Source organism: Siminovitchia thermophila (assembly GCF_016909185.1).
GTDB lineage: Bacteria > Bacillota > Bacilli > Bacillales > Bacillaceae_C > Siminovitchia > Siminovitchia thermophila.
Map to the genome: position 1 here is coordinate 1 of NZ_JAFBFH010000029.1, position 57,671 is coordinate 57,671.

The window sequence follows — 57,671 nt, forward strand, 5'->3', positions numbered from 1 at the left end:
TTGATTTTTTTGACAGAATGTTTCTAGCGTCTTAGAGTAAATTCCAGTAGATTCAAAGACAAGCATCAAATCTTCAGGAAGTGTATATATTTCATCCAAGAGTTCCTGAAAACCAGCTTGACTATGTATTACTTCACCTTCAGAAAGACACTGTTGATCGTCGTAAACAACCTTGTAGCTTTTCCCCATTGATACATCTAAAGCCATTACTGTTCCCATTTAACTACCTCTTTTCTCTCTTAGTGATGAAAGTTCTTCACTTATTCATTTCGATTCCAATTTCCTATACACGAGCTCAAGGCCCCAACATACTTAAACCTGATTCAAAAATGAAAGTGAAGAAGCCCGGTTTTTTATTCGGATTCGCAATCCTCGAGGCTACGGTCGGGCTTTCTCTCACTTCTCACTATATCTTAAAAAAGAAATAGTGGGTAAAATCATCCGTCGATGATCTTACCCACTAATCTTAGTATGTTTTCTATAAAAAGCCGTTTTTAACCGAAAATAAAATTGGTCATTTTCAGGTCATTATATAGACTGGAAAAATGTTTCATGTATTTCATCAAATCTTATAATCGTATGAATATAAATGAATCGCTTTGGGACATTTTTCATTCGAAGCGTGGGCAACCCTTAGTACAAATACTTTCATATGGTAAAAATTTCGCACGTGGAAGGTCCAGAAGAGCTGCATAACAAGATGCGAACAAGGGGGTCGATCAAATGAGGATAGGCATACCAAATTGTCGTTTTATTACAACGAGTATCTTTTTTATTGAGACGTTCCGAACCGCTTAAAATATATTGAAAACATTCGATCATTTGAGTTTAATGGAATATAGTAGTGTATAGATAAAGAAGATGCTGATAAGGTTTATCAAGAAAAATAGCTAGTAGATTACATGTAGGTTGGTGAAGCAAGTGAAGCAATTTCCTGAGGGGATCAAATTTTGTTATCCTTGGCGAAGTTATCAACGCGAGGTATTGGCACATTTGGATGCCCATTTAGAAAACAATCATTTGCATCTTGTCGCCCCGCCAGGTTCAGGAAAAACGGTACTTGGTTTAGAAGTCATGCTACGGTTAAACAAACCAACTCTTATTGTGTCGCCGACACTGGCGATACGAAACCAGTGGGTGGATCGTTTTACAGAGTTGTTCTTACAACAGTCAGAGCCACCTGATTGGATTTCAACGGACTTAAGGAACCCGGCGTTTGTGACGGTGACCACTTATCAAGGGCTACATGCTTTATTAGAAAGCAAAGTGAAAGAGGTAGACAGCGGCTCTGATGGAGATGATGTCGAACAAGAACAGAATGAATTTGATGTTTGCATGAAAGAAAAGGCGTTGGAAAAGTTGCTTCAGCAAAATTTCCAAACGTTGATTTTGGACGAAGCACATCATTTAAGGACAAGCTGGTGGGAAACAACAATAAGGTTCCGTAACCATTTGGATCAACCGACTGTAGTTGCGTTAACCGCAACCCCGCCCTACGATGTAAGCTCGGCGGAATGGGAAAAATATATGGAATTATGCGGACCGATCGATGAAGAAATTGATATTGCCGCATTAGTCAGAGAAGGGGATTTGTGTCCACACCAAGACTATGTCTGGATGTCTGTCCCGGTCCCGAAGGAAGCTGGCCCAATCCGTGCATTTCGCGATGAGGTACAAGAGTTCATTCAAGAGATCAAACAAAATAAAGACTTGATACGCTTGTTAGAAAATCATCCGTGGATTAAATCGGAAGAATATCTTGAAGAAAAGCTGGCGAAATATGGGTATTTCATTTCCATTCTTTTGTTTTTAAAAGAGGTGGGCAGCGACCGGTGGCAATGGCCTTTTCAACAAATGGATGAAAAACATGCTGATTTGCCGAAGTTTACTGTCGAGTGGATGGAAGAATTGCTTGGTGGGCTTCTCTATCGCGACCAACATGTGAATGTGAAAAATGAGCCGATCAAAAGCATCAGAAAGAAGTTATCAGGAATCGGAGCACTTGAACGAAAAAACGTTCGTCTAACAGCAAAGAAGACGATGCAACGAACTTTATTGCAGAGTGCTTCGAAGTTACAAAGTATAACGCATATCGTTTCACTTGAAAAGCAAGCACAAGGAGATGATCTCCGGCTTGTTGTGTTGGCGGACTACATTTATAAAAATGACTTGCCAATGGCAGAACAAGATATGAAAACACTCAATCGGATCGGTGTTATTCCAATCTTTGAAGTGTTAAGAAGGCAATTAAAAAATCGTTGCCGGCTTGGTGTTTTAACTGGCTCGATCGTCATCATCCCAACAAATGCAGTTCCTCATTTGCATTCATTCGGTTTGAATTTTTCAGTCCAGCCCTTACGGCATGATCCCGTGTACAGTGAAGTGATTGTTACTGGAGCATCCAGGCAAGAGATAGTCAAAGTCATAACGTCCATCTTTTCAGAAGGGCACATTGATACGCTGGTAGGAACAACAGCCTTGCTCGGAGAAGGCTGGGATGCGCCAAGCGTAAACACGCTCATTTTAGCTTCTTATGTCGGATCATTCATGTTAACCAATCAAATGAGAGGGAGAGCCATCCGGTCAGACAAGGATAATTCTCGAAAATGCGCAAATATTTGGCACTTGGTATGTGTCGATGTCAACACATTGGATGGAGGATATGACTACCTTTCATTATCAAGACGGTTTAAATCATTAAGCGGATTAGATGAGGAATTGCCGATTATTGTTTCAGGGATAGAGCGTCTCCGCCTTCCGTCTCCGCCATTCTCAGCCAAAACACCAGAGGACGTAAATCACCTCATGATGAAACGAGCTACAAATAAGGCAAACTTGTTTGAAAGGTGGCGGGAAGCAACAAATCTAGGGGAAAAGAAAAGAGAACAACTGGATGTAGGTAAGTCATTTGTACCAAGGCCATTTTTATTTGCGCATACATTTAAGTCACTGCTCATTATGACTGCCTCCATTATAATAGGCACAGTGTATTATGTTGCTGAAGGAAGCAGGTATAGAGGGTTTGATAGCCTTTTGCCCATGTTAACTTTTGCCCTTGTTGTGGGCGGGGTTGTTTCTGCACCTTTTTGGTGGAAGGCTATTCGGATTTTTGTTGGCAATTCATCGATAGAATCAAGTTTACAAACGGCAGGGCAGATCATTTATGATGTTTTAGTTGAGATTGGCAGTATCGAGACCCCGCTAAAGCGAAATAAAGTAGTAGTAGAGGAGTTATCAAATGGCATGGTCTGCTGTTCGCTTGAAAGGGGGACTCCCTACGAACAAAAGCTGTTTTTGCAATCTTTACAGCAGTTTCTTGATCCGATAGATAATCCGAGATATATTCTTCATCGGACATCCGGGAAAAAGTGGTATACCCGTCATGATTATCATGCGATCCCTGATGAAATCGGACGCAAAAAAGAATACGTTCAGCTTTTTGAAGATAAGTGGCAAAAGAAACTTGGACAGGCATATGCCATTTTCACAAGAAATGTGGAAGGGAGAAAGCTATTGTTAAAAGCCCGGGTTCAAGCGATGTCAGGGAAGTTTGTCAAACGGACTGAACGAAAAAGCATCTGGAAATAACCGTTGTCTTGAAGGTGATGAGGGCGTACGAAGTGTGAACTGCCGGCCATGGAACAGCCGCCCTTAGAAAGGGCGGTAGATACAATATCCCTCACTTGCTAGCAACAAAGTTGCTGGTACATTCAATATTCTAAACTAGCTATCCTAGTTTTTGTCTCGCTTTCTAGTCTCCTTCTTTTCAAGTTGGGCATGTGATGACTTTAATTCAAAGCAAGTTGTTTTAACTTTATTCAACTCTGATTTCCTTTTTCCGGTCTACATACCACTGGAAAAAGGAATTCGCCAGTTCAACTGGCACATCGTCCAAACCTGAATGATGTACGGGTTTTCCTCTGTTGATAGTCTCAATTGAAGCAAGACCCAGCATTTTTTGAATGAAGTTTCGTGTTGCCTTCACTTCTATGACCTTTTCTCGTTTTGAGATAAATAAAGAGGTGGTAAGCGCTCCTTTTTGAAATTGAATAAATTGGCCATTTATGACATAGCGGGTATGGAAAAAATCTAACGATCTTGCTATTAGAATACAAAGTAAGAGGGCGGCTGATACAATTATCCAAGCCTGTTCCAACCCCAAGATGGCCGGCTTGAAATAAAATAAAGCACCTGTCGCAATGAACCAGAACCAGCTTGGCCACAATATGCGCACCCAAAACGACTTTTTTGGCAGGCGAGTCATGTCTTCTGTGATCGTATAAGATGGCAGAATGTCCGATATCATCGCGTATGCTTTCTTTACCGGCAGAAAAGGATAGAGCGTATTGATTTCAAGCGATTCATCGCCTGAACTAAAACCGCCGGCACTTGTCAACTTCACTTCGGCGAGCCCGAGTAATCTTTTCAGTATCGATTGCTCCACTTCAATTGCTTGCACCTTTTCTTTTGAAATGGATAAGACCGCTTCATCAATGACGCCCTTCCTGATATAAATGTGATTTGCATCTGAAGATATTTCATAATTTCCATACTTTACATAGGTTCTCACGATTCCAAAGGCTATGGAAGTAATGACGAGTACAATCACAATGAGGGTCGCAACCCACCATGTGCTTGTGATCTTTTTCATCAGTTCCCCTGTTATATCTTCCAGATGAAAAACATCATTGACTTTGAAATAAAGTGAGCCAATCAAAGAGAAAAGAACTAAAAAGCTTAATGATGTAAACGATGCTTTTAAAATGTCTTCTTTCGTTGGTTGAAAATGAATCGTTCGACTCGGGTTTTGCTGCTTTATTTCAACCTTTGCATCATCGGATTCAGGGATCTGATCCGTCGCTTCCCTCTGCTCTGTATTTTGTATACGAGCTTCCATTTGATCGGCTTCCATTGTTGGCGAGTCCACTTCAAATTTTACAGTCGTATTCTCGCCCTCATTATCAAAATGACACGGGTTTTGCTGTTCCATTTGAACCTCTGAATGAGCAGATTGAGGAATCCGATCCGTCGCTTCCCTCTGCTCTGTTTTTTGTACACGAGCTTCCATTTGATCGGCTTCCATTGGCGAGATCACTTCGAACTTTACCGTCGCATTCTCGCCTTTCATCCCAGTTTCAAAATAAATGGAGGTCATATGAAAGATCTTATGGAAGAAGGAAGTATGGCGATTAATGTTTTGAATTTTAGAAAAAGGAATCGTTTGTTCAGATTTGTTGAACAGTCCTTTGTAAAGGTGAAACGACTTTTCGTCAAGTTTGTATTTGTGGGTGAACCATTCATAAATGATAGACAACAAAGACCACCCAACTACAATCAGGAAAACAATCCTTCCATACTTTATGAAGAGCGATTCCGAGCCAGCCTTCACCACATACAAAAAGAATGCGAAGAAAATGGCATTTTTTAATAATTTCGCTATATGAAAAAGCATTACGAGTGGAGAATAACGTTTCATTTTCATCATTGCTCCACTTCCTTAATTTTGGCGTATTGAGCAATTTGATTTCTCAATTCAACAGCTACATCTTTCGGCAGGGCAGGTATTGTGTGAGAAGATCCCATTGTTTCAACCGACACGGAGTACAGTCCATATTTTCTAAGAATCGGTCCTTGCTCGGTGGCGACCGATTGGATTTTAGTCATGGGGATCAGCTCATGCGTTTCATTGATTGCGCCTGATTTTAATTGCAGAAACTCTTCATTAACATCGTAACGCCAGTTTTTATAAAGAAAAAAGGGCTCAATCAATGACCAAATAAACGCGATGATCAATAGTACTGTTATTCCGATTAAAATCCACCCGATCCACTCTTTCCATGAAAAGCGATCATCAAGGTAAAATAAGATGCCCAAGATCGTGAATGCGATGATATTCCCAATCGCTTCAGTAATGATCCATACTTTAATTGCATCTTTTGATAAACGTTTCTTTGGTAAATCTAAGGAGTTATTCATAAAGTCACCGCCAATATACAACTATTCATCTAAAAATATTTCTTCGAGTGATGGTTCGTCCACTTCAACGCGGTAGATATCCACTTTATACTGATTAAAAGCCCGTATGATTTCAGCAATTTTTCTCTCATGATCAATCGTAATCGTTATAAATGATTCTTTTCTCTCCAAATCCGTCCCAACCGTTTGCAGCCATTGGTTTAGCGTCAACTCCTCTGTTTTAGGAATTGGAGAATGCTTAATTCTTACTGTAAGCGTTGAGCGATAGAATGACCTAAGCTCAGACATTGTTCCAATTTTAGCCACTTTGCCCTCTTTCATAATGGCGATTCTCGTGCAAATTTTCTCTACTTCGTCTAAATTATGGGATGTCATAAAGATTGTTTTTCCTTCTTTTTGTAAATGGCGAATTAGTTTATGAATATGAATAGCGGACTCTGCATCCAACCCGGAAGTGGGTTCATCAAGAAAAATTAACTCCGGATCGTGGATAATCGCTTGTGCAATGCCAAGCTTCTTTTTCATACCGAATGAAAATTTGGCAGTTTTCAACTGGGCGTGGTCCTCTAAACCTACTAAACGCAAGACTTCCAGACAACCGTGCTTTCCTGCGGGCTTTCCCGAGAGAGCGGACAAGAATTTTAAATGATCCAGCGCTGTTAATGAACCATAAAAAGTAGAGTAGTCGGGCATTACACCAATTCTTTTCTTAACTTGGTCATTTGGCCCCTTTACCCCTAAAAGTGAATAAGTGCCGGAGCTTGGTTGAATAATTCCCGTCAGCATATTGATAAAGGTAGACTTTCCGGCACCGTTCCGGCCAAGAAAACCAAATACTTCCCCTTTTTCTACAGTTAGATCAATACCTTTTACGACTTGAGTCGCTCCATAGACTTTCTGAAGCTGCTTCGTTTCAATGGCAAACAATTAACAATCCCTCCTTTTAAAAATCAGATTTGCGATCAAAAGCATCAAACCTGAAAATATGATGATCACTAATAAAGAAAAGTCCTCACGTTCCAAATAATAAAAAGGCATGATAAACTTCAACCAGCTGATCCATTCATTGGTTGTGAAGGAGATCCATAAACCAAAAACCGGAAAAGCAAGACCAATCATAATGCCAAGAAACATCGTAATGCCTGGTTTCGGGATGAGAACGGACAGTAAAAGGGTCAAGGCAATTTGGTAGAATAATAAACTCATGGTCTGAGAAAAAATAAAGAAATCAAATTGTTTTGCAAAGAAGCTAATAATCAAAAAAGAGATAGCCACACAAACAAACCAAAAGAGCGCAATGCCAAAAAATTTCCCATATAAAATGGATGATCTTGATGTCCTGCTAACTAAAAAGCGCATCGTTCGTTCATGGGTTTCCCTATTCATACAATCATGGGATAACCCCATGACAAATAATTGCCCAAATAAAAAAAGTAACGTTAACAGGCCAAGCGTGTGGATATGCTTCATCTCTTTGGGGGTAAACTCTATCATATTCGTTAATACGTTTGAAAATTTGGCTGAATAATAGGCGGTCAATAATAAAACGCAAATGATTAAAATGGATTTAATGCTTTTAAACATGTTGAAAAACTCTCGCTTACCGATGACATACATATGTTGCTTCCCCTTTCTTGTTTACGAAAGCTATTATAAGTTGCCTACATTAATTTAGCCGAAACACTACCTTAATTCTCCCTTAATTATTCGCAACTTTGGTTTTTTGGATGATATGATACTCATATAAATTAACGACGATTAGGTGATCTTGATGCAAGAAGCACATATATTAATTGTAGATGATGAAAAAGCCATTTTACAGATGTTAGAGACGATTTTAAAAAGAGAGGCGTTCAAACATATCGATACAGCCGCTACAGCCGAGGACGCGCTTGCACTTTGTAAAACAAAACGATATGACTTGATTTTGTTGGATGTGATGCTCCCCAACCGGAGCGGTTTTGATATTTGTCCCATGATCAGGGAAACCACCGATGCTCCTATTTTCTTTTTAACTGCCAGATCTTCCGATTTGGATAAGCTCTCCGGTTTTGCCTTGGGAGCGGATGACTATATTACAAAACCCTTCAATCCCCTGGAAGTTGTCGCGAGGATCAAAGCGCATTTGCGCAGGAAAATGGTCCATATGACACCAACTTCACAAACAACTTATCAATATGGAAACATCCATGTAAATACACTTTCCGGCGAAGTAAAAGTAAATGGTAAAATGGTGGATTTGCCTGCTCAAGTGTACCAACTGCTGCTCTTCTTCTGTAAACATCCAAATCAACTATTTAGCAAAAGCCAACTGTATGAGCAGGTATGGGGCGGGGATTTTCTAGGCGAGGATAATACGATTATGGTTCATATAAGAAAGCTGCGTGAAAAAATCGAGGAAAACCCAAGCAAACCGAGTCACATTATAACAGTTAGAGGCCTCGGGTATAAATTTGTTCCCGATGGTGACAAACATGAACATTCATAAACGTTTTATCGTACAGTTTTTCATCCAAATCATCCTGGCTTTCTTTTTGTTATCTCTTATTTTAATAATCATGTGGGCCATTATTGGCTTTTCCATCATGAATTCGGATGTTGCAAAAGATTTGTCAAAAGCAGACGAGTTGTTTTTTATTGATAAGATTTCAATCAAAGATGAAAAGGTCACATTCGATAAAAAACTAAAACAAATGGTGAAAAATCAGAATGGCCAACTGATCGTTCTAACGGAGAAAGGTGCTGTGATCGGCTCTTACAATACTGCTGAAAAAGTATCCGCTCATATAAATGAGAGTGAAGTTGCTTCATTGATTTTGGGAACTCCCGCGGAATACTCATATTGGAAATTAGAAGAAGGGTATAAACGGCCGTATATCCTATTATTTGGTAAAAAAAATTCCGGCACAGACATAGTAAATGAGATAAAGCCAGAGATTGATTGGAAAAATCATCAGCTTAACCTTTCAGATAGGGCTTATCAAAAAATCAATGAAGAAAACGGCTGGGTCCAATTGATCGATGCAACAGGACAAGTAGTAGATGAATATGGTACGAAGAAACAGCCGACTAAGTACTCCAATCAAGATCTCATGACATTATCACAAGATCAGTATCATGTAACGACCGCTTATTTTGATGAGGAGACCGAGCAATCCATAATTGTGGGGACGTATAAAGCAGATTCAAACTCTAGCTTAGAAGAAGGTATTTATAAAACAGTTAGTCATAGTCTTTTTATCATCTTTATCTTATTGATCCTTTCTCTTTTCATAGGGACATTTTGGTATGCGCGTAAATTCGGAGTTCCCTTAATTATGATGATGAAATGGATTAAGAACCTGGGTGAAGGAGTATACGAACAGCCACAAGATATCCATCAACGTCCTATCTTGTTAAATAAAAAAGGAAAACTGAAAAAGAAATACCGATTATATAAGGATTTCATTACCACACTTGTTCAATTAACAAAAACCTTAAAGCAAAACGAATCGGAGCGGCAGAAAATGACGCAAATAAGGGAAGAATGGATAACGGGTATTTCCCATGATTTAAAAACGCCGCTTGCTTCTATAACAGGTTATTCACAAATGCTGGAATCTGAAAATTATTCGTGGAGTGAAAAGGAAACAAGAGAGTTTGCCAAAGTGATTTCCGAGAAGTCTGTTTATATGATGCAATTACTTGAGGACTTAACGTTAACCTATCGTTTGAAAAATCAAGCCTTGCCGATTGTCAAAGAAAAAGTTGATCTCAACGAATTTATACGTCGGACCATTATACATTTTATTAATGAAACGGCTCATAACGAAATACAATTCGATTTCCATCCTTATCATGAAATCATTTATGCCTATATTGACCAAAAGTGGTTTCAACGGATTCTCGATAATTTAATCGCAAATGCTATTAAATATAATCCACCAGGCACTACCATCACAGTATCCACCTCTTTGATAGAACAACATTTGATCATTATCAAAATGGAAGATAACGGGATAGGGATGGATAGTGAAACCCTTGATAAATTGTTCCAGCGTTACTATCGAGGCACGAACACAAGCGACTCCGGCAGTGGAACGGGCCTTGGGATGGCTATTACGAAACAATTGGTACAGCTTCATAATGGGTCCATTCGAGTGAAAAGCACTCCGAATAAGGGTACTCAAATTCGATTGATCCTGCCAGCCCGTGCGGAGGAAGATGATGAATAGCATGTAAAAACCAATAAACCGCGTAAAATCAAATTTGATTTTACGCGGTGCTATTTTTCATGGTTTGTACGAATATTGATTCGTTTTCAGCCTATTTCCCACCTTCTTTATATCCTCAAAATGATGGATTTGGCTGTAAACATACTTAACTTAGTTTTGTGGTTAAATCTTTCATAGAACATAAAGCATAAATGGACTTCTGGCTTCTCTAATGATGTGAATGTTAATCTTTATTATTGTATATTCAGCTTTAAACCAAAACCATAATAAACAGAAACCAATTGGAAGTAAGATAACAATTTTAAGCCATTGTTGATCTAAGTACTTACTCCAAAGTCTGGGAAGAAGACTGGTGGCAATAAAAGCAAACGCGAACAACCCAATGATAATGATCAATCTTTTTTTGACAGAGTTTGTTTAAAAGAAATAAAATTTTTAAATATTACATAATATTTGTAATAATGATATTATAAGGAAAAAGGAGGGATGTAAGTGAAGGAAGGTGTTTTTTAAATACCTGGTATTGGTACAATTTTATTCGGTGATAAATGTTTATATTTACGACAAAGCAGTAAAAGCATTTGATAAAATTCCAGGGCCAAGGTGCAGGATTTAATGAAAAAAGAAAAACATTCGAAATATTCAAGGGGTACCAAACTAATTATATGGATCATGTTAGTCTTATCGGTATCAATGCTTGTTTTTTTTATCAATAATATCGTGAACGATTTATATTATCAACCGGTCAATTACACGAGTGCATTGGGGCTAGCTTTAGGAGTATTCCTATGTATATATGCACTATTCGCCCTTAAATCAAAAAAGTAATTTACCTAATTATTTATAGGAGCTGACCGAAAAGTAATATATCAGCTTGAAAATGAAAAGAGCCAAACATAGAAGAGAGCGGTCGTGGTAGCATGACTGTACTTCCTCATTCAGGAGTTACATAACCATGACCGCTAACAACGTCAAGGATAGCGGGTTATAAGCATGATTCCCCAGTGTTTCAAACATGGCAACTAATCACTAATGTTGCATACAATTATCTAGACACGTCAAAAAAGGTCCATAGGGATCTTTCTTTGTAGTAGATTTGGACAGACAATTACCTTTCCGTCTATTATGTAGCTATTTATATTATTTGGTAAAAGGGTTAGGCTTATCAATCATTTGGCGATGGAGCTTTTCGCCCCCCGCAAGGTCAGTATACAAAAAAACTAACTACTACAAGATATTTGCTTTTATTCCTAAATGGCATCGGATGCTGAACTTGCGGTTATGATTATACTCTGAAAATTGAGCTACTAGAAAACGTTCCAGGGAACTGTTCTTTTGGTTAATCACCAATTCTTTCAAGTTTCCCATTTCTTATTTCCCGTTTGCTAAAATCCGGGCAAGGACCTTTCCTAAAATAAACCATAAACAAGTTGTATGAGCTTAGTAATTATAACGACAATGAAAGCGCCTGTCACGAAAACTTGAAATGGCGACTGAAATGAAGATTTTTTCCCTGATTGTTCAGGCTGGTCATCTGGTAATTCACCAGTCTCCAAGTACTGTAATAACTCTTCTTCTATTTCTTCGTTTATTTTTTCTAAGTCCTCGCTCTTAGCATTTATTTTATCCAATCGAATCAGCCCTTTAGCTTTTCATTCGTGTCAATTCCATGCTAAAAGTCAAGTTGCGTTTCAGGTCTTCAACACTGGTCATTCCGCTGCCACAATATAATACATCCTCAATAAAAAGGATACAATGTGATCGAAGGGTTCCAAATGCGATTCCTCTCATATTCATTCCATTACAGTTCATGATGATGGGTAACTCTGATTGATATTGCTTCAGTGCTTTTCCAACTTTTATTAAGTCACTTAATTGAAATGATTGCTGTTCTTTCACACGATACCGTCCTGTCAAATTAAGAGCGGCTGACGGCGTAATGTCCAGCATTTCTACCAACTTCGTAATCTCTTTCATTGCCTTGTTTCTGTTAGAAAAATATAAATGGGCCAGTTCAAAAACAGCGCTCGGATGTTGGGTTAGCATCACTTCTTCTGCTAATTCACGATGTGTGAATGTCTGACCAAAATGAAAAGGTTTTTGATTGATACTTACCCCTTCATTTGTGGGCCACCTGTTCAAACGACTCACTTTCTGGTCTTGGATTCCCATCTGAAAGAGTAGCAGTAATAAGATGATCGGACCTATTCCTTCAATCGATTTGGTTTGGAGATATCCTTTATGAAAAATTTCTTTGTTTTCTTTTAAATCGTATCCAACAATGCCCCACATAGGTTGAATATGATCAACTAATACCTGTGGTTGTGGTGTAATGTCCTTTATTTCTTTAGTCGAACGTTTAATCTGTGCAGGGAGATAATGGCTCGTTTTTCTAAAGTCACTGCCGGATACAGAACCTTTTAAAAGAATGAATGAATCGTCAGAACAATAATAGGGAATACGAGTTGATAGTTCTAGCGCATTGTTAAACCACCCACCTACCATGTTTGCAGGTAGTTTTTTAATCACATCCCTCATGTATTTTCCATGGCCAAAGACATAGTCGGCATCCGATTGAAGAATATAAGGAACTAATTTATCATGCAGGTATTCACTTTGATCACCGAGGTCGGCTACTTGCCCTAAAACTAAAATCTTCTTCCCTTTGTAAAAAAACTGTTTTTCCTTAAATGTTTTTATCGCATTGATCATGGATGGAATTGCGGCATTATGCGAATCATCAATAATGTCTATTCTTCTTTGGTCCTTTGAGTTAAGCCGTTTTAATTCCATCACTCTGTCGAGTGATTTAAAATCATATACTTTTCTTGCCATTGAATCAATATCATATCCTAATTCTGCCAGGCAGAGGAGCGCCCCTAACGTGTTCATCATGATGCCATCACTCGGCATGATCATATCAAACGTATAAGCCGTTTTTTTATATTGAAAAATGACCGTTGTTTTATATTTTTCATAGATCCGTTTTTTAAGAAATAAATCAGCGGATTTATCTATCAAACTATATGTTTTAATCCGATTCGTTCTTTTTTTGGCCTGTTCATATAAAATCCTAAACTCTTCTTTGCCAATATCCTTATTGATGATTGCTAAACCACCTGTTGTTAAACCATCGAATATTCTCGCCTTAAATGTAGCTACATTCATGGTTGAATGCAATGTGGAAAGATGCGCTTCTCCAATAGAAGTAACCATACACACATCAGGTCTTATTGTTAAGGCTTGATTTCCACGATTATTGAGCGCATTTAATGATATTTCTACAATCCCCATATCAGGATTACGACATAATTTCGCGCCATATAACGGAACACCTGTTTGTGTATTATGATTTCCGCGGGTTGCAACAACATTACTAATTTCTTTTAGAAGGTGTTCCAGTATTAAGCGAGTAGAACTCTTTCCCACGGAACCAGTAATCCCGATAACCGGATTTTTCATTTTATTTCTAGCTTGTTTTGCTAAAATTTGCATAGACTTGATACTATTCTTTACAATAATCTGGGCTACAAACGGGGCCAGTTCTTTAATCGGCTCTTCCGTAATGATTAAATCACAGTTTTTATAGTATTCTAAAATGCGAACATTACCATCTATCCACGGTAATTCTTTCTTATGAAATTGATTCCATCTTTCTCTTGAAATAGAAATAAAGCAATTACCTGATACCCCTTTCTGAAGCTGGGCAGGGTCAAATTCGAAATCAATGATTGGTGAACTTTGTTCCAATTCATTGAAGAAGTAACCATCTAATATGTCTGCTATTTCTTGATAAGTAAAACCTGCTGCCATTTCTTACCCTCATTTCCTATTCATCTTCCTGTGAATCTGAAATCGTTAGATTATAATCTATTAAATCCGGAATAAAATAATGAAAAAATTGACAGTATCCTGATAAATAGTGTTCAACATCATCGATTCTTACACGGAAAGAATGATGACGAATAAAAAAACCATGCAAGATTAATCCAGGATTTTTCATATACATGGCTAACTCGGGATAGAAAAATCCAACACGTTGGTATTCGGCGCGGCGCTTGATCGTTTGCACTAAATACGTTTCATCAATTAATTTGAGTAAGTAATCTTTTTGTAGTTCTTTTATTTTACCTACCATTTTATAAACAGCCATTGTCAATTCGAGAAAAGTAGGATAAGTTGTCTCACGATGATAGATAAAATTCAACCGATGATTGCAGTTTTTTAATCCGAAAATAAAGTATTTATCCTTTGGCTCGTAAATCGTTAATTCATTTGCTGCATAACTTAACCAGTGATCATGGTATTTCCAATAATCATATTTAATAAAATAATCGAATGTCTTCTTTACTTCTTCTAACCAGTAATCATTTTTATCAATCGCATATAAACGCAACAGTGAAAAAATGGCTTCGCCTTCATAATAGATAATTCGATTTAGTGCTTTTACACGAAAAGTGGGGTATGTCAATACATGAATGAATCCTTCATCAGGAAGCTTCATATGAATAATGCCTCGAGCTAATGCTTGGGCGACTTCTACATATTTGTCACTTTGTGCAACCTCCATATATTTCGTCATAGCCAAGATGGCTGTAGCATTAGAGCCCAGTTTTATTTCATTTTCATTCGAATAATCCACAACAAAAGCTGTCTGTTCCTCGGCATCCTCCTTATAAACAATCGCTTCTTTTATCAAGTAATTCAGCCCACGTTCAATGGCTTCCAATATCTTCGGTTCTTGCAAAATTTCATATCCTTCTGCCAGCGCATAAAGAGAGCTAGAATGCCGCAAAATATTATATGTTCCTATTTTCTTAGCAAATGCGGAGAAATAGCCGTATTCGAACTGACCGTTATCTTTCATTTGATTCATTAGAAATAATGTCGATTTATTTATAAGTTGTTTTGTTTCTTTTTTAATATTCGTTACTTTTCTGATGCCATTTGTTAGCTCGCCATTATATAATTCGTGAATTTCATCATCAAGTTTATTTTTAAAAGTAGCTGTTGTTTTAAAAAGATAGACGTCTTTATTTATGTATAGTTTTTTTATAAAAGGAAATCGTAATCCTTCATTATATTTCAAATAATGATTGATATTTACTTCATCTAAGGATAAGGGCTGTTTGTTAGTACTCCTAATCATCGCATTACCGTTAATTTCTTGTTCTAAAAAAGCTAAACGAAACTCTGAATCAAAAGAAATCCCCCAACGAAAATAATTTTTACGCGCTTTTTTAACCTTTTCTTCTAAAACTTCAAAAGGTACTTTTTTAACTTCTGATACGATATCCACTTTTAACCATTGTGGATCGACACCACTTTTCTGAACAAGTTGAATGGCCTTTCGTTTTATTTTTTGGAATGCTTTATGAAAACTTGTATCCATTGCTTTTAGAACTCGTGAACGAATGTGCTGATTTCCTATTGACAAGAAGAGAATGTAAAACTCATCATTATGAATGTAAACACTTTGGATATTTTCATTGGCCATTTGCTTGTTAAAATATACTTCATACTGATCCATTGCTTGGTTGATATATGTAAGATTTGAGATCTGTCCCATTATCTTTTCCTTCCCTTTATAAATGAGTCAGCCTACATTTCAAGTGAAATATAGGCTGACTTACATAAAGATACTAATTATCTAATTCATTTTGCCGCTTTACTATTCTTTCTTCTATTACGAGCAAATAATCCAGCAATACCTGCCAGCAGCGCAGTTAATCCTGCTAAGCCTGTGTTAAAAATAGATGTAGCAGTATTTGGTAGCTTTTTTCCACCTTCGTTATTGTCCTTATCAGCTAAACGCTCTTCAGTGCCAACTCTTTCTTTCCCATTAGAATCGTCAGCATCGGCATCCGCGTCGGCATCGGCATCGGCATCCGCGTCGGCATCCGCGTCGGCATCGGCATCCGCATCGGCATCCGCATCTGCGTCGGCGTCGGCATCGGCGTCCGCATCGGCATCGGCATCCGCGTCGGCGTCCGCATCCGCATCTGCGTCGGCATCGGCATCCGCATCTGCGTCGGCATCTGCATCGGCATCTGCGTCGGCATCGGCATCCGCGTCGGCGTCCGCATCTGCGTCGGCGTCGGCATCGGCATCCGCGTCCGCGTCGGCATCTGCGTCGGCATCCGCGTCAGCGTCGGCATCAGCATCCGCGTCGGCATCCGCATCGGCATCCGCATCGGCATCCGCGTCGGCATCCGCGTCAGCGTCGGCATCAGCATCCGCGTCGGCATCTGCGTCCGCGTCGGCATCCGCATCGGCATCCGCATCAGCATCCGCGTCGGCATCCGCGTCAGCATCCGCGTCGGCATCTGCGTCGGCATCGGCATCCGCATCTGCGTCGGCATCCGCGTCAGCGTCGGCATCTGCGTCGGCATCGGCATCCGCATCCGCATCGGCATCGGCATCTGCGTCGGCATCCGCATCTGCATCGGCATCCGCGTCGGCATCCGCGTCGGCATCCGCGTCCGCGTCGGCATCGGCATCCGCATCAGCGTCGGCATCCGCATCAGCGTCAGCATCTGCGTCAGCGTCAGCATCGGCATCTGCGTCGGCATCTGCGTCCGCGTCGGCATCCGCATCGGCATCCGCATCGGCATCAGCGTCGGCATCCGCATCGGCGTCGGCGTCGGCATCGGCATCGGCATCTGCGTCGGCATCCGCATCGGCGTCGGCGTCGGCATCGGCATCTGCGTCGGCATCCGCGTCGGCATCGGCATCCGCGTCGGCATCGGCATCCGCATCCGCGTCGGCATCCGCATCCGCGTCGGCATCCGCATCCGCGTCGGCATCGGCATCCGCATCCGCGTCGGCATCCGCGTCGGCATCGGCATCTGCGTCGGCATCCGCGTCGGCATCAGCATCCGCGTCAGCGTCGGCATCGGCATCTGCGTCCGCATCCGCGTCCGCATCGGCATCCGCGTCCGCGTCCGCGTCGGCATCGGCATCCGCGTCGGCATCCGCGTCGGCATCCGCATCGGCATCGGCATCCGCATCGGCATCCGCATCAGCGTCAGCATCCGCATCCGCGTCCGCGTCGGCATCGGCGTCGGCATCGGCATCCGCGTCGGCATCGGCATCCGCGTCCGCATCGGCATCGGCATCTGCGTCAGCGTCCGCATCTGCGTCCGCATCATCATTTGGATTTTCATGTAGGAAATATGTAGTATTATCTGTACCGTCTAAAATCCTCTTACCGTCACCAGTTGTTTGATAAACATCAAATAAGTATATTCCGCTAGGTAAATTCTCAACAGTTTCTTTTAATTTAATCTTTACCGAAAAGCCTTGACGAATCCCTATAAGCGCGTGTGATACTAATTCATTTGATGCATAACTAAAATTTCCATTCTTATCATAGATAACAGACTTGAATTTTCCATCTCTTGTTTGAACTAATACATCACTAATAAACGGGATTAATTTTTCATCAAGCTTGAATCTAAATTGACCGTCATTGTGCTTGGTTGCATTTAACTTATAATGCATTGTATATCTTAACGTTATTTCTGTACCATGAGGATCGTTATCAGCAACGGTATAACCGGAACCAGTTACGAGATTATTATTCTCTCGACTCATGCCACTATCTTTTGTTTTAAAATAAGCACTGTCTGTCGTATTGACAACGACTCTATTCTCTTTATCAAAAAGGGCAATATCAGCAGTATAAAAATCCTTATCTAAATGTTGAATTTCTTTATTCAGCACAATTTTAATATCAAATTGTTGATTGACACCAATAAGGGCTGTACTTAGCACATCGCGGTGATTGATGCTGTATGTACCATCTGCTAATTTATGCGCTGATATCCATTCCCTACCGACTCTCACCCGTACATCTGAGATGTAATCTTTTAAATCCTCATCAATTGTTAAATTAAAGGTTGCATGCTTTAATTTAAAAGCCATATTTAATGAATAGTGAGTATAATAAGTTAGATTTACTTCCGATTTTTTCACATGATGGTTTCTAACTTCTAGATGACCATATTTAATATATTTGTAGTCAATTTCTTCATCATAAATACTAGATGAAAAAGGCTGAATGACAGAATTTGGTGCAGCGGGCATAGACGCCATAGCATTAACAGGATTCATTGCCTGAGTCGTGGCTAATAAGGCAACGGCAACCATAGAAGATTTTTTCTTGAAATTTCTTTTATGGTTTTTATTCATTTGTTTTTTGTAATCTATGTTTGACTTCCTCATTTAGTTCTATCTCCTCACAGTAGACATGATTAATTACTTGGCTGTGCAAACGTTTCGGGCATATACTGCATCATCACTTCACTAAAGAAATTTCTTGTTATGAAATGGATAAAGAGGTGCGATTATCTGTACCGTAGAGATTTTCTTACCATTTCCATTTGGGAATATATCATCCGCTTTTTTCCATTTAAATCTGCCGGAAAAATCTTATGAAGCTGGATTTTTTGTAGAATAGCTAACCTTTCCATCTCCTGTTTTACTGATGATGGAATGGGCCGTTTTTCAAATGAAAAGATCAATTTGCCGCATTTAACTTATCGTGCAACACATCATTCAAGGTAATTCAGCTCCATTGGATCACGATTAGCCACTGTTAACCTCAACCGAACCAGTCACTAATTTGCGATCCTTATGGTTTCCACTTTTCTAACCCTAGAAAAAAGCCATATTTAAAATGTTTCTCATCTACTTTTTCATCGGTAATACGAAATGAAAAAGGTGGAACTTCTGGTGTGGAAGCCATTACATTTGCCGGATAAAATGGGTATTTACGATGATAAGTGCCAAAATAATAGATTGATTATTACTAATGAGCCTCCTTTTTTTTCCATTTAGGTGGACAACTCTTTCACTTCTGCCAAGCTCCAAACAATATACGCGCGCTTTTACTCCTTTCAATAACTAATTCGAAAATATTTTAACAAGTTGTACTTGTGAAAATACTCATCAAAAACCTGCCTATTTATATGAAAAAACTAAGCAATAACTAAGCAAAAGTAATTTAGCGCAACAAACTGAATTTTAGATATAAAACGGGGCTGGAACATAAGCAAATACGAAACAGCAAAAGGGGCGGGGACAGAACCCTGTAAAAATGAATAAACCGCGTGAAATCAAGGTTTTAAATTTGATTTCACGCGGTTTTATGCTCACGATTTTTACGAATATCAATCAGCTTTTAACTTATGTTCCAGCCCCTATTTCTGTTATAAAAAATCCCAATCATCGCTACGTCAAAATATTTCGCTTATCGCAGGTCTCTTCAGCTTCCTCGGAAAGCAAAAGATCGCTTTCCTGCGGGATCTTCAGCTCGAGCTATTCCCGCAGGAGTCTACATATGTTGACTACGCTAAATGCTTGCTATACACTAGGACGATTTATCCGGCATGTAAGGTGCCGTAAGACTCCCACTTCAAGACCTGAGTTGATACAAAAGGAAAAAACGGCACCTAAATGCCCGATTGGTTCAACTAACATTCAGTAGGAGATGAAAGAAACCTCCTACTGAATGAAGTTTCACTTTATTGTTCGTTTTTTCATCAGCTGATTTAGTTGTGGCCCGTCTATTTATATTTCAGGAGTTTTCACTTGTTTTTCGATCCATTTCCTATACCAATCTTTAATATGAGTTGGAGGAACAGTGTTGAATTCGGTTCTAAACATTTCTACCAATTTGGAAAATTGTTTTTCAACATTATAAATGTCTCCAAGTTTATCGTATATTTTCATTAAAAAATAATATGAATCCGCTAAATAAGGGTTAAGTCTTTGGTTTCTCAATGCTAGTAAAGTAGCTTTTGTATACTGCTCGTTGGCAATTAAATATCGAAGTACCTTATTTGAAAAGGCTTGATATAACATTCTTAGACTTTCTTGTTCATTCTCTTTCCATATATACGTTTCATCTGCCAAATAGTCACCTGTATACTGATTTATTAATGTTAACGCTTTAGGCAGTGTTTCCTCTGAAATGAAAGGAAGCTCATTAATTCCTGCCACCCATTCATCAACATCACACTTGACATCATTTAAAATTACTTCATAAGCACTATCTATGCTGATAATTTGAATGTTTGCTCCAATTTGCTTTAATAATTTTCTAATTTCGTAGATGCAACTATATAAATTCTCAAAGGCTTTATTGACATCTTCTTCTGGCCAAAGTAATTCAATCAAAACATCTTTTCTCACCATTAATTCGTTTCTATTTTGAATAAGGAAAGCGAACAATTCCTTTGTTTTCGTTGTTCTCCATCTAACTGGTATAATCTCTTGTTTCTGATCTTTAAAATGTAAATGCTTAAAACAGCAAACCATATCTACTCTCTCTCTGGGTAAAGAAGTGTTCTTATTTTTCAAAAGACGGTTTACTGTTTTATAAATCCTATTCTTATTATATGGTTGCAAGATATAGTCAATAGCGCCTAATTCAAATGCATCTACTGCAAACTCCTTTTCTTTGGAAATAAAAACGATCTGTATATTAGGACGTATTTTTTTTAAGCGTTTAGCAATTGTAATACCGTTTTGTCCAAACACCCATGTTTTTATAAAAGCTATTTCAAAATCTAAGTGTAAATCAGTTAGTTCTTTTTCTAGTTGTATTGCACCCGTGTATTTTTTTACTAATTTTAATTGTTTTGTAGAATTTAATATTCGAAATAATAACTCCACATCCTTTTGGTTATCATCTATAATAATATATGTCTTCACAATATTTCCCCCCCTATAAAAATTTTATAAAAAATCGCATATTTTTATCTAGATTTATATACTGAATACTAAATAGTTCGGTGAACATAGACCAATATACAACAAAAAGGTAAATTTTTTCTAAGCATTTTCTAAGCAAAAACTAAATGGCTCCTTATATTAGAGGGTGTTCCCCTCCTTAAAGGCTTGTATGTGAAAGGAAATGAATAAACCGCGTAAAATCAACTTTTAAAACTTGATTTCACGCGGTTCTATTTTTCATCATTTGTAGGAATATCAAATCGCTTTCAACTTATCTCCAAAGATTGTGCCATTTTATATATATGGGTTTTGCGGTCATAATGGACGAGCAAACTCGATTTTGATTTGAATTAAAGTTAGCTATAAGTCTTTATTTTGACTCCTTACTCATTACTAGACAATCGCGCATATGACTCACATTCTTTTCCTGAAACTTCATTCGTTCTTGTATGAGTTAAGATTTTTCTATCTTTTTAAGATCAAAAAGACTTAAATCATTATTTCTTAATAGCTCAACAAATTGTTGAAGCCAATTATAGTATTTGGCACTATGTTTTAGTTTATGTAAGTCTTTCAAACAAGCTTGTCTTTCTTCCTCCGTGGTTTCTTCAGATAATACAATTTCTGAAAGTGTTGTTATGGCTTCGTTAATTGCTGTTAACATGACATCGATTTCTCTTTGTAATTTCACAGTGAAAAAGTTACGAAAAGTCTTAAAGAAATCAGTTTCAGCTACATATTGATTTTTTCGATCTTTTTTTTCCTCTAGTTGCGTAACCATCCCTGAATCGACTAATGATCGAACTGCATAGCTCATATTACTTTTGCTCATATTCATGTAGCCTTTCATCTCTTCAAGTGTTAACGGTTTCTCTTCAAAAAACATGATACCGTATAATTTTCCAAATGAGTAATTGACACCATATAAATCCATTGTTTGAGCAATCGCGTCTATCACTTTTTCTCTTAACTCATTTTGGACGCTTGATTCTTCTTTTTGTTTTTCCACAATTGAACGCTCCTTTTATCATTTCGTCGATGTGCTAGATCGAATTGACACAACGATTAAATACCTCTTTATAAAAATACTTCATACTTCACTATATTTAGAATAATAATTTCATTTCTGTATGTCCACACCCGGCCTTACTTGTAAATCAAATTGTTTTAGCTGAGGACCCGTCTTTGAAGAACTTATTTTGAAATTAGACGCAGTCATTGTAAAAATGAATTTACAAAAATTTAATTTTATCTACATATATATTTAATAATCTAGGAGTACACTGAGATCGTTCAATAAAAATTGAATACATATTAAAAAAGTTATTAAAAAGCACTTTATGATTAAATATTAAATATATATTGAACAATAGTCAAGTTATCGAAGGGTGATTATAGTATTCTAAAATAATAATTTCGCGTTCAGTTATATGATGAAAAGTCGGTCTATCATCTCTCTAGTATGTTCTATATTATTTTTAAAAACTCGGAAAAGCTCTCCTTTAAAATAGCCGCCGGAGAGGTGATTGCCTGGACAAGCATACACTATCACGTCATTTGGTAAATGGTTCAGTCCATCCACCGATCAAATATCTGCCGATGGAGCTTTTCAAGACCATGATTTATCAAAGGATCGAATGTAACCTCTGTGATAAACCGGGGATATTACAACATAGGAGTTTGATCAGTGGTACGGATCAGGATGAAATCCAATACCATCGGTCAATTTCTGGTAATAACAACAAAGCGTAAGGGGATGTAAGTATGTCCAGTATTACACTGAAGAGTTTAACAAAAAAATATGCGAAAGATAGAAATATATTAAATCAATTAAATCTAGAGATTGAGGATAAAGAATTTTTAGTTTTGCTAGGTCCATCCGGTTGTGGAAAATCCACTTTGCTTCAAATGATTGCGGGGATTGAAGAAGTAACAGAAGGTGAAGTATTCATTGGACAGACGTGTGTCAACGATGTTGAACCGAAGGATAGAGGCGTGGCGATGGTATTTCAAAACTATGCCTTATATCCTCATATGACCGTATTTGAAAATATGGCTTACGGCTTGAAAATACAAAAAGTGAAAAAAGAAGAGAGAAAAAAAAGAATTGAAGCAGCTGCGGAGATTTTACAAATCACTCCTTTGCTCAAACGTTATCCGAATCAGTTATCTGGTGGTCAAAAACAAAGGGTAGCAATTGGTAGAGCCATTGTGAAAGAGCCTAAAGTTTTTTTAATGGATGAGCCATTATCCAATTTGGATGCAAAACTAAGAAATGAAATGAGAATTGAAATTAAGAAGCTACATGAAAGACTTAATTCCACATTTATTTATGTGACACATGATCAAGTAGAAGCCGTTACTTTAGGAGATCGTATCGCGATTATGAAAGATGGCGAGTTTAGACAAATTGGCACACCGCTGGAGATCATTGATTGTCCGGCAGATATGTTTGTTGCAAGTTTCATAAGCTCTCCACCAATCAATTATGTAAATGCAAAACTAACGAAAGAAGACGGAAGCGTCTTTGTAGAGATAGATGGCGCGTCATGGGAAATAACAATGCCTTTACAGTTAACAGGGATGTCATTTGGAGATGAAGTGATTGCCGGGATCAGGCCTGAACATTGTTTCATCGCCAACGAAAATGAACATGGACTTTTAATGGAAGTATTATTTACTGAAATTATCGGTACTGATGTACTTTTACATTTGCAATATAAAAATCAATCTTTTCTTCTAAAGAAAAATCTAGATCAGTTATATGAAAAGGGGCAAAAAATCAAAGTAGGCATTCATGCCGATAAATTCAATTTATTTCATAAAAGTACTGAAAAGAACTTGAGGGTGTACGAATGAATATTTTAATTTCGCTGGATGGGATTGGTTATCAAACGTTCGAAAAGTATGCAGATTCCTTTTTGAATCGAGGATATTCATATTGTAAAAAAATGATGACGACATTTCCATCCGTTACATTCAATGCACATGCAACAGCTCTAACTGGAAATGAAGATAAGAAACATTCTGTCTTTGACAACATCGTTAGTCATTCAAAGACATTAGAAAAAGTAGTGTTATATGGTGATCATCAAGCTCTTTGTAATCAGCAGCTGCATGAACAAACGTTATTTTCTACTTTAGCGAGGCAATCCTTTAAGAGTAGCTGCATTCATTGGCCCTTAACAACGGATAATCCATTTGTACAACATTTAGTGACAGAATCAAGTAGTAAAAAGAATAATTCAATTGATGAAAGTCATGCTGTTTATAACTTGGACACCATTGCTTTAGAAGAAACGATTGCTTGTATTCGATCAAATCAGTTTGATTTTATCGCAACTAGATTTGTGGCTTATGATTCACTTTCTCACCAATTTGGAAAAGATTCTAAGGAAGCAATGGAAAGCTTGACGTTTTTATTTGATAGCGTCGATAAATTGGAACAAACATTGGTTGAGCAGGAGAAACCATTCAACATCATTATTTTTTCAGATCATGGACAAAGTGATGTGAAATCATTCTTCTATCCGAATGAAAGGCTATTTACAAGTGAATGGAAAGAAGCGTTATTGACAAACAAAGTTCGATTTGTCGGTGACGGAAGTGGTTCTCTATTGTTTTACAGCTTATTAGATGAAGAAAGTAATCAAAAGATAATGGATGACTTTACTGCAATGGAAGAAGTAAGAGCTTTTCATATATTAGAAGGGGTAAATCATTCACCATTTGCGCCTTACGGCATTTTAGATTTACAAATGAATGTTTGTGGTGAGGACTTCATTCCTCCCGAGCAACCTCGTTACCGCAATTTAAAAAGTTTACATGGTTACGACCCATTAAAAATAGAAGAGATGAATGGCTTTATGATTTGCAAAGGAGACCAAATTGTAGAGAACAAAATTGTTCCAGAAAGTAAATTAATCCATCTTGCACCTACTATAGCGAAATTATTCAAAACATCTCATGGTAGCGACGGGGAAGTAATGAAAGGTTTTTTGAAGGAGCATGGGTAAATGCCTAAATTAATAAAAAGTTTCAAGAGTCATTCGTGGCCGTTTTTATTGTTATTGCCTACTTTAATTCCATTGACGGTATTTTGGTTATATCCCTTGTTGAAAACATTTTATATTAGCTTTACAGATTGGAACTATATTTCACCCGATTATGATTATGTCCAATTTGATAATTATCAAGGGTTAGTGACAGATTCCTTTTTTCTAAAAGTATTACTAAATACTTTTGTTTTTACATTTTTCACAGTCGTTCCTCCCATTATTATCGGTATATTTGGAGCGGTGTTGTTAAACAAAATAAAAGCAGTACGGAACTTCTTCGTTGCTACTATTTTTTCATCATGGATTACGCCAACTGTTGTCGTTTCAATGGTTTGGGTAAGTATTTTTGACAAAGATACTGGTATCGTTAATGCGATCTTATCCAAGTTTGGTGTTGAACGAATCGGATGGTTGGCTGGTGAAACGACGGCGATGCTCGTTGTCATCATTGTAACAATATGGCGCTATGCGGGTTTATCGATCTTATTGCTTACTTCTTCCATGGCTCAATTAGATCCAGATGTTGAGAAAGCAAATAGTTTAGATGGCGGAAGAGGTTTTAGGAAATTGTTCAGAATTACGTTGCCAGCTATTTCTCCAATTCTTATTTTCTTATTGGTCTTATTTACTTTAGATTCATTGAAAGCTTACGATCAAATTTACATCTTAACACAAGGAGGACCTTCTGGAGCGACATCTACGATTTTGTATTATTTCTATGTGCTTGCCTTTGAATGGTATGAAACGGGCCCTGCTTCTGCGCTCGCCATGATCTTTTTAGTCATTTGTTTACTCATTAGCGCAATCAATTATATGGTCACGAAAATGACGTTTAAAAATTGAGGTGAAATGATTGTACACCAAAAAGTGGAAGGAAGTAACCATCTATTCGACATTAGTGTTGCTAAGTCTACTAATGGCCTTTCCGTATTTATGGATGTTGATGATTTCGGTTAAACCGAAAGATGAATTGTATAGCGGCAATATCCTTCCCTCGACCTTTCAGTTTGAGAACTATGTAAGAGTTTTTACTGAATCAAATATGGGGCAGTATTTATGGAACAGTATTTTTGTCAGTGCTGTGATTATTATTGTACAAATATTATCCGCTATCTTTGCAGCCTATTCATTTGTGGCGATTAAGAAAAAATGGGTGCAATTTTGCTTTGTTTTGATTTTAGCGACTTATATGTTGCCTTCTGCGGTAACTTACATTCCGTCGTTTATATTAATCTCCAATATGAATTTGCTGGATACACATCTGGGCTATATTTTGAGTGAAGCAATTAGCATATTTGCCATCTTTTTTCTCAGGCAATCTTTCTCGAAGGTTCCGAAAGAAGTTGTACAAGCGGCAAAATTAGATGGAGCAGGACATTTAAGGCTGATTTTTACTGTTTATATCCCCTATACAAAAAGTGCGATTGCCTCTCTTATTTTGATTACTTTTATATATAGTTACAACAACTACATGTGGCCGTCTCTATTAATGAAGTCCGAAGAAAACATGTTAGTGACAATTGGCATGAGGCGTTTATTTATGACACAGGCCGGGTATGGCATGGACTTTCCTTTTGCAATGGCAGCAAGTGCGATTTCACTTTTACCAATGTTACTCTTGCTCATCATTTTTAACAAAAGAATTATCCGGTCTATGTCCAACTTGTATGTGAACAAATAGGGAGGTGATCAATAAAGAATTTGGACAAGGTACTACAAATCTTTCAAGGAAGCAAGAAAATAAAGGAGGAAGTGTACATGAAGAGTCACAACAAAAGATGGAAGCATCTTAGTTTCTTCATCGCCAGTTTCGCTTTACTTATAGCTGTATTAGTAGGTTGTTCGAATGGAGATTCGAAAGGATCAACGACGAAAGAGACTGAAAGTGCCAATGGAGAAAAAATTAAGCTCGAATTTTACTATGGCTTAGGTGGAAAGCTCGGCGAAACGATGAATAAATTAATCGAAGATTTTAATAAATCAAATGACAAATATGAAATTGTACCAGTTGTGCAAGGTGAATATGGTGAAACATTACAAGCTTTGCAAGCATCGTTAGCTGCTGGAAAACCGCCGGCATTAGCCATTAATAGATACCCGGAATTTATGAAGTTAGCAAATAGTGATGTCTTACTGCCGTTAGATGAATATATGAATGAGCCTGAGTTTAACAAAGACGACATGCTTTTACTTGATCAAGGGTTGTACGATGAAAAAACGTTAGGTGTTCCAGCATTTGTCGCTTCACAAATGATGTATTATCGAAAAGATATTTTTGAAAAGCATAACATTAACTACGATGAGTTAGAAAATTTTGAAGAACTTGCCGAAGCAGCGAAATTAATCAAAGAAAAGGAAGGCATTAGTGGTTGGTCTGTTATGTGGTATACCGAGCACATGATTGATTATGCCCGCTCCGCAGGTGGAGATATTGTAAGTGAGGATGGAAAAACGGTCACAATTGATTCAGAAGAATGGGTCTATGCTTGGGATAGTATTAGAAAATGGATTCATGAAGATAAAATAATGGATACTGTCCACGGAGGAAACGGATGGGAATGGTGGTATAAAACCATTGACAACGTGATGAATGATCGTTCAGCAGGTTATACCGGTTCCTCTGGCGATGGTGGAGATTTAGATTTTACAAAAGTCGCCACAGGTATGCAAAAAGGTTTTAAAGACAGTGAACCGAGACCAGTAGCCGTTTCTGTTATGTTTAATTTATTTAAAGATGCGCCTAAAGAACAACAAGAAGGCGCGTGGGAATTTGTCAAATTTTACACAGCAGCGGAACAAACAGCTTATTGGGCAGTTGAAACAGGCTATATTCCTGTCAGGGACAGTGCTGTTGAGACAGATATTTACCAAGAAAAGTTAAAAGAAAATCCCTATTTGGCAGTTCCATTAGAACAAGCAAAAACAAAAGGTATTCCACCATATGTCGATCCAACAGGCGGAAAAATTTATACCGAAATTGAATTAGCAAAAGACAAAGTGTTAATTCAAAACATACCGGCAAAAGAAGCGTTAGAAGAAGCACAAAAGAAAGCCCAAAAAGAACTAGATAAAGTATTGAAAAAATAAAATAGACTGAATGAAAAAGGAGCGCTATAACATGAATGGAAAAATAGAACTTGCTGTTTTTGATTTGGCCGGAACACTTGTAAAAGATAATAATGGGGTGAGAGATTGCTTACATAAAGCGGCAATCGCTCATGGTTTGGATGTTACAAAAGACGAAATTAGCACACATATGGGCACAAATAAAATCCACTTATATCAATTTTTAATTGCTCGTAAAAACGGCAATATGATAGATTTCAAGAACTTTGAAGTGGACATCGACGATTCCACACGTGAACAAGCAACAGACATTTATCACGATTATACTAAATATATGATCTCTTATTATGAAGAAAATTGTGAAGAAATCGAAGGTGCTACTGAAACATTAAAGTGGTGTCAAGAAAATGGTATTAAAGTAGCGACGGGTACAGGTTTCCATAGTGATATCAATCAGGTCATTATGGAAAAGCTCGGTTGGGTGAAAAATGGTTTAATTGACTGTGCTGTCGATTTAGATATGGTTCCAGAAGGGAAAGGGAGACCCGCGCCATTTATGATTTTTAAAGCAATGGAATATTTGAATGTACAAAATGCGCGGAAAGTCATTAAATTAGGCGATACACCAGCGGATATGTTGGAAGGCTATAATGCAGGTTGTAGAGCGGTAATTGGTGTTATGCAAGGTTCTACACCCATTGAAGTATGGGGAAAATATTGGCATACCCATGTTTTAAATACAGTAGCCGATTTACCAGAATTAATGAAATCGGGCAAGATTGTCTAATGAAAAGTTTTAGAAGTCTCGCAAGTATCGGCATTGTATTACCAAAGCTGTATCCATTTTCTCAAGAAGAACCTGAAAAATTCATCTCGAATTTACTGTCTATTTTAGAAGACCCATTTTTTACAGCTGTTGAAGTGTCTTATATCGCGGATGAAAAAGCTAGACAAGCAGTGAAGAAATATACAGAATATAGCGGAGTAGAAGTCATTTTTAACGGTGGGGATGCTTTTAGAGCGTTACAGATTGATTTGAGCTCTTTAGATTCAAAACAGAGAGAAGCGTCTGTTGAAAAATGTAAAATGCTCATCGAACATTGCTATGAAATGAACGCCAAAGTGATGCATATCGTCACTGGAAAATATGAAGGCGAAGCGTATCGAAAACAGAATATCGAAGCATTTATACAGTCGGCGATGGAGATTTGTCATGAGGCTAGAAAAAAAGCGGCACATTATGAACTCTGTATATCGTTAGAGATTGGTGATCGGCATGTTGATCGTCAATATTTACTAGGACCAACACATGAAGCGGTAAGTGTAGCCCAAAAGATTCGCAGTGAATATCAGAACTTTGGTTTGTTACTGGATCAAAGTCATTTACCAATCATGCAAGAAAATCCGGTAAAGTCGCTTTGGTTAGCAAAAGATTATTTAACACATATTCATCTCGGAAACAGTTATATCAAAGATAGAAATGTACCATATTTTGGTGATAAGCATATTCCATTTGGTATTCAAGATTCCGAAGTAGGTGTGGAAGAGCTGGCACAATTTATTCGGACACTACATGAAATCGACTTTTTTAAAAGTCCAAAACCGACGAGAAAGCCTGTCGTCACATTTGAAGTAGGACGTTTGGAGCAGGAATCCTCGCAATTGGTTATTGCTAATGTGAAACGTACATTTTTAGAAGCATGGGAAATGGCCTAGGTGGTGCATATATGAATATTTTAATAACAGGTTATTATAGTGAGGGTTCAAAACGGAGAGTCATTCAAGCTTTTCCAAATGAGTGGTCCGTGAAAGTGATCGAACCTGAACTCATTGAAGAATATATTAGTGAAGCTGACGTTTTAATCCCGGAACATATTCAAGTCAATAGTCAGTTGCTTCAAAAAGCAAAAAAATTGAAGTTTGTGCAAACAGGAGCAGGTTACGATAATGTTGATATTGATGCTTGTTCAAAAAACCATATTTGGGTGAGCAATGCTGCCGGGGTTAACGCCAATGCAGTAGCCGAGCATATTATCGCTTTTATGCTCAGTTACTTTAAAAATATCCCTTACTTAGACCACTTTATGAAAAATAAAAAAGATGAAACGCAATTGAGTTATACAGGTGGAGAATTGTTTGGGAAAACAATCGGCACAATCGGGCTAGGTGCAATCGGTAAAAGAGTTGCAGAGTTGGCAAACGCATTTGGAATGAATGTGTTAGCTTATGATATTAATAAAAATATCGATCATAAAATAGCCACTCTTGTTGAATTAGAAGAACTGATCGAAAAGTCTGATGTGATTACCGTCAATATTTTTCTAAATGAATCGACTAGACATTTAGTAGACCGTCAATTTTTAAGTAAGATGAAGAAAGATGCTCTTTTCATTAATACAGCTAGAGGACCGATTGTATGTGAACCCGATTTAATCGCTGCACTCAAAAATAGAGAGATTGGTGGCGCTTGTTTAGATGTTTTTGAAAATGAGCCACTCAGTTTAGAGAGCGAACTTAGACAATTGGAAAATGTCATTTTAACACCGCATACGGCAGGAATGCCTGACGGAATGAAGTTTCATCAAAAAAGGTTTCAATTCTTTATTGAAAATATAAAGAGAGTGCTAGAAAATAAAGTTCCTTTTAATCACTTAAATGAATTATAATTGAGTTGATCCAAGCAACGACAGTACTGCAGTCACGGAAAGTCGACAAGTTTATGAAGTGGATGATGAATTGCGCATTCATTTTGCGAGGGTATTTTGAAGTATTTTACACGGATTTGTGTCGTTTGAACAAATTCGCTCGAGATGGATGATCGGTTTTCTATCTTCATGAAGACCGTTTGAAGGGAATTTAATACAGCAATGGCTCGTGATGAAGTGGTCTTGATTACCATTCATTCGGGCTTTTTTTTATTCGCCATTTTTTACGCTTACTACAGAAAAGTTTAACTTGCTTTCGCAGTATACTTGCAGATAGATATTCCATTCAATGGAGGTTCAAGTGAGCCTTTCGCAAAGCCACATATATTTTTTTTAGGTCAGGATGGAGGCGCCAGTTGTATTGCTGTCGATATTTGGACGAAGGCCAAGTGCAAGCGTGGGCTCATCGTTTTTACGAGCGCAGGATTTACAATTGTTTTCGATCAGAACAACACTTTTTATTGAGTAAAAAGCAATTGAATTATATTTGCAAGCAAGTACTTGCATTCATACTGGGCGATCTGTACAATATGAGTAACGAGAAGGAGGGGGGCTTTCTTGAAACTGTTACGTTTTCGCATGAAGGGTCAGCAAGACATTCATTTTGGTGTACTATTAAATGAACGAGTCGTTTCATTTGAAACTCTTCACCACATAAGTGGCAGGTCGGCTTCATTGTTAACAGATTGTGAGACGTATCTTCAGAACTTACCAGCAAGTGAACAGCAAGCAAAAAGTTTAGTCGAGTTTGGCAGGCAGTACGAGCAATTTGCGACTGATGATGCCATCTATCCTTTACATGAAGTTCAATTGTTATCACCGCTCGACACTGTTTCGGCTTTACTAGATTTTGGTTTTAGTCCGAGGCATTTGGCAAATGCAGGTGAGACACTCATCAACCATGAATTTCAGTGGCCTCTTCGCTCTTTATTGAAGTGGTTTTTAAAGCGTTCTTTTCAAAAAGAGAAAAAGAAAACAGTTTATCGGTATTACAAATGTAATCATCTACAAGTAAGTGGACCAGATGAGGAGTTGGTATGGCCAGCGTATACATCTTACTTGGATATTGAACCGGAACTTGGCATTGTCATTGGCCATCAGCTGGATGCCGCAGGTGTTGTGCCAACAATTGCAGGTTACGTTATTTATAATGATGTGTCAGCGCGGGATGTCCAGTGGGAAGATTTTCGTAGCTTATGTGGTCCCAGCACAAGTAAGGATTTTGAACGAAGTAATGGATTTGGCCCTTATCTTGTGACACCTGATGAAGTCGAAAACCCTCTCGCTTTGCATGTATCTGTTCAAATTGCGGATAGATGGAGATGGGAAGGAAGTACATCTGAATACACGGTGCATCCTAATGATGTCCTGGCTTATGTGCAAAAGATTTTTCAACCTGCAGCTGGAACGGTGATTGGGATGGGAACCATTCCAGATTGTTGCGGGTTCGATCGTGATGAATGGATTCGTCCAGGGGATCGTATTTCGATTACATTTGATCGACTCGGTACATTGACACAATTTGTTCCGCGTCAGCTGCCTGCTCTCCAACATTCGAGATGGGGACAAAGGGCAGATATATGTGAGGAGAGTAAAAGCGAGTGAGGGATACTTTTACATTACCGGACATCCACCCAGATACTCCCCCATGTGAACTTCAGGTATTCAATGCAGGTTTTTGTAGAGCGAAACACCATCATCTTGTAAAAAATAAGCCAAAGACAACAATGAAAATCCCTGCGTTGTTCTTTTTAATACAACATCCCGTTGCAGGGAATCTGTTATTTGATACCGGTTATTCTACTCGCTTTTACGCCTATACTGCCACCTTTCCATTTTCACTTATGAGCGCCATTACACCTGTTCACATTACCGATCAAGAAAATGCAGCTACTCAACTGAAAGCAATCGGGATCGCCCCAGAAGAGATTCGGCATGTCTTGCTGTCGCATTTGCATGTTGATCATAGTGGGGGAGTGCAAGATTTTAAACACGCGCGGTTTTTCGTGGATTGTAAAGAGTGGGAATTTGGTCAGCGCGCCGCATGGCGGCTTTTGCTAAACGGTTATATTAAAAAGCTATATGATCAGATTCCATTGAGTAAACGGACGCTCCTCCATTTCGAGAAAAATGGCACTCCATACGGTCCCTTTAAACATACAATTGATTTATTTCAAGATGGTTCCATTATATTGATCTCACTGCCAGGACATTCGATTGGTCAATACGGTCTCCTCTTAAACCAACCGAGCGGGAAACGGTTTTTTCTCTTAGCTGATGCGGTTTATCTGAATGAAAATTATCGTACGCTGACGACGGGCAGTTGGTGGAGTCGTCTGGCCCATTTCAATTACAAGCAAATGATTTCATGGTTCTCACTGTTTAAGCAATTGGAACAGAACCATCCATACCTCATTTGTATTCCGAGTCATGATCCGGCGGCTTACGAACGTTTTGTTGTCTCATCTTCATCAATCAGGTGATGCTTGTGGATATACAACGAAACAGGCAAAAGATCGTATTTTGACAGCTGTCATTCTTTGCAATAAGGGGTGCTACTAAAGGAAAGCGAAACAAGCAGGTGTCAATGAAGTTTCGCTCTTTCTTTATTTTGGAAAAGCATTGATGAAAGAACGTTCTTATTAGTTAGATACGGAGTATCGACAAGCTTTTTGAAGATCCCGCAGAAGCGACCTATGCTTCCGTGGAAGCTGAAGAGACCTGCGGAAAGCGAAATATGTTGACGTAGCGATGATCGGGATTTTTTAACACAAATAGGGGCCGGAAAAAACCCTGTAAAAATGAAATAAACCGCATGGAATCAAGTTTAAAAAACTTGATTTCACGCGGCTTTATTCTCGCGATTTTTACGAATATGAATCAGCTTTCAACTTATGTCCCGGCTCCTTCAATAGTACAATTTCAAGAAGAAGAGTGTTCCTTGAATTTAAGTTTCAGCCGGTCCGTTTTTTGTCTTAGTTGATCGTTTTCTTTTTACGATAGTGTTGAATGAGCCATAAGCTCGTACCCATTAATAGTAAGAATGCGCCGAGCAACATCCAATTATATAGATTTGTTGCTGTATTCGGTAAAGAAGATGATCCTGTACCATTATGATTGGATGTATTTTTAATAATGGGCGCTTGGCCATCATCCTTTGTTTGACTTACTTTCGGTTGGTTTTTGCCATTCTTGGCTGCTGGTCGTTCTATACGAGGCTTTTCAGAATCTTGACCGTTTCCATTGGAATTGCCTGGCTTGTTTTTACCATCATTTGGCTTTCCACCTGGTTGGCCGCCATCGCTTGGTTTTTCCGGTTTTTCCGGTTTCTCTGGTTTTTCTGGTTCAATAACTTCTCCATCAACCGTTAGAAAACTCCAAATGTCAGAGCGTGTTTGACCACCGAACTTATCAGTCGCTACCGTATACCAGAAATATTCATGGTTCGGATCTAAATCATTCCATACAACAGAGGCTTTTTCCCCGCTAGGAACATTGTTTACTGTGCCAATTTTTTCGTCTGTATACACATTGACTTCAATGTAATCCGTAGCAACCTTTTTCGTTTGTGCCGCTGTATCAAAATCAAATGAAAATTCATCTTTTCCAGGATACTCCGCTGGATCATAATAATTATAATCATCCAGGTAAGGAGAATATGTTTGGACATAGATTTGATTATCTTTCATTTTGACATTTAAAATCCGTAAATATCCTTGACCACCTTCAGGGCCGCCTTGATAATCAGCCAACATTTGATAAACGGTCCGATCAGCAATGCCGTCCCCATTATCATCAATGTCGTCTACCAATGTTTGGGCGTTATGATAATGGCCAGACAATACGGCAAAGACATTTTCATTTGGCACAACCACTTGTTCAAAAAGCGCATCCCCGATAGGACTTCTATTACCCGTTGCTAATAAATATTCATGTACATTCAGAACAGCTTTTCTGTTGGGATGAGCTTCGAGCAATTGATTTACCCAGGCAATGCCCTCTTCTTCAATACCCCAACCAAGATAGATCATGATAAAGTCCATACCGTTGACAGACAGTAAATCGTAATGTCCACGATTATTTTGGAAAGAACCTCCATAGTAATCGTTGTCTTTAAAACGGTCTTCTCCAAAGAAACGACTATAGTAACTATAATCATGGTCTTTGTTGTTGACATCATGGTTTCCGGCAAGAACGCCATATGGAACACCGGCATCATCTAACGTCTTCATCGCTTTATCCGCAACATTCCATTGGTTTAAATCATCGTAAACATTTACGATGTCTCCCGTGTGGAAAACATATTCAATGTTTAGCTTTTCTCTATTTTTTACGATCCAGTCTGTTTGCTTTTCATAAATATATGGATAGCTTTCCGTATAATATTGTGTATCTGACATCCAGACAAAACTGAAATCTTCCCCAATAGACGCAATTTGGTCTTGGACAATGACGCTAATTTTTTGATCTTGAACATATTCCAGTCCTTGAACTGTTCCCACAAGTTCAAAGTCTTCTTTTCCGGCAATCGTCGTTACAAGAGCATCCCATTTACTAGTTTGGTAGTTCCAAGCATACATCGTTACTTTTCTGCCTTCTAAGGAAGAACCATTCCAAACAATTTCAATTTCGTCGTTTTCATCTACTTTCTGATCAACCGTAACATCAAAACGGTGGTAAGGAAACTGATAATCCGATTCCGTTTCTAGTTTGTTTCCATCCAGAGCTTGCAATGGTTTGCGCTCATCATCTGTTATCCGCTCTTCTCCTTCAGGAAGATGCTCGTTAGGAGGCTCGGTGTCGACAGCATTCTGAGAAATGGTCATATTTTTGTCTTCAGCAGTATATTGATATGCTTGGTAAAAATCGACATCCATTTCATCGCTTGTCGGATCTTTTACCGTAACGGATAGATTCGCGCTCGTGCTATCCGGATCGTTTGATAGCCAGTCAGGTAAAAACGGATGTTCCTCAACTACATGGAACGTCAGCTTTTTTTCCATTGTATTGTTGGCAGCATCGGTAGCTTGATAGACGAGCTCATGTTTTCCCGGTTTTAAAAGGGCGGAAGATGTTTTGTAAGGAAGTGAAATATATTCTCCATCTAGTTGTGCGGTTAATGAAGTCACTTCACTCGTTTCATCTTTTGCTTCTGCGTCAATTGTAAATTCTCCCTTATACGTTTCCCCATCTTTCATAGAAGGAAGAATAATCGGTTTCGTATTATCCGTTATAACCGTAGCGGCAACTTCTTCATTTCCTGAGACAGCTTTTATGTGATGCTTGCCATCAGGCACTTTCGTTGTATCAAATAAATAAGCGGTTGAAGCAAATTCTTCTTCCCCGAGATTAAACGTGAAGTCATAAATGGGATCTTTTCCCGGGCTGTCGCCGATCCAGTAATCCTGATTCGGATCACTGAATTTCGGATCATATATCGTTGTTCCATCAGATAAAACCAAGCGGATGTTTTTAATCGTAAAGTCATCTCGGTTTTCTTGAGAAGTTTCATCAAATGGCCCTACTTTGTTACCGGCGCGAATCGTAACCGTATTTTCACCTTGTTTCAGTTTATCCGCAGGGATCGGAATTGTAAATGTCGTAAAGTTCGTATGCGTGTCATCGAAGATATGGAGAATTTCATCTCCCATCGTTACGCCGTTTTGGAAATAAATATTTGTATCTTTTACCTCAAAGGCAAAATATGCCTCGGATTCCATTGCTTTAAAGGTGTTTGTTACTTCATTGTTATCAATAAATAGTTGAGGCGCGGCTTTCCCATCATCTGTGGTCGCCTTCATTACTTTTTCGCCGGAAATCAGCTCATTATCGCTGACATTCAGACGCAAACCTTCTTGCAAATTAGGGTTTTCAATGCTGATCGTACTGGCGTTAGAAACCGCTTCATTTCTTCCATCGCTCGCGACAAAATAGTATTCTAATTCACTTTTGCCAATTAACTCTGGTTCATAAACAATATGTTCATATTTATGATCAGCTTGTGTTACTAAGTTGACTTTTCTGAAGTCGGCTGTTTTATCGTTACGATAATAGACAGTAACGGATTTAACATCGAGATTATCTGTCACTGTTGCTGAAAGTGTCACCGGTTCTTTTGAAGTAATTTCTTTTTTATTTGTTGTATCTGTAATGACTGGTTTTTCTGTGTCTTTCGGTATGTTGACTTTTTCTGCCGGCACTTGTTCCGTTAATACAGATCCTGGAGTTGCCGGCGATTTTCCGGCACTGATTTTTTTCGAATAAAGGCCTCCGTCGGTTGGATAACGATAAAAGATACCTTTGTTAGCTACCGTATCATCTACATCAACTTCATCATTATAGCTTGCATAGGAGAGTTCTTTTCCTGTTTTGGTCGCAATAACTAGTGTGCGCTGGCCGCTGTTCGCCATTGATGTATTATAAATCTTAAAAAGGTTTTTCCCTTCCATTAAATTTGTTTTAAAATTCGCATTAAAATCAGCAGCTGTTTTATCCGTGTTTGCATGATTTATTATCCAGAATACGATTGTTTCTCCAGGAGCAATTATCACTTCTTGGTCATCTTTAGGGCCCCAAATTAAGTCATTTCCCGCACCTGTATTCGGATAACGATAACGAATCGAATAGTCTTTAAAATTAATCGGTTCTGTTGAATTGTTATAGACTTCGATAAACTCATAGGCATCAGCGCCATTGCTATTTGTCGTATCTGGAACAAGTTCAGTAATTAAAAGAGGCGGCACCTTTTGATAATCAATATCTTCTGCTGGAAATTTGTATTCTTGAACTTCCGTTTTTGTCTCACCCGCTTCATTGGAAGCTGTAAAATAATAGTTTATTTTATTGCTCCATATCGCATCCCGCGGAATCGTCACGGAATAGTTAGTCGGGTCATCTTTAGAAGGTTCCAATTGCCAAGTTTGATAATCCGCTTTGTCACTTTGTGAGATTGAAATAGTTGCTCCTACTAATTTCTGCTCCGATGAAATAGTTACATTTATCTTGATTTGATCGTTGTCAACGGTAACCGCAGGATTTTTAATGACCGGTTTAGCGATGCTTCCGCTTTCGTCTTCATCAATCATAACGGGCTTTTCCGGAGCTTGCCCAGGGACGATGGTTAATGGTGTAATCGTTTCACCAATACCAACCTTCAGCATCTTTGTTCCTTGTTTAGGGTAACTGTACACAATGCCTTGATCTGGGAGTGTATCATCTGCTGCTGTATCATTATAGGTTGCTTGCACAATTTCGTTATTAAACTTATCTGCAACGACGAGGGTGCGCTGACTGCCATTCGCCATTCCATCGCTATGAACTTCTGTGACATGACTTTCTGGCAGATTTAACCCATATTGTTGGTTGAAGTCAGCAAGTGTTTTGTCTTGGTTGCCGCTATTTTTAATCCAGACAATAAAGCTTTCTTGCGGCGCAATGACTTTATTATCAGATAGCTTCCATACTTGATCGGCTGTACCGTCAGGGTAACGGTAAAGTAATTGATAGTCTTTCATATTAATAGATTGGTTTGAATTATTATAGATCTCAATGAACTCATAACCATCAGCTTTATTCACATTTGCAGTGTCAGGAGTGATTTCAGTAATCAATAGCTTGGGAAGTTTTTGCGTATCCACATTCGTTACTTGATCGACGGTAACTTGTATATCATTCTCTTTAGGGTATACAACTGTTCCACCTTCAGTAGTTTCCGCCACGATTTGATAGCTGAAACTAGGTGACCAAAGGAATTCTTTTGGCACTGTTACTGTAAATGCATCTGTACCCTCCGATTTCGTGAAAGGAAGCTCTTGCTTCATCATTTGCTTCCCTGTTTTAAATGTTAGTGTCAAACTTTTCACATTAGGGGCAGTTGCATGTATGGTTAGATCTTTTTCATTGGAAATCTGTTCCGTTGGCTCGTGCTTAATAATCGATTCTTCATTTGTCGTTTCTGCTTTATTCGTAACGTTTTTTTGTACTTCTTTTTGAGCCGGCTTTGTAGAATCGGCTGTCTTTTCTTGTTGGCTGTTATCTTGAGGAGCTTCTTGAGAAACTTCTATTTCCACTTGTTGATCTGGAACTTGTCCATGAGTGAATGTGCCAGGTGTAGCTGTTTTCGCTAAACCTCCGTCATTCATTTGGTTATTATAAAAATAAAAAAGCTGACTAGCACTGGTTTCATCATAGATGTAAGCAATTTCGGATACACTTTTATTGTCATCTTGCTTGATAAATTTAATGGTTGAATCTTTGGCTGATACAGCGGCATGATCAATCACGATGACTTGTTCTTTTTTTACATTTGTACCGTAATGGTTATGAAAGGTTTCTATATGATTCGTTTTGTTGGTGAACCAAATGATTTTGGTTTCTCCAGCTGGAATAATGTTTGAATCATTAAATTCAATTTTTTTATCCTGAATCAACAATGAATAATCTTTTAACGGTACGGCTTCTGTCGTATTGTTATACACTTCGATAAACGGCTCTTTACCAAGATTCACTTCCGTTATCATCAGATGAGGAGCGGCTTGTGGATCCGTTTTCGCTTGATTTTTAATAGGCACTGTAAAAGTATCTGACGTTCTTTCGGTTTGCCCATCATCAGCTACAATCCAATAGTTCATTTTATTTGACCAAACTGAAGTGGCCGGGATAGAAGCAGTAAAAGTATGATTTTCTGCCTTATTCATAATCACGGCAACCGGCTTGGAAAGGGGTGTAGACTGATAGTATAAGGTTGCTTTTGCCGCATTTGGAATGGTTGCGGTTACTTGCTGGTTTTCTAAAGCATTAAATGATTCGGGTGCTACATGTTGAATTTCCAACTGTTGTTTCGCATCTTGTTCAGATGAACCAGAACTTTCAGTTGCTTGTTCTGTTTGTTGCTGTGGATGAGAAACAGTGGCATACGCAATCGAGCTGGTATGTAATAAGTTTGTAATAACTAGCATGATGGCAGTTATTCCTGCTAATAGCGTACGTAAATTCCTTTTTTTCATCATTTTTCCTCCTTTTTACAATGTAATATTAAGTATAAGTATCAACTATTAGTAAGCGGTTAAAAAATTGTAAAGTTTTGTAAAAATGGAAGAGGTTTTGTCACCACAATATGTACCAAGAAAAGCCAACTAGAGAGCACAGTTAACCAATATCGACAGCAGACAGCTTATTCAATAGAAGAAGGGGATCGAAGAAATAAAATGCCCTGAATCGTACGGTCGCCACAAGAACATACGATGATCGGATAAAAGATGAACGAAACAGATTTATCAGAAATGATAGAGTTAGAACGGTTAATCAAGGGGATTTAAGGAAGAATGTAAGTGATTTCCACATCCAAAAGAAGATGCGGTGAAACCAATGTGTTTATAGCATTCTAAAAATGTCGTTTGCCGGTTTATTTGTGTAAAAAAATTCCTATCATCTCTACGTCAACATATTTCGCTTTCCGCAGGTCTCTTCAGCTTCCTCGGAAAGCAAAGGTCGCTTTCCTGCGGGATCTTCAGCTCAAGCTATTCCCACAGGAGTCTACCTATTTTGACTACGCTAAAAGCTTGCGGGTTAGACACCAGGACAATTTATCCCGCATGTAAGGTGCCGTAAGACTCCCACTTCAAAATCTGAGTGGGAGAAAACGGCACCTAAATGCCCGATTGGTTCAACTAACATTCAGTAGGAGATGGAAGAAAACGCCTACTGAATGAAGTTTCACTTTATTGTTCGTTTTTTCATCAGTTGATTTAGTTGTGTCCCATACTCATTTTTTTCATTGTTACATCATTTTTTGATCAAAGTGAGCGATTCACCAGCAATGTTATTTTACCCATTCTCTTAACGCTAATATCTTAGTTTGCTTTAGACATGAGCGACCATTTGAATATTTGGCTGTGTTTCTTATTGATGACTTCGAAACGCTTGGTTTAATAGGGATGTTCTCAATAAAAATTAATTTTCACCACATTTTTATATGAAAAATTACATGAAATTTACATAAAGTAAATGTTTGTTTTACATTTGTTTGCTAGTTTTAATTCATAAACAAACATTAAACAAAAAATATAAATGTCCGTTTATGTTTGGTTTTTAGTAGGTTAGAGAGGAGGAAACTGCAGTTACTCAGCTTTCGTGCTTTGGCAATTCATTGAACTACTTGAATGATCTGTTAAAAAGAGCAGTGAAAATTAATAACAACAGCCAATGCGAAAAATGAGTAAAAAACAAATAAGACCATTACACCCACACATTTGTTTAGAAGGTCATCCAAGCAATTCCAAATCACACTCAATAAGGGAGAGTAACAAAACGTGATCAAAAAACAATCGATGTTCATGATGATGATGATTCTCTTGATGATCTTCAGTACATTGAATCTACATGTACTAAACGCATCGGCTGCGGATCAGAAAAGGCCTACAATCGATTTGAAAAGAACACTCGAAGCCCCAACGATTGATGGTTCCATTGATGAGCCAATGTGGAAGGTTAGTGAACCATTAACAAAACACATAGGAGAAGGAGAAGCTCCCGAAGCTACATTTGGACTTCTTTGGGATCAAGAATATCTTTATGTGGCAATGGACATGGTCGACGACACACTCGTTCATGATGGTAGTGGATACTGGTATCAACAAGATAATATTGGCTTGTTTTTAGACCCGACATTACATCAATCCAGTCCATATGTAGATAATGATTTGCAAATTGGGCTTGTTTATAAACCCAACTCAAATGAGCCAGACTTTTACTTTGGTGGCGCACCTATTGCCAATCATGATCCGGCAAATGAAAGCAAGATTAAAAGAGCTATTCAAACAACAGAAAAAGGTTGGTCTGTAGAAATAGCCGTACCGTGGGAAATGCTTGATTTTGATCCTAATATTTCTAAGAAATTAGGAATCGAAGTACATGCTGTTGACCGTGATAACAAATCTGAAGACGATTCTTCTGTAAGTGCATGGAGCGCATTTGAAAGATCCTCTTTCTGGAATGATACATATGGTTTTGGTGAAGCTATTTTAGTCACTGATATCCTTTCAGAAAATTTTGATGGACTAGAAGCAAAACTACAGCCTGCCAAAGATGAAAGCATTGATCCATCTGTTCTAGGCTGGACACATGAAACACCAGAAGGATGGGAAAAAATAAATGCGTCTAATATGCCTCAAGGTGTAACAGAATGGCAAGGTTGGAGTTTTGCAACGAGAGATTTTTGGATATCTGCTGATACGCAACTGCGTGAAGAATTCTCAAAAGGATCTGGTGTCATAGCTATAGCTGATCCAGACGAATGGGATGATCAAGGAAGCCCTGCTTCTCAAGGGCAGTACGATAGTACTTTAGTGTCTCCAAAGATGAATGTTAATGGCGGAGATACGCTTGATTTAAGCCTTGATACTCATTATCGCCAAGAGGGAGTTCAAACGGCATTAATCACGGCCAAATTTGATACTGGGGAAGAGCAACAGGTATTACGCTATGATCACAATGAGAACTCAGATAATAAAGGCATCGATGTTTTAAATAAAACAGAAATCAAAAAGATTAAAGTGCCTGATCAGGCAACATCGATGACACTTGAATTTAGATTATTTAATGCTGTCAATAATTATTTCTGGGCAATTGATAATATCCGATTATTGGAAAAAGCCTCATTGCCAGAATTAACATTACAAGGTGAAAATCCTTTAGTAATCGAACTCGGAAGTGAGTTTATTGATCCAGGAGTTACAGCATTTGATCAGTTAGATGGGGATTTAACCGATAAAGTGGTAGTGGAGCATGAAATTGATACATCTAACCCAGGAATATATGAAGTGACTTATAGTGTTACGAATAGTACCGGATTTACTGAATCTGTCACTCGAGAAGTAATGGTAACAGGCACAAATGCTAATGAAGGATTAAAGATGTCTATGTCTGTTATTAGTGATACCCATACCAATATAAAGAAAACAGAACGTGCTTTATGGGATTTAAATTTAATTAATCCTAATCAGCATGCAATGGTCGTGGTTGGAGATGTTGTGGATTCCAGTTATCAAAATCAATATGATGAAATGAAACAAGTGATGGCTGATAACCCGCGCCCTGATAACTTATTCTATACAATCGGCAACCATGAATATTATGGCACGAATACTGAAATGGGCAAGAAACGATTTTTAGATTTTACAGGCCTTGACACAGTGTACTACGAAAGAGAAGTAAATGGATATCCGTTTATTGTACTTGGCCAAGAGGAAGCAAAAGAACCCATTAATCTTAGTGACGCACAGCTTCAGTGGTTTGAAGACACAATGAAAAAACAAGATCCAAATAAACCGATTTTTGTTTTCTTGCACCAGCCACTGCCATTTACCATTAACGGAACATGGGATGTTGCGTACTATCGAGACGGTATTAATCAATATAAACAATTAAAAGAGACCCTTTCAAAATATCCGAATGCTATTGTTTTTTCGGGTCACCAGCATTGGGATTTGCGTTTGCCGGATATGTTTGGAAATCATGACGGCTTTTATCAAGTGAGTACTGGAGCAGTAATCAATACGTATGGTCCAGATGGTCAAGGCGGAGAGAAAGTGATTGATGGAACAGGCAGTACAGGATTATATGTAGAAGTCCATGACGATAAAGTCGTTATTAAAGGACGAGACTTTACGAAATCAGACTGGATAGATGAATACCAACATGTCATTCCTTTGAAAAATGTGGAGCAAGTTGATAAATCAACGCTAGAGTCTGTCATTGCTGAAGCAGATAAAGTCAATACAGAGAAGTATACAGAAGCAAGTGTCCAAGTTTTTGCAGAAAAATTAGCGGCGGCGAAAGAAGTAATGGCAAACGAATCCGCGCCACAGTCAGAAGTGGATGGAGCTGTAACAGCGTTGCAAGACGCGATAAAAGCACTACAAGAAAAAGAAGCTCCTTCAGAAGAAGTTGATAAATCAACGCTAGAGTCTGTCATTGCCGAAGCAGACAAAGTGAATACAGAGAAGTATACAGAAGCAAGTGTCCAAGTTTTTGCAGAAAAGTTAGCGGCGGCAAAAGAAGTAATGGCAAACGAATCCGCAACACAATCAGAAGTGGATGGAGCTGTAACAGCGCTGCAGGACGCGATAAAAGCATTACAAGAAAAAGAAGCTCCTTCAGAAGAAGTTGATAAATCAACTCTCGAGTCTGTCATTGCCGAAGCAGACAAAGTCAATACAGAGAAGTATACAGAAGCAAGTGTCCAAGTTTTTGCAGAAAAGTTAGCGGCGGCAAAAGAAGTAATGGCAAACGAATCCGCAACACAATCAGAAGTGGATGGAGCTGTAACAGCGCTGCAGGACGCGATAAAAGCATTACAAGAAAAAGAAGCTCCTTCAGAAGAAGTTGATAAATCAACTCTCGAGTCTGTCATTGCTGAAGCAGACAAAGTCAATACAGAGAAGTATACAGAAGCAAGTGTCCAAGTTTTTGCAGAAAAATTAGCGGCGGCGAAAGAAGTAATGGCAAACGAATCCGCGCCACAATCAGAAGTGGATGGAGCTGTAACAGCGCTGCAGGACGCGATAAAAGCATTACAAGAAAAAGAAGCTCCTTCAGAAGAAGTTGACAAGTCAGCGCTAGAGTCTGTCATTGCCCAAGCAGACAAAGTCAATACAGAGAAGTATACAGAAGCAAGTGTCGAAGTTTTTGCGGAAAAATTAGCGGCGGCAAAAGAAGTAATGGCAAACGAATCCGCGCCACAATCAGAAGTGGATGGAGCTGTAACAGCGTTGCAAGACGCGATGAAAGCATTGCAAGAAAAAGAAGCTCCTGCGGAAGAAGTTGACAAGTCAATGCTAGAGTCTGTCATTGCCGAAGCCGACAAAGTGAATACAGAGAAGTATACAGAAGCAAGTGTCCAAGTTTTTGCGGAAAAGTTAGCGGCGGCAAAAGAAGTAATGGCAAACGAATCCGCAACACAATCAGAAGTGGATGGAGCTGTAACAGCGTTGCAGGGCGCGATGAAAGCCTTGCAAGAAAAAGAAGCTCCTTCAACAGGAGTTGATAAAAAAGCACTTGAGTCTCTCATTAAAGGGTCAGAAAAAATGAATACAGATAAGTATACACCAGAAAGTGTGCAAGTATTTTTGGAGAAGTTATCTGCCGCCAAGGAAGTGCTTCATAAGGAAAATGCTACCCAGTCTGAGGTAGACGGAGCACTAAAAGCATTACAAGACGCGATGACCCAATTAGTAGTCAGTGAAGAGCCGAAAGTTGACAAGCCAAAAGTTGACCAACCAACTACGAATGAAAAAGAGAGCGGAAATAAAAAAGTAAATAAAACATATGATAAGCAACAACAAGAGAAAGGGCATAAAGGTAGTCAATTACCTAATACGGCTACTTCTATGTTTCATTGGGCTCTCGCAGGATTTCTTCTCGTCGGTATTGGAGGATTAAGCGTGTATATTGCCAATAAAAGAAAGAGATTGAAAGGATAATATCCTATATAAGTATGGAATGGGACGAGCGATCCATATAATATATGGTCGCTCCCTCTTCCATACAAATGCCCATCACCAAGTTATATAAGGTGGGGAAAGTGACTATTTCACTTTCGTAGAATCCACCTCAACAAAACACTTATGTAGAAAGGTCTAAGTAGAATCCACCTCAACAAAACACTTATGTAGAAAGGTCTAATACGATGAAAAAACCAATTTTGTTACTAATTGCAGTCTCGCTATTCGCATTGATCATAGCTGGATGCTCTGGAGGATCGAAAGATTCGAAAGAAACCTCAGGAAAAGAAGCAAGCGATTCAGGGAAAAAAGAAAAAATCACCGTCTATTCTTCCTATGAAACAGAAGAGTTAGAAGAGTATATGAAAAGATTTGAAGAAGCACATCCGGAAATTGAAGTAGATTTGGTACGTGACTCTACTGGTGTAACGACCTCCAAGCTATTAGCGGAAAAAGATAATCCCGTGGCTGACGTAGTGTTTGGAGTAGCTGCAAGCAGCTTGTTATTTTTAGAGGAACATGATCTATTGGAAGGATATAATCCAAAAGGCATCGAGCGTTTAGAACCTAAGTTTAAAGACCAAGTCAATGATCCCGCACTTTGGACCGGAAACGACGCTTTTGTCGCAGCGATTGCTGTCAATACGCAAGAATTAGAGCGCTTAGGTGTAGAAGCTCCTAAGTCTTACAAAGATTTATTAGATCCAAAATATAAAGACTTAATCGTTATGCCAAACCCCGCATCTTCAGGAACCGGATTTTTAATGGTTAATGCTTGGCTGCAAATGTTTGAGGAAGAAGGCGGTTGGGAGTTCATGGACGGATTACATAAAAACATGAATCAATATGTACATTCCGGTTCAAAACCAGCAAAAGCCGTAGCTAGAGGAGAGTTTCCAATCGGTTTAACGTTTGCGTATCCAGTCATAAGCGAAATTGAAAAAGGAGCACCTGTTGAATTGGTTTTACCGTCAGAGGGTTCTGGTTGGGAAATCGAAGCCAATGCTCTTGTTAAAAAACCTGAAATCAAGGAAGCGGCTAAAACATTCTTAGATTGGGCAATCAGCGATAACGCGATGGAAGGATATCAACAATATCACGGTGTAGTTGCCGTTAATGTGGACACGAAAGCAAATGAAGGATTTCCGGAAAATATCATTGACCAAATGATTGATAACGACTTTAGCTGGGCCGCTCAAAACCGAGAAGGCATACTGGATGAGTGGTTAAAGCGCTACGACGAAAAGAGCGCGCCTGAAGAAGAATAATAACAGTGGCGAAGAGGCATTCCGATTATCCGGATTGGAGTAGAATACTTCTTTATTCCGAGGTACCGGATGCCTCTTTTTTCTTACCTGATAGAAGGAGGGAAAAAGATGGATTTTTTAAAAATCCAACATGTAACGAAAACATATGGAAATTTTGTCGCATTATATGATATCAATTTCACAGTGGAAAAAGGCGAGTTTGTCTGTTTACTAGGTCCGAGCGGATGTGGGAAAACAACATTGCTTAGAATAATCGCCGGCTTAGAACAGCCGAATGCCGGTTCGAAAATAGTGATGGGAGGCCAGGATGTAACAAAGTGGCCGCCGCATAAAAGAGACTTCGGGATCGTCTTCCAATCTTATGCGTTATTTCCGAATTTGACGGTTGCCCAAAATATCGCTTACGGATTAAAGAGCAAAAGGTTGAGTAAAAGTGACATAAAGGAGAAGGTGCAAGAATGCCTTGCGCAAGTCAATTTAGAACGTGTGCGTGATCATTATCCGACACAGTTGTCGGGTGGACAGCAACAGCGTGTCGCTTTGGCACGCGCGTTAGCCTTGTCGCCAAGCTTTCTTTTACTGGATGAGCCTTTATCAGCTTTAGATGCGAAGGTGAGAATGCATCTCAGGATGGAAATTCGACATCTTCAAGAACAGCTTGGAGTGACAACGATAATGGTTACCCATGATCAGGAAGAAGCCTTATCAATGGGAGATAAAATCGTTGTCATGAACGATGCTTGTATTGAGCAGATTGGTTCTCCCATTGAGGTTTACGAACAGCCGATCACACCGTTTGTAGCCGACTTCATTGGAACAGCCAATTTCATTAAAAACGCGTTAGGCTCTGTTGTGGCTATTCGTCCTGAAAACATCGTCATGAGTGAAATAGAGTCGGAAGATAGCATCAGAGCAGTCGTGGAAGCAGTGGAGTTTCGCGGTTCGTTAAGTCGGGTTTATTTACAGTTAGAGAAAAATAGCGACATACAATTGGAAAGAAATTTATTAGTGGTTGATCTGCCTATCAATCAAGCAAGAAATGTAGTGATGCAAAAGGGTAAAGAAATGTTTGTTACATTTTTTCAAGACAGATTGATTACATATGACCAAAGTGGGCGCAGTGAGGGCGGATATAGTATGCCGGCAAGCAGTGGAATTTCATTTTTTTAAGGAGTAAGAGAGTATATGGTAAACAAAGAACAGTTGCTCTATCCTGCACAATCAGCCATGAAACGGAAGATTCGTCATAAAAAGGTAAGGCAGCAATCAGGGTGGATTGACCGCCTGCAAAAACTACTGATCATTTTAATGGTTCTTGGTCTCGTCATTGCGATTGTTCTGCCGCTGTTACAGCTCGTTATGAAAGCATTATCGAATGAACAAGGACAGTTTATTGGATTCGCAAACTTTATCGAATATTTTTCCACACCCTCTTTAGTAAAGTCAATGTACAATACGTTGTTTATTGCGATTACAACGGGTGTCATTTCAGTCATGCTCGGCTTTACATTTGCTTATGCGGTGACAAGAACGGAAATGAGATGGAAAACGATTTTTAAATACATTGCTTTTATTCCTTTATTTGCTCCAACCATGACTTACGGAATCGGGTTAATTAATTTATTCGGAAATAATGGAGTCGTTACAACAGGGTTTTTTGGTTTATTTGAGTCTATGTTCGGTGTAAATGCAGGAGTGGATATTCATCTGTACGGGCCGGTCGGCATTATTATTTCGGAAGTGTTTTATACGTTTCCACAAGCTTTTTTACTATTAAGCATTTCACTTGCGACAACGGATTATCGCTTATATGAAGCGGCAGATACATTAGGCGCGGGACCGATCAAAAAATTATTCACCGTTACACTGCCTAGTGTAAAGTACGCCTTATTTAGTTCGTTTATTATTTCGTTTATTTTAAGCTTTACAGATTTTGGCGCTCCGGTTGTAGTGGGCGGGCAGTATAATGTGATGGCTACGGATATTTACCAGCAAGTAGTGGGGCAGTTCAAGATGTCAATGGGGGCAACTGTAGGTCTTATTTTGATCATCCCTGCCGTCATCGCTTTTATTGCCGACCGGATCATCCAAAGAAAACAGAGTACGGTGATTTCCGCAAAATCTGTACCTTATAAAATAAAGCCGAACCGTCTGCGTGATCGTTTATATTTTATATATTGTTTGATCATTTCAGGGTCTGTTTTATTGCTGATGGCAGCAGTATTATTGCCCGCAATCAGTACATATTGGCCATATAATTTATCACTGACATTCGATCACTTCTTGTTTAAGCGCGCCTCCACAACCGGAATTCAACCATATATAAATAGTTTATGGATTGCTCTTCTGACTGCTGTTTTAGGAACAGCGATTGTTTTTTTCAGTGCTTATTTGATTGAAAAATCACGGTCCTTTAAGGCAATCAGGCAAACGGCTTATTTCCTTTCGATCATTCCTTTGGCGCTGCCGGGATTGGCGATTGGTCTGGCGTATATTTTCTTTTTTAATCAAGCGGCGTTAGCGATTCCGTTTACCGATTTGAGCATACCGAACCCATTTAATATGTTATACGGCACGATCTGGATTCTTGTATTGGCCAATATCGTCCATTTTTACTCGGTCAACTTTTTCACGGCCAATACGGCATTGAAAAAGTTGGATCATGAATTTGAATCGGTTTCCGAGTCGATGAATGTCCCTTTTTATAGGACATTTACGCGAGTCACCATGCCTATGTCATTTGCGGCCATTGTGGAAATGTTCGTGTACTTCTTTATTAACTCGATGACGACGATATCAGCGATTATCTTCTTATATACTTCTCAAACAAAACCAGCTTCTGTGGCCATCGTAACGATGATGGATGAAGGTAATACGGAGTCTGCCGCGGCGATGTCAATCATCGTGATTGTCACGAACATACTCGTTAGATTAGGTTATGAATTTTTTACCAAGAAAATAAAAAAGCGCATGAATGCTTGGCAAGAAGCATCAAGAAGCAAAGCCGGCTAGGAAGGAGCGTTCAATATGGTTAAAACAATATTGTTTGATGTAGATGGCGTATTTTTAAGTGAGGAGCGTTGTTTTGATGCAACCGCATTATCCATTTGGGAATTAGTTTACAATCCACTATATTTAGGGCTTTCGGGAGATACCTTTACCGTCTCCCCAACAGAGGAAAACATCCGCCGTATTCGCGAACATGTCTTATCAAACGATGCGATATTGCAATTTGTAAAAGATCGTGGTATTAATTCGAATTGGGATATGGTGTTTTTAACTTTTTCTCATCAACTCGTGCGATTATTATACGAGCTCTCATTAGAACGACGTGAATTCGTAGAGTCGATATTACAGCGGCCTATCGATAAAGATCGTTTGCGGGAAATTGGGGAAGCATGTAATGAAAGCAACATTTCATTTATTCCAAATTATGATGAGTTCGTTCGGGATTTTCAGCAAACAGATGTTGAGCAACAGGACCTACTATTGTATGTGAATGATTTGGCCAGACATTGGCTGGGAATAGATGATGATCTTTTTCCGATAAACAATCCTTTGTGGGAATTGGGACGGAAAGTGTACCAAGAATGGTATTTAGGGGATCCATATTATGAGCAGTCAGAAAGAGAGCGTCCATATACTTTGGGGAAAAATGGATTTCTTGAAGATGAAATAGCACTCGCCAATGTAGAAGACATTCGCTCCTTTTTACGCGATTTGCGGGAAAAAGGGTATTTATTGGGGATCGGTACTAGCAGACCCTATCTGGAATGTAAAATTCCGTTTCAAAGGCTTGGATTCTGGGAGTACTTTCATCCAGAACATGTTGTGACGGCAACGGATGTGAGCGAGGCGGAGCGTAAATTTCCCAATCAAGTACCACTTGGCAAACCGAAACCATTTACGTACGTAAAAGGGTATAAAGGAAGAAAAGTGGCGGATGAAAAAGTATTGTCCATACCATTGCCCATTCACAAGGGCGAGGATGTTCTGATCATTGGTGACTCAGTGGCAGATTATATGGCGGCGCAGTCGATGGGATGTAAAATTGCTGCTATTTTAACTTGTTGTTTATCAGGTAAAGCGTCACGTTCAATGTTTGAAGCACTAAATGCCGACTATATTTTTGATGATGTCCTGCAATTACGCGAAATCCTATTGTAATGAAAGGGAGAAGCATGTAAGGGAGGGATTGTCTAATTAAGGGCAGTCCTTTCGCCCATGTTCACATGATAAAGCGTTCGCAAGCATAAAAGGTTCATGATAGCGCTAGATTTTTATGTTTGCTCAGGAAGTCTTATTTTATAATTAAGATATAAAAATTGAAATTAGCTAGTTCATGTATCCAGAGGAGATAAATCGAATGGGGGCCAGTTGGATTGAATAAAGAAGAAAGACATATGTTTATTGTAAAACAGCTAGAAGTACACGACAAAGTGTTAGTAATGGATTTGGCAAATGTACTTAACGTTACTCCGGAAACGATTCGAAGAGATTTGGCAGAGCTTGAAATGAATGAACAACTGACTCGTATTCACGGAGGAGCCGTTCCCTTTATCCCGACGCAAAGAGAAATGATTTATGAGAAGAAAATGTCCTTATATCTTGAGGAAAAGAAACGGATAGCAAAGCGGGCGGCTGAGCTGATACAACATGGAGATACGATCGCATTGGATTTGGGCACGACAACCGTACATATAGCCGATATGATTGAAGATGTACAATCGTTGACCGTCGTAACCAATTCATTAAGTGCCGCCATTCGCTTTAATTTAGCACTCGAGGAGCGACGGATTTCTGGACAGGTGATCATGTTGCCAGGCATTACAAATCCTTATCAAGCATCTGTGAAAGGAACGGCCACAGTGGAATTTTTAAAGAGATTTAATTTTACCCGAGCGTTTATCTCCTGTGGAGGCTTTACAACCAATGCGATTTATGACTTTGATATGGATGAATCTCTTGTTTCGGAAACGATGATCCAATGCAGTAAAGAATCAATCTTACTTGCCGATGCGTCAAAATTCAATAAAAGGTCCAACTTTAAAATTTGCCCGTTGTCCAATATTTCAACGGTTATTTGTAATGAAGAAAAACCAGTTGAATGGGATGAACAAAAATGTGCTTGGATCATGGCATAGTTGCTTCGATTCAGAAGTTGCAGAGGCATTTACAGTTCGCATTTCGCGGACATTATGAGGTTTGTTTGATGCAACAGAAAAAAGGTGATCAGCGGCCGACCCCATTATCCGCTGTTCGTAACCTGCCGGCTTGATTTCATGAAGGTTAAGCAAGCTCCCTCAATCTTCTACATGCGGAGCAAAAAATTCTGATTGAATTGATAAACATAAAACCGCATGAACTCAGGGTTTTTAAGCTTGATTTCATGCGGTTCATGATGCTAAAAAGGTTCCGGCCTCCACATTTTTAAGTTCCACCTCTTCACATTCTGAATAAATAGTATGTTATTCAGTGTCATTGGCATATAACCAATTCGTAAGAGTTTCCGCAATTTAGGCATTTCCTACCAATTTTATCGGTTGTATTCCCTTGTTCATTCAAGAAAAACTTGAAAAAAGCAATGAACGTCCGCAACTTTTCGGCATGACAACACGGTGGTTGCTGCAAAACAAACGACGATTGAAGCCAAGCCATAAAAATATCGAAGTAGAAATCCAGTTTCAGGCTTGCGACATGCCCAATAAGACATACAACAAACAAGATGGAACGAACAGATCTTTTAGGATGGTCCTTTTGGGGGATTTATGTTTTTATCGAAAACAATTAAGCTGTATAAGTATGGAATTTTTTGCTAGCTCAGAGAGGGATGTTGATGAATCATTTTGTCATTATGCCAAAAATGAAGAAGATTCTCATGCTGGCAGCTTTGTCACTGATTTTTGTCGTCCTTGGAATTGTACTTTTATTCATATCTTTTAGCGTAAAGGCTGAAGAATCAGCCTGGCTGACTCTTGCAAGTATTCTACCGATTGTTATTTTTGGGCTTTGTTTCATTTATTACTTAAAAATATTTATCAAACGGGAGCCGGCCGTTATTATTTCTGCTGAAGGAATTGTCGATCAATCTAGTTTTATCGGAGCCGGGATCGTAAAATGGGATGAAATAAAGGAAATTCAGTTTGTCAGCTTTTCGGGTCAGATTTATCTTGGTATTTCTACTTTTGACCGCGAATTGATCATCAACCGGACGACGGGTATTAAGAAGCTATTTAACCAGGTAAATAAAGGACTCATGGAAACACAAGTTAACATACCCGTTAAAATTCTGGCCTGCTCCTTGGATGAAATGCTGAAGGTAATAAACGAATATTGGGAATGGGCTATGCAAGAGCGGAATTCAAAAATATAATACCAGCACCGAGTTTCCTTTTATGCCATTAGAACCAATTTTTACAAATATGAAACAAAAAGACTCTTAAATCGTACTTAATAATGGGCAGCCTAGCGTATAACATCATTTAAGGAGCTGACTTTCATGAAGAAAGCATTAACAATCATATTAGGAGCCATGCTTATGCTGGTGGTGTCGGCATGTAACCAAACAGCGGAGCCAGTCGAAAAAGATGGAAAGACTGAAACGACAAAAAAAGAACAAGATCTCACACTGGAAGAAGTTTATAAGAAGGTTGAGGAAGCAAACAAGGATATCAAAAGCTTTGAAAGTAATATTACCATGAATCAAAAAGTTGATGCAGGCGGGGAGAAGCAGGAAATCAAGTCGGATATGGCCATGGAATTTATCATGGAACCAATGACATTACATCAAAAAATGACTATGTCTATTGGGGAAGAAAAACAGGAATTGGATGCTTATCTGACAAAAGACGGTTTCTACGTGTATGAGCCGAATCAAAAAACGTGGTTGAAGCTCCCGTCTGAACTTTCAAGTCAAATCTTGCAAATGTCCGAAGGACAAACGAACCCTTCTGAGCAATTAAACCAATTAAAACAATTTGTTGATGACTTTGAATTTAAACAAGATGAAAAAAGTTATATATTGACTTTAAAAGCATCCGGTGAAAAATTCGATCAGTTTTTAAAAGATAATGTCAAGGCCACAATGCCTCCTGACATGCAGGATGAAGCAGCGATGAGCGATGTGACATTCAATCAAGTTGACTACGAGCTATTTATTGACAAAGAAACATTCTATTTAACCGCGTTGAACATGGTAACAGATATGGATACGGATGTAAACGGACAGAAAATGAACATGAATCTCGATATGAAATCCACTTACAGCAACTATAATAAAGTAGAAAGCATTGAAGTGCCAAAAGAAGCATTGGAAAACGCGCAGGAAGTTAATTTGAATGAGATGGGCGGACAATAAATCTCACTCATAGAGGGGCTGTTTAAACAGCCCCTCTTGCCATATGGGGCTGGGACACAACAAAATCAGCTAATGAAAAAACGAACAATAAAGTGAAACTTCTTTCAGTAGGGCTCCTACTGAATGTTAGTTAAACGAATCGGGCATTTAGGTGCCGTTATCTCCCACTTACCTTTTGTATCAACACTGGTCTTGAAGTGGGAGTCTTAAGGGATAAATTGTCCTAGTGTATCATACGCAAGCTTTTAGCGAAGTCAAAATAGGTAGACTCCTGCGGGAGTAGCTCGAGCTGAAGATCCCGCAGAAAAGCGGCCTTTGCTTTCCGAGGAAGCTGAAGAGACCTGCGGAAAGCGAAATATGTTGACGTAGCGATGATAGGGATTTTTTTAACACAAATAAACCGAACAATTATAAATGAATTGTTCGGCTTTTGCTATTTCGTATTTGCTTATGTCCCAGCCTCTGCCATATAATACCCCATATGAATAGATTTTGATAGTGACTATGCGACAACTGCAGTCGTACTTTATATAAGAGGATAGCTAATGACGCAAATAAGGAACTGTGATCGCACTCGATTAAATGACTTGTAAAGCAACAGCACAATCGTCACAGTTGTCCAGTGTGACTGGCCATTTTGTCGCGCAGCACAATAAAGCGGGAACAAACTATAGTGGTATGATCAATAAGCGCATTAATGATGTGACTTTGATATGAAATCGGGTCTGTTACTTTTTATTTACCTACCACTAATAAAAAACAGTTTTTACCTTTGAAAATGCTGCTCTTGGTGAGTATCGACACCGAATGTAAGGTTTCAGTGTCAACATCCTGTCCCCAACAGCACTTCCTTGATCATCAGCGCTTTCATCTGAAAATTTTAACCATATAAGTTGAGATTTCTCATTTTTTATTCGCTGAAGGAGTGGTCTGATTGCAAGTTTATTTTATTCGTCTGTCCAAGACATCAACGATCGATCCATATAAGCGTTTGTTCCCATTACTAGACAGGAATAAAAAAGAAACAATGTCTAACCTTAAGATGGAAAAGGATAAGGTTCGTACAGTGCTAAGCCATCTATTCGTCAAATATTTACTTGCAAAAGAACTAGATTGTAAGATGGAGGATGTACAATTTTCATATAGTAAATATAAAAAACCTTACCTTGTATCGCATCTTAATTGCTCCTTTAATATTTCTCATTCAGGTGACATGATTGCCATCGCAATCGCAAAGGAAGAGGTAGGTATCGACTGTGAACAATATAAAAACTTAGACTATGTGGAACTTGCCAAACAATTTTGCGTTCCTGAAGAGTATAGCTACATCATTCAGAGCACGAATGTGGAAGAAGCTTTTTATAAAATGTGGACGTTAAAAGAGAGTTATGTAAAAGCAATTGGAAAAGGTCTGCACGTATCTTTAAAATCATTTTCGTTCTCAATTGATGGAACTAGCATTTATTTTTACCAAGGTGGGAACAAAAGTAGTGCGTATCATTTTTATAGTGAAAAAATCCAGGACAACTATCATTTTGCGCTCTGTTCTCGGGTACCGATGAAGCAAGAGCAAATCAATTTTCATTCGTATGATCAATCTGAGGTGAATGATATGCTGTTGGAAGGAGTAGGTAATTCGTATTCATGTTATTCTCAGTCAACACATGAGTTTTAAAATAAAAATCAAATCCTATTCACATGACAAAAAGAGACTGGGCCACAACTAAATCAGCTGATGAAAAAACGAACAATAAAGTGAAACTTCATTCAGTAGGAGCTTTCTTCCATCTCCTACTGAATGTTAGTTGAACCAATCGGGCATTTAGGTGCCGTTATCTCCGACTTAGCCCTTTTGTATTCACTCAAGATTTTGAAGTGGGAGTCTTACGGCACCTTACATGCGGGAAAAATTGTCCCAGTGTATCATACGCAAACTTTTAGCGTAGTCAAAATAGGTAGACTCCTGCGGGAATAGCTCGAGCTGAAGATCCCGCAGGAAAGCGGCCTTTGCTTTCCGAGGAAGCTGAAGCCGGGCCCGCGGAAAGCGAAATATGTTGACGTAGCGATGATCGGGATTTTTTTAACACAAATAAACCGAACAATTATAAATGAATTGTTCGGCTTTTGCTATTTCGTATTTGCTTATGTCCCAGCCGCTTCCTTGAACAAGGCATTTCGCCAAAAATAATACGCAAAACGTTATTTGCCGTACGGATACGAGTCCATAAATAAAATAAATTGACAACAACCCTATCCTCTTTAGCTACTATTCTTTTCGCAACTTCCAGGCTGGAATTAAAGAATGAAAGCGAAAGAGTGAACTGGCAATAACGTGGATGATCACATAAATAAACAATGTTAATGCATATGTAATAAACCAGGTGTACGTCGTTTCATTTAGAAAAACATATAGTAAAGTCATTCCGATTGGAAAAGGTGTTATAATGATTAACCACATTGGCGCGTGGATTTTTTCTACAAAGGCGCCCGCTAAAACAACAGTAGCACCAATGACGATTGTTTGCCAGATAAATAATTTGTGCGCAATGATAGCATCTCCCAAAAAATAAGCTGCACTTGTAAGCAAAATAGCGAGCAATAATTTCAAGACATAATTTTCGGAACCCACAGCAATTCATCTTCTCCTCTTGTATGATGATTCATTCGTTTTAAATCTTTATGCGCAATCCATCGTCTTTAACGTGTTGTAGGACAAGCTTCTTTTGTGGCGTAAGTTTTGATGATCCAGCACTGTCGATGGCATGATCAAAAGTGGCAAAGCAAATATGGAACAGTCGTTGGTGCAGCCGCTCGTAAGCCAACTCCTATTATTTTTGCCATCCGTTAACGAAAGACCAGTAAGCTTCAACTAGATTTCGTATTTATTGATGTGCCTAGCCTATCCTATCATTATTTTTCAAAAAGGGCATTACTTCCTTGAGCTGGTCTTCTTTCATTGGCAGTTTCATCAAAATAATACGTCACTTCTGCTTTTGCCACAACTTTTTCCTCAACCTTCCCTGTCACAGCTACTTTTGCATATTTACCAAACTCTTTCATTAACGTAGCTTCGGTCATGAGTCGATCACCAGGTGTAACAAACTCCGTGAACTTTGCGTTGTCAACAGCAACGAGGAAGCCTTTCTTTCTTTTAGAGAACATGAGTCCACCAACTTGCGCCATCGATTCGATAATGAATACGCCCGGAAAAATTGGATTTTCAGGGAAGTGTCCTGAAAAGTATGGCTCGTTAAAGGTTATGTTCTTATATCCTTTTATACGTTGATCTACTTCTAGTTCAACAATTCGGTCAACGAGTAAAAAGGGGTAGCGGTGATTCAGTTTCGTCATAATTTCTTTTATTTCCATCGTCATTCTCCTTGTCGTCTGCGCACATTATTCTTATATTCTTGTTCATCTGAATGATAAAAAGCTTCTATATATTCAATGCCCGGCAATGGTACCGTTGCGACGCGATATTTATTTAGTCCTTCCATTATTTTATCATAGGGGATGAGTTGTAATTGGGACTCATAAAGCAACATTAATTCTCTTTTTCGCTCAAATTCATTAGAAATGTTGATGACGATATTCGGTGAGACAGGAGACCAGACTTCGTATTGCCATATGTTCCGTCCTTGTTCTGGTAAACTGTTCAATGCTTCAAAAAATAAGATATTCGTCATAAAATGATCGCGATGAGAATCGTCAAGATGCGGCAAATATATATCGGTTGGGTTATACGATTCTATCTTTTTTCTCATCCATTGAATTTTACTTTGTTCT

Annotated in this window: 36 protein-coding genes and 1 pseudogene (1 of these 37 running past the window's edge); 22 read left to right on the plus strand and 15 right to left on the minus strand. The window is 38.7% G+C overall.

Going from position 1 to position 57,671, the window contains the following annotated elements; all coding sequences use genetic code 11:
• Nucleotides 1-219, minus strand: a pseudogene (locus tag JOC94_RS17015) (IS110 family transposase); the annotation flags it as partial.
• 702 nt (nt 220-921) lie between these two features.
• On the opposite strand from JOC94_RS17015, the gene JOC94_RS17020 reads away from it, so the two are divergent.
• The gene (locus tag JOC94_RS17020) at nt 922-3,588 is read left to right on the plus strand and encodes a DEAD/DEAH box helicase family protein (protein ID WP_205179940.1); all 2,667 of its coding nucleotides are present in this window, start codon (nt 922-924) and stop codon (nt 3,586-3,588) included.
• A 226-nt stretch (nt 3,589-3,814) separates the two neighbouring features.
• Here JOC94_RS17020 and JOC94_RS17025 read toward each other — a convergent pair whose 3' ends face one another.
• The 4 genes from JOC94_RS17025 to JOC94_RS17040 are packed head-to-tail and all read right to left on the minus strand — an operon-like array spanning nt 3,815 to nt 7,593.
• On the minus strand, nt 3,815-5,485 hold the full coding sequence (locus JOC94_RS17025; RefSeq protein ID WP_205179942.1) for a PH domain-containing protein: 1,671 nt from the start codon (nt 5,483-5,485) through the stop codon (nt 3,815-3,817).
• Nucleotides 5,482-5,976 carry a PH domain-containing protein gene (locus tag JOC94_RS17030; protein ID WP_205179951.1) on the minus strand — a complete coding sequence of 165 codons (495 nt, stop codon included), beginning with the start codon at nt 5,974-5,976 and terminating at the stop codon, nt 5,482-5,484. Before JOC94_RS17030 ends, JOC94_RS17025 begins: the two co-directional genes overlap by 4 nt.
• Nucleotides 5,977-5,997: 21 nt before the next feature.
• Entirely contained in the window at nt 5,998-6,903 is a 906-nt protein-coding gene (locus JOC94_RS17035) for an ABC transporter ATP-binding protein (protein WP_205179952.1), read from the minus strand.
• On the minus strand, nt 6,904-7,593 hold the full coding sequence (locus JOC94_RS17040) for an ABC-2 transporter permease (RefSeq protein ID WP_077113998.1): 690 nt from the start codon (nt 7,591-7,593) through the stop codon (nt 6,904-6,906).
• A 154-nt stretch (nt 7,594-7,747) separates the two neighbouring features.
• Here JOC94_RS17040 and JOC94_RS17045 point away from each other — a divergent pair, with 154 nt between their 5' ends.
• Together JOC94_RS17045 and JOC94_RS17050 are read left to right on the plus strand one after the other, a co-directional pair.
• The gene (locus JOC94_RS17045) at nt 7,748-8,464 is read left to right on the plus strand and encodes a response regulator transcription factor (RefSeq protein ID WP_077113997.1); all 717 of its coding nucleotides are present in this window, start codon (nt 7,748-7,750) and stop codon (nt 8,462-8,464) included.
• Nucleotides 8,451-10,190: a sensor histidine kinase gene (locus JOC94_RS17050; protein WP_205179953.1), complete on the plus strand. Its 1,740-nt coding sequence runs from the start codon at nt 8,451-8,453 to the stop codon at nt 10,188-10,190. Before JOC94_RS17045 ends, JOC94_RS17050 begins: the two co-directional genes overlap by 14 nt.
• Nucleotides 10,191-11,599: 1,409 nt before the next feature.
• Here JOC94_RS17050 and JOC94_RS17055 read toward each other — a convergent pair.
• The 6 genes from JOC94_RS17055 to JOC94_RS17080 form a co-directional block, all read right to left on the minus strand.
• Nucleotides 11,600-11,821, minus strand: a complete 222-nt coding sequence (locus JOC94_RS17055) for a hypothetical protein (protein WP_077113994.1) — start codon at nt 11,819-11,821, stop codon at nt 11,600-11,602.
• Nucleotides 11,822-11,834: 13 nt separating this feature from the next.
• Complete coding sequence (locus JOC94_RS17060) at nt 11,835-14,003, minus strand: Mur ligase family protein (protein WP_077113993.1); 2,169 nt, start codon at nt 14,001-14,003, stop codon at nt 11,835-11,837.
• Nucleotides 14,004-14,019: 16 nt separating this feature from the next.
• Nucleotides 14,020-15,759: a glycoside hydrolase family protein gene (locus tag JOC94_RS17065; RefSeq protein WP_083717745.1), complete on the minus strand. Its 1,740-nt coding sequence runs from the start codon at nt 15,757-15,759 to the stop codon at nt 14,020-14,022.
• 86 nt (nt 15,760-15,845) lie between these two features.
• The gene (locus JOC94_RS17070) at nt 15,846-18,416 is read right to left on the minus strand and encodes an LPXTG cell wall anchor domain-containing protein (RefSeq protein WP_205179955.1); all 2,571 of its coding nucleotides are present in this window, start codon (nt 18,414-18,416) and stop codon (nt 15,846-15,848) included.
• 1,347 nt (nt 18,417-19,763) lie between these two features.
• Nucleotides 19,764-20,909: a response regulator gene (locus JOC94_RS17075; RefSeq protein ID WP_077113992.1), complete on the minus strand. Its 1,146-nt coding sequence runs from the start codon at nt 20,907-20,909 to the stop codon at nt 19,764-19,766.
• Nucleotides 20,910-21,384: 475 nt separating this feature from the next.
• Nucleotides 21,385-21,939, minus strand: coding sequence for a GbsR/MarR family transcriptional regulator (locus tag JOC94_RS17080; RefSeq protein WP_253191956.1), 555 nt, complete (start codon nt 21,937-21,939; stop codon nt 21,385-21,387).
• Between the two features lie 755 nt (nt 21,940-22,694).
• Here JOC94_RS17080 and JOC94_RS17085 point away from each other — a divergent pair.
• The 10 genes from JOC94_RS17085 to JOC94_RS17130 all read left to right on the plus strand — a co-directional run bounded on the left by JOC94_RS17085 (nt 22,695) and on the right by JOC94_RS17130 (nt 33,242).
• Nucleotides 22,695-23,789, plus strand: a complete 1,095-nt coding sequence (locus JOC94_RS17085) for an ABC transporter ATP-binding protein (protein WP_077113990.1) — start codon at nt 22,695-22,697, stop codon at nt 23,787-23,789.
• A complete protein-coding gene (locus JOC94_RS17090; protein WP_077113989.1) occupies nt 23,786-24,946 on the plus strand; it encodes an alkaline phosphatase family protein in 1,161 nt (386 codons plus the stop codon). Before JOC94_RS17085 ends, JOC94_RS17090 begins: the two co-directional genes overlap by 4 nt.
• The gene (locus JOC94_RS17095; RefSeq protein ID WP_077113988.1) at nt 24,947-25,831 is read left to right on the plus strand and encodes a carbohydrate ABC transporter permease; all 885 of its coding nucleotides are present in this window, start codon (nt 24,947-24,949) and stop codon (nt 25,829-25,831) included. It begins immediately after the preceding gene.
• Between the two features lie 10 nt (nt 25,832-25,841).
• Complete coding sequence (locus JOC94_RS17100; RefSeq protein WP_077113987.1) at nt 25,842-26,669, plus strand: carbohydrate ABC transporter permease; 828 nt, start codon at nt 25,842-25,844, stop codon at nt 26,667-26,669.
• Between the two features lie 77 nt (nt 26,670-26,746).
• Nucleotides 26,747-28,075, plus strand: a complete 1,329-nt coding sequence (locus JOC94_RS17105; RefSeq protein ID WP_077113986.1) for an ABC transporter substrate-binding protein — start codon at nt 26,747-26,749, stop codon at nt 28,073-28,075.
• Nucleotides 28,076-28,106: 31 nt separating this feature from the next.
• On the plus strand, nt 28,107-28,841 hold the full coding sequence (locus JOC94_RS17110) for an HAD hydrolase-like protein (protein WP_077113985.1): 735 nt from the start codon (nt 28,107-28,109) through the stop codon (nt 28,839-28,841).
• The gene (locus JOC94_RS17115) at nt 28,841-29,770 is read left to right on the plus strand and encodes a sugar phosphate isomerase/epimerase family protein (protein ID WP_077113984.1); all 930 of its coding nucleotides are present in this window, start codon (nt 28,841-28,843) and stop codon (nt 29,768-29,770) included. The genes JOC94_RS17110 and JOC94_RS17115 overlap by 1 nt, the downstream gene beginning before the upstream one ends.
• A gap of 11 nt (nt 29,771-29,781) precedes the next feature.
• Nucleotides 29,782-30,720, plus strand: coding sequence for an NAD(P)-dependent oxidoreductase (locus JOC94_RS17120; protein WP_077113983.1), 939 nt, complete (start codon nt 29,782-29,784; stop codon nt 30,718-30,720).
• A 597-nt stretch (nt 30,721-31,317) separates the two neighbouring features.
• Nucleotides 31,318-32,364: a fumarylacetoacetate hydrolase family protein gene (locus tag JOC94_RS17125; RefSeq protein WP_077113982.1), complete on the plus strand. Its 1,047-nt coding sequence runs from the start codon at nt 31,318-31,320 to the stop codon at nt 32,362-32,364.
• Nucleotides 32,361-33,242 carry an MBL fold metallo-hydrolase gene (locus JOC94_RS17130; protein ID WP_077113981.1) on the plus strand — a complete coding sequence of 294 codons (882 nt, stop codon included), beginning with the start codon at nt 32,361-32,363 and terminating at the stop codon, nt 33,240-33,242. Before JOC94_RS17125 ends, JOC94_RS17130 begins: the two co-directional genes overlap by 4 nt.
• Before the next feature lie 492 nt (nt 33,243-33,734).
• On the opposite strand, the gene JOC94_RS17135 is transcribed toward JOC94_RS17130, so the two are convergent.
• Nucleotides 33,735-39,767: a lamin tail domain-containing protein gene (locus tag JOC94_RS17135; protein ID WP_083717743.1), complete on the minus strand. Its 6,033-nt coding sequence runs from the start codon at nt 39,765-39,767 to the stop codon at nt 33,735-33,737.
• Between the two features lie 1,302 nt (nt 39,768-41,069).
• Here JOC94_RS17135 and JOC94_RS17140 point away from each other — a divergent pair.
• From JOC94_RS17140 to JOC94_RS17180, 9 genes are all read left to right on the plus strand, one after another.
• Nucleotides 41,070-45,239 (plus strand): immunoglobulin-like domain-containing protein, encoded by a 4,170-nt coding sequence (locus JOC94_RS17140; protein ID WP_205179963.1) that lies wholly within the window; start codon nt 41,070-41,072, stop codon nt 45,237-45,239.
• A 206-nt stretch (nt 45,240-45,445) separates the two neighbouring features.
• A complete protein-coding gene (locus tag JOC94_RS17145) occupies nt 45,446-46,528 on the plus strand; it encodes a putative 2-aminoethylphosphonate ABC transporter substrate-binding protein (protein ID WP_077110337.1) in 1,083 nt (360 codons plus the stop codon).
• 108 nt (nt 46,529-46,636) lie between these two features.
• Nucleotides 46,637-47,698 carry an ABC transporter ATP-binding protein gene (locus tag JOC94_RS17150; protein ID WP_205179970.1) on the plus strand — a complete coding sequence of 354 codons (1,062 nt, stop codon included), beginning with the start codon at nt 46,637-46,639 and terminating at the stop codon, nt 47,696-47,698.
• 57 nt (nt 47,699-47,755) lie between these two features.
• Nucleotides 47,756-49,540 carry a putative 2-aminoethylphosphonate ABC transporter permease subunit gene (locus tag JOC94_RS17155; RefSeq protein WP_205179983.1) on the plus strand — a complete coding sequence of 595 codons (1,785 nt, stop codon included), beginning with the start codon at nt 47,756-47,758 and terminating at the stop codon, nt 49,538-49,540.
• A 15-nt stretch (nt 49,541-49,555) separates the two neighbouring features.
• Complete coding sequence (locus JOC94_RS17160) at nt 49,556-50,695, plus strand: HAD family hydrolase (protein WP_077110335.1); 1,140 nt, start codon at nt 49,556-49,558, stop codon at nt 50,693-50,695.
• A gap of 215 nt (nt 50,696-50,910) precedes the next feature.
• Nucleotides 50,911-51,672, plus strand: coding sequence for a DeoR/GlpR family DNA-binding transcription regulator (locus JOC94_RS17165; RefSeq protein ID WP_236017138.1), 762 nt, complete (start codon nt 50,911-50,913; stop codon nt 51,670-51,672).
• A gap of 692 nt (nt 51,673-52,364) precedes the next feature.
• The gene (locus tag JOC94_RS17170) at nt 52,365-52,901 is read left to right on the plus strand and encodes an STM3941 family protein (protein ID WP_077109951.1); all 537 of its coding nucleotides are present in this window, start codon (nt 52,365-52,367) and stop codon (nt 52,899-52,901) included.
• Between the two features lie 126 nt (nt 52,902-53,027).
• The gene (locus JOC94_RS17175) at nt 53,028-53,885 is read left to right on the plus strand and encodes a DUF6612 family protein (RefSeq protein WP_205179972.1); all 858 of its coding nucleotides are present in this window, start codon (nt 53,028-53,030) and stop codon (nt 53,883-53,885) included.
• 934 nt (nt 53,886-54,819) lie between these two features.
• Complete coding sequence (locus tag JOC94_RS17180; RefSeq protein WP_077109953.1) at nt 54,820-55,560, plus strand: 4'-phosphopantetheinyl transferase family protein; 741 nt, start codon at nt 54,820-54,822, stop codon at nt 55,558-55,560.
• A 591-nt stretch (nt 55,561-56,151) separates the two neighbouring features.
• Here the strand turns inward: JOC94_RS17180 and JOC94_RS17185 are convergent.
• The 3 genes from JOC94_RS17185 to JOC94_RS17195 all read right to left on the minus strand — a co-directional run.
• The gene (locus JOC94_RS17185) at nt 56,152-56,514 is read right to left on the minus strand and encodes a hypothetical protein (RefSeq protein WP_077113931.1); all 363 of its coding nucleotides are present in this window, start codon (nt 56,512-56,514) and stop codon (nt 56,152-56,154) included.
• 281 nt (nt 56,515-56,795) lie between these two features.
• Nucleotides 56,796-57,254: a 3-hydroxyacyl-ACP dehydratase FabZ gene (gene fabZ / locus JOC94_RS17190; RefSeq protein ID WP_139345730.1), complete on the minus strand. Its 459-nt coding sequence runs from the start codon at nt 57,252-57,254 to the stop codon at nt 56,796-56,798.
• Nucleotides 57,255-57,256: 2 nt separating this feature from the next.
• A protein-coding gene (locus JOC94_RS17195; RefSeq protein WP_077113929.1) for a PIG-L deacetylase family protein crosses the window boundary here: on the minus strand, nt 57,257-57,671 show its 3' portion. It continues 317 nt past the right edge of the window; only the last 415 of its 732 coding nucleotides appear in the window; its start codon lies beyond the right edge, outside the window; the stop codon is at nt 57,257-57,259.

Excerpts from the sequence above, each read along its gene's own strand:
- JOC94_RS17045 (WP_077113997.1), top strand. The coding sequence starts at position 7,748 with ATGCAAGAAGCACATATATTAATTGTAGATGATGAAAAAGCCATTTTA.
- JOC94_RS17170 (WP_077109951.1), top strand. The coding sequence starts at position 52,365 with ATGAATCATTTTGTCATTATGCCAAAAATGAAGAAGATTCTCATGCTG.
- JOC94_RS17095 (WP_077113988.1), top strand. The coding sequence starts at position 24,947 with ATGCCTAAATTAATAAAAAGTTTCAAGAGTCATTCGTGGCCGTTTTTA.
- JOC94_RS17090 (WP_077113989.1), top strand. The coding sequence starts at position 23,786 with ATGAATATTTTAATTTCGCTGGATGGGATTGGTTATCAAACGTTCGAA.
- JOC94_RS17150 (WP_205179970.1), top strand. The coding sequence starts at position 46,637 with ATGGATTTTTTAAAAATCCAACATGTAACGAAAACATATGGAAATTTT.
- JOC94_RS17155 (WP_205179983.1), top strand. The coding sequence starts at position 47,756 with ATGAAACGGAAGATTCGTCATAAAAAGGTAAGGCAGCAATCAGGGTGG.
- JOC94_RS17070 (WP_205179955.1), bottom strand. The coding sequence starts at position 18,416 with ATGAGGAAGTCAAACATAGATTACAAAAAACAAATGAATAAAAACCAT.
- JOC94_RS17160 (WP_077110335.1), top strand. The coding sequence starts at position 49,556 with ATGGTTAAAACAATATTGTTTGATGTAGATGGCGTATTTTTAAGTGAG.
- JOC94_RS17120 (WP_077113983.1), top strand. The coding sequence starts at position 29,782 with ATGAATATTTTAATAACAGGTTATTATAGTGAGGGTTCAAAACGGAGA.
- JOC94_RS17105 (WP_077113986.1), top strand. The coding sequence starts at position 26,747 with ATGAAGAGTCACAACAAAAGATGGAAGCATCTTAGTTTCTTCATCGCC.
- JOC94_RS17065 (WP_083717745.1), bottom strand. The coding sequence starts at position 15,759 with ATGGGACAGATCTCAAATCTTACATATATCAACCAAGCAATGGATCAG.
- JOC94_RS17050 (WP_205179953.1), top strand. The coding sequence starts at position 8,451 with ATGAACATTCATAAACGTTTTATCGTACAGTTTTTCATCCAAATCATC.
- JOC94_RS17085 (WP_077113990.1), top strand. The coding sequence starts at position 22,695 with ATGTCCAGTATTACACTGAAGAGTTTAACAAAAAAATATGCGAAAGAT.
- JOC94_RS17135 (WP_083717743.1), bottom strand. The coding sequence starts at position 39,767 with ATGATGAAAAAAAGGAATTTACGTACGCTATTAGCAGGAATAACTGCC.
- JOC94_RS17030 (WP_205179951.1), bottom strand. The coding sequence starts at position 5,976 with ATGAATAACTCCTTAGATTTACCAAAGAAACGTTTATCAAAAGATGCA.
- JOC94_RS17175 (WP_205179972.1), top strand. The coding sequence starts at position 53,028 with ATGAAGAAAGCATTAACAATCATATTAGGAGCCATGCTTATGCTGGTG.
- JOC94_RS17110 (WP_077113985.1), top strand. The coding sequence starts at position 28,107 with ATGAATGGAAAAATAGAACTTGCTGTTTTTGATTTGGCCGGAACACTT.
- JOC94_RS17025 (WP_205179942.1), bottom strand. The coding sequence starts at position 5,485 with ATGATGAAAATGAAACGTTATTCTCCACTCGTAATGCTTTTTCATATA.
- JOC94_RS17060 (WP_077113993.1), bottom strand. The coding sequence starts at position 14,003 with ATGGCAGCAGGTTTTACTTATCAAGAAATAGCAGACATATTAGATGGT.
- JOC94_RS17145 (WP_077110337.1), top strand. The coding sequence starts at position 45,446 with ATGAAAAAACCAATTTTGTTACTAATTGCAGTCTCGCTATTCGCATTG.
- JOC94_RS17115 (WP_077113984.1), top strand. The coding sequence starts at position 28,841 with ATGAAAAGTTTTAGAAGTCTCGCAAGTATCGGCATTGTATTACCAAAG.
- fabZ (WP_139345730.1), bottom strand. The coding sequence starts at position 57,254 with ATGGAAATAAAAGAAATTATGACGAAACTGAATCACCGCTACCCCTTT.
- JOC94_RS17040 (WP_077113998.1), bottom strand. The coding sequence starts at position 7,593 with ATGTATGTCATCGGTAAGCGAGAGTTTTTCAACATGTTTAAAAGCATT.